This window comes from Pseudomonas ceruminis (genome assembly GCF_021602025.1).
Taxonomy (GTDB): Bacteria; Pseudomonadota; Gammaproteobacteria; order Pseudomonadales; family Pseudomonadaceae; genus Aquipseudomonas; species Aquipseudomonas ceruminis.
Map to the genome: position 1 here is coordinate 1 of NZ_BQHW01000027.1, position 57,671 is coordinate 57,671.

A 57,671-nucleotide genomic window follows, 5' to 3' on the forward strand; every position below is an offset into this window, starting at 1 on the left:
CAAGCGGTTTACCGCGGGCAAGCCGGACTGCTGATTGATTCAACCTGTACCGGCCCTTTCGCGGGGCAAGCCCGCTCCTACAAGCACTCCGCTGTACCTGTGGGAGCGGGCTTGCCCCGCGAAGACGAAGAGGAAGAGGGCGATGCACCCGAGCTTTCGCGCAGGCCGGTGGTCGACCTTGAGCTTTGCCTGGGCGACGAGAAGCGGACCGTGGAGGTAAACCTGGTCGACCGCAGCAGCTTCAACTATCCGTTGCTGGTGGGGGCCAAGGCCCTGCGCGAGTTCAAGGCTGCGGTGAACCCGGCCAAGCGGTTTACCGCGGGCAAGCCGGACTGCTGATTGATTCAACCTGTACCGGCCCTTTCGCGGGGCAAGCCCGCTCCTACAAGCACTCCGCTGTACCTGTGGGAGCGGGCTTGCCCCGCGAAGACGCCCGTCAGGCCACCGGTGCTGTCGCAATCATCGAAGGTCGTTTGCTCACCTCGGCATACCACGCCGCCAAGCCGGGCTGGTGCTCCCGCCAGCCGAAATCAGGCTGGCGCAAGTCCAGGTACCCCAGCGCGCAGGCCACACCGATCGCAGCCAGATCAAAGCCCGATATCAGCTCCGCCAGGTGCTCCTGCTCCAGGTTGGCCAGGCTGCGGCGTATCTTCCCGCTCTGGGCCGTGAGCCAGCCATCCCAGCGCTTGTCCTCAGGACGCAGAAAGTGCTCATAGCGGCTCGACACGGACGCATCCATGATCGCATCGGCTTGCGACGCCAGGGTCATGCGCCGCCAACGCGCGGAACCTTCGCGCGGCAGCAGCGGCAGGCCGACATGCTGCAGGTCCAGGTATTCGCAGATCACCCGGCTGTCGTGCAGCACGGTGCCGTCCGCCAGCCGCAGGGCTGGAATCTTGCCAATGGGGTTGTCCTGGTTGAGCTGCTCGTCGCCGCTGACCGGGCTGATGTTCACAGGCTGCAGCGCGACCCGGTCGAGCTGGCCGGTTTCGTGGAGCACCACCATCACCTTGCGCACAAAGGGCGACAGCGGCGAATGGAATAGCGTCATCGTGGTCATGGATCAGTTGCCCTGCAGGCTGGGCGGCAGGCACACGCCAGTGCCACCGATCCCGCAGTAGCCATCCGGGTTCTTGGCCAGGTACTGCTGGTGATAGGCCTCGGCGAAATACACGGTCGGTGCCTGGTCGATCTCGGTGGTGATTTCACCGAAGCCGGCCTTGTTCAGCTCCGCCTGGAAGGTATCGCGGCTGGCTTTGGCTTCCTCAAGCTGTTGCGGGGAAGTGCAGTAGATGGCCGAGCGGTACTGCGTGCCCACGTCGTTGCCCTGGCGCATGCCCTGGGTCGGGTTGTGCAACTCCCAGAACATTGCCAGCAGCTCGCGGTAGCTGACCTTGTCCTTGTCGAACACCACCAGCACCACTTCGGTGTGGCCGGTCAGGCCCGAGCAGACCTCTTCGTAGGTGGGGTTGGGGGTGAAGCCGCCGGCGTAGCCGACCACGGTGCTGACCACCCCTTCTCGCTGCCAGAAGCGGCGTTCGGCACCCCAGAAGCAGCCCAGGCCAAAGATGGCGAAGTCGATGTTGCCTTCGAAGAATGGGCCGAGCAGGGGGGTGCCTTCGAACACATAGTGGAACTCGGGCAGGGACATTGGCGTTTCGCGGCCAGGCAGGGCCTGTTCCGCAGTCGGTAGGACGTTTTTGTTCACCAGGATTTCTGAACGCAGGACCATGGCCGTTCCTCTGTGTTTTTCAGTTGGATAGGTGTTGAGCCCTTCGCGGGGCAAGCCCGCTCCCACAGGATTGGTGTTCAGACGCGAACTTGTGGGAGCGGGCTCGCCCCGCGATGAGGCCCGAATGGGCTCTATAGTGCCCGAGCTTGCAGCCGCTGTCAGGCCATTGGACCGCGCGGGTAGCGCTTGAGTTTTTCCGCAAGCTCTCGCCCGGGAATCGGCCGGTCGAACAGGTAGCCCTGGCCCACATCACAGCGGTGCCGGCGCAGAAATGCCAGCTGCTCCGGCGTCTCGATTCCCTCGGCCACCACTTTGAGCTTGAGGTTGTGGGCCATGGCCACCACCGCCGAAGTGATCTCCATGTCGTCCTGGTTGTCCGGGATCTCGTTGATGAAGCTGCGGTCGATCTTGATGATATCGATGGGGAATTTTTTCAAGTAGCTCAACGACGAGTAACCGGTGCCGAAGTCATCCATGGCCAGGGTAAGCCCCAGGGCCTTGAGTTCGTCGAGCTGGCGGTGCGTGTCTTCGGTCGCCTCCAGCAACAGGCCTTCAGTCAGCTCCAGCTCCAGCAGGTGAGGGGGTAGCGCTTCTTCCTTGAGGATCGAGCCAATCGAAGCCACCAAGTCGGGGTCGGAAAACTGCTTGGGCGAAAGGTTGATGGCCACGTGCAGGTTGCCCATGCCGGCTTCGCGCAGTTGCTGGCTCATGCGACAGGACTGGCGCACCACCCATTTGCCGATAGGGATGATCAGGCCGGTTTCCTCGGCCACGCTGATGAACTGGTCCGGGCGGATCATGCCGCGCTCGGGATGGTTCCAGCGCAGCAACGCTTCCAGCCCCAGCAACCGGCCACTGCGCAGGCACAGCTTGGGCTGGTAGAACACCTCCAGCTCGTTCTGGGTCAGGGCGCGGCGCAGGTTGTTCTCGACGAACAGCTTGTAGCTGGCTTCGGCGTTGAGCACCTCGGTGAACACCTGCACCTGGTGCTTGCCGTTGGCCTTGGCCTTGTGCAGCGCCAGGCCGGCGTTTTTCATCAGCGTGGTCGGGTCACTGCCATGCAGCGGCGCGCAGGCCAGCCCCACCGAAGCGGTGACGTTGATCAACTGGTTGTCGACGAACATCGGCTTGTCGAGGGTACGCAGCAATTGCAGGGCGACGCCCTGGCCGTCTTCCAGGCTGGTGTCGTCGAGCAGCACGGCAAATTCGTTGCTGGCAAAGCGGGCAAGTACGCCGCTGCTACTGAGGCTGTTGCGCAGGCGACGGGCCAGGCTCACCAGCAGTTTGTCGCCCGTCTGGTGGCCGAGGCTGTCGTTGATCCGCTTGAAGTTGTCGATGTCCACCAGCAGCAGGCAGATCGGGTTGTCGCCGTCGCGGGCGAAACGTTCGTCAAGGCTGCGGATGAACGCCGGACGGTTGCCCAGGTTGGTCAGGTTGTCGGTGTAGGCCAGGCGTTCGATGCGTTGCTGGGCCAGCTTGGTTTGCGTGACGTCTTCGTAGATACCGATGTAGTGGGTCAATTCACGGTTGTCGCCATACACCTTGGAAATCGACAGCTGCCCCCAATAGGGCTCGAGGTTCTTGCGCCGGCTCTTGAATTCACCTTGCCAGCTGTTGCCCATGGCCAGGCTCGACGGCGTGTCGAACAGCAGCTCGCTGAGGTTTTCCAGCGCTGGCAGCTCGGCCAGGTGATGGCCTTGGACCTCATCGGTGCTGTATTGGGTGATCGCGGTGAAGCTTGGGTTGACGTACTCCACCACGCCTTCGCGGTTGACCAGCAGAAACGCGCTGGCGCTCTGCTCTACGGCGCGCTGGAACAGGTGCAGCGCGCTGGCGGCGGTGCGCCGGTTGTGGTTGGTGATGACCTGGGCGAACTGGTCGGCCAGCTCGCCGGCAAAGGCGATTTCGTCCGATTGCCAGGCCCGTGGCTGGCCGGTCTGCTCCAGGCACAGCACGCCGATCACCTGACCATCGACACGGATACTGGCATCGAGCATGGCGTTGTTGTCGCCATACAGGCTGGCCGCCAGTTCGCGGGTACGCGGGTCGTGGTTGGCGTTGTGCGCGTCGATGGCGCGGCTGGCGTGCAGCGCCTCGAGGTAATCGGGAAAGCGGCTGGCGTCGATGGGCTCGGGCAGACGATGCGCCTGCTCAAGTCGGAACCACGCGCTGATCGGCTCCAGGCGCTGGTCTTCCAGGTACCAGATGCTGGCGCAATCGACCTTGTAGATTTCGCAGGCGCTGCGGGTGATCAGCTGGGCGGCTTCGAGCAGTGAGTTCTCTGCACTGTAGCGTTGGCGGGCGAGGCGCAGGATCAGGTCCTGCTGGCCGCGCACGCGGTCCAGGTGTTCGAGCTGCTCCTGCTGGGCACGCTGGTTGAGCTGCAGGGCCAGTTGCAGGCGATTGTTGCGCGACTCAAGGTCGTTGGCGTCCAGCTCCCCTTCATCTTCGGCCTGGTGTTCGAGCACCGTCAGAAAGCCGCGCAGCAGTTGGCGATTATGCTGTTTGTAGGCCTCACCGGCTTCGAGCAGGCACAGCGAACGCGGCTGGGCATGCAGGGTGTAACGTACGCGGTAGTAACCACGCGTGGCCAGTTGCCGTTGGATTTCGTCGTGCAGTTTGTAGCGGGCCTCGGGTTCCATGAGGCTGGCATAGGGCGAGTCGACCAGCGCGCAAAGCTCGGCAGCGGGCAGGCCAAACTGGCGCTCGCAGGCCGGGTCCAGGTAGAGCATTGCCCAGGTGGCTTCGTTGAGCCTTTCGAAACGCAGCATACCCAGCCGCGAGGGCACGGGAAGCTGCGTGACGACCTCGGCCGCCACACGGCTGGCGGCATCGGGTTGGCTTTTCATCGAGGACTCGCTTGAAGAGGGGGACGCGGCCTGGGCGGCGGCGCATCTGGCAAGGTTGCATCATGTCCCGAGGGCTGGCAAGCAGCCGTGTGGGCGTCATCTATATGTTTTCGGCTGCGGGGTTGGAAACTGTAGGTTGCTGCCGCTTTGAGGATGGTGTGCAGCCCAATCGGCGGCAATAGGGGCACTGCTTTTTCCGTGGGAGCCGCGTGCCGGCGATGAGGCCCTCACAGGCAAAAAAAGCCCCGCCAAATGACGGGGTTGAGGTACGAGCGTGGCAGCTCGAAAAGGGTACCTGCCCCCCCGAAGGGAGGCAGGCTGCGTGTTACAGCAGCAGGGTGCGGATATCCGCCAGCACGTCGCCCAGGCGCTTGGTGAAGCGCGCGGCGGCGGCGCCGTTGATCACGCGGTGATCGTAGGACAGCGACAGCGGCAGCATCAGTTTCGGCTGGAAGGCCTTGCCATCCCAGACCGGTTGCATGGTCGCCTTGGACACACCAAGGATCGCCACTTCAGGCGCATTGACGATCGGCGTGAAACCGGTGCCGCCAATGTGGCCGAGGCTGGAGATGGTGAAGCAGGCGCCCTGCATGTCGTCGGCCGACAGCTTCTTGGTGCGTGCCTTTTCAGCCAGGGCCGCAGCTTCGCCAGCCAATTGCAGCAGGCTCTTCTGGTCGACGTTCTTGATCACAGGGACCAGCAGGCCGTCCGGGGTGTCCACGGCAAAGCCGATGTGCACGTACTTCTTGCGGATGATGGCCTTGCCGCTGGGTGCCAGCGAGCTGTTGAAGTCCGGCAGTTCCTTGAGCAGGAAGGCGCAGGCCTTGAGCAGCAGCGGCAGCACGGTCAGCTTGACGCCAGCCTTCTCGGCCACGGCCTTCTGCGCCACGCGGAAGGCTTCCAGCTCGGTGATGTCGGCGGAGTCGAACTGGGTAACGTGCGGCACGTTCAGCCAGCTGCGGTGCAGGTTGGCAGCACCGACCTGCATCAGGCGGGTCAGGGCCACTTCTTCTACTTCGCCGAACTTGCTGAAGTCCACCGCCGGGATCGGCGGGATGCCAGCGCCGCCAGTCGCGCCGGCAGCTGCCGGTGCTTCCTTGGCCTTCTGCATGACCGACTTGACGTAGACCTGTACGTCTTCCTTGAGAATACGGCCGTGCGGGCCAGTCGCGGTGACCGCGCCCAGCTCGACACCGAATTCACGGGCCAGCTGACGCACCGCCGGGCCTGCGTGAACCTTGGCGTTGCTGCCGGCAGCCGGTGCGCTAGCAACCGGAGCCGGGGCAGCAGCCGGAGCGGCAGCGGCAGGTGCAGCAGCCGGAGCAGCTTCAGCCTTGGCCGGTGCAGCCGCGGCCGGTGCTGGCGCCGCGGCCGGGGCGGCGCCGGCGACTTCCAGCTTGAGGATCAGGTCACCGGTGCCGACTTCGTCGTCCAGCTTGGCAATCACTTCCTTGACCACGCCAGCGGCGGGCGAAGGGATCTCCATGGAGGCCTTGTCGGACTCCAGGGTGATCAGCGACTGGTCGGCTTCGACGGTGTCGCCGGCCTTGACCAGTACTTCGATGATCTTGGCCTTGCCCGACGAGCCGATATCCGGCACGTGGATGTCCTGCACGCTGGCCGCAGCAGGGGCGGCAGCCGGCGCTGGCTTTTCAGCGGCCGCTGCGGCAGGCGCCGGGGCCTCTGCCTTCTGTTCTGCGGCAGGCGCCTCGGACGCCGCAGCGCCCTCGGCTTCCAGGACCAGCAGCTCGTCGCCTTCTTTCAGGCGATCGCCCAGCTTGACCTTCAGTTCCTTGATGACGCCGGCCTTGGGAGCCGGGATTTCCATGGAGGCCTTGTCGGACTCCAGGGTCAGCAGGCTCTGGTCTGCCTCGATACGGTCACCGACCTTGACGAACAGCTCGATGATTTCACCTTCACCGCTGCCGATGTCAGGTACGCGAATGAGTTCGCTCACTTAAAAATACTCCTCAGCAGTCCAGTGGGTTGCGCTTGTCCGGATCGATGCCGAACTTGACGATGGCGTCGGCCACCACCTTCGGTTCGATCTCGCCACGGTCAGCCAAGGCTTCCAGGGCAGCCAGCACCACGAAGTGACGGTCGACTTCGAAGAAGTGACGCAGCTTCTTGCGGCTGTCGCTGCGACCGTAACCATCGGTACCCAGGACTTTGAACTCTTTGCTCGGTACCCACTGGCGAATCTGTTCGGCGAACAGCTTCATGTAGTCGGTAGAAGCGATGACCGGGCCTTTGCGGCCGGCCAGGCACTGCTCGACATACGTCTGCTGTGGCTTCTGGCCAGGCTTGAGGCGGTTGGCGCGTTCTACGGCCAGGCCGTCACGGCGCAGTTCGTTGAAGCTGGTGACGCTCCACACGTCGGCACCGACGTTGAACTCTTCACGCAGAATCTTCGCCGCTTCGCGAACTTCGCGCAGGATGGTGCCGGAGCCCATCAGCTGTACGTGGTGCGCGGCATCGCGGGTGTCTTCCTCGAGCAGGTACATGCCCTTGATGATGCCTTCCTCGACACCGGCCGGGATGGCTGGCTGCTGGTAGGACTCGTTCATCACGGTGATGTAGTAGAAGATGTCCTGCTGCTCTTCGGTCATCTTCTTCATGCCGTCCTGGATGATCACCGCCAGCTCGTAGCCGTAGGTCGGATCGTAGGTGCGGCAGTTCGGGATGGTGCCCGCCATCATGTGGCTGTGACCGTCTTCGTGCTGCAGGCCTTCACCGTTGAGGGTGGTACGGCCGGCGGTACCGCCGATCAGGAAGCCACGGGTACGGCTGTCGCCAGCGGCCCAGGCCAGGTCGCCGATACGCTGGAAGCCGAACATCGAGTAGAAGATGTAGAACGGCAGCATCGGCTGGTTGTGGCAGCTGTACGAGGTACCGGCAGCGATGAACGACGACATGGCGCCGGCTTCGTTGATGCCTTCCTCGAGGATCTGGCCCTTCTTGTCTTCGCGGTAGAACATCACCTGGTCTTTATCGACAGGCTCGTAGAGCTGGCCGACCGACGAGTAGATGCCCAGCTGGCGGAACATGCCTTCCATACCGAAGGTACGGGCTTCGTCCGGGATGATCGGGACGATGCGCTGGCCGATTTCCTTGTCCTTGACCAGTTGCGCGAGGATACGCACGAAGGCCATGGTGGTGGAAATTTCACGGTCGCCCGAGCCGTCCAGGATCGCTTTCAGCGTTTCCAGTGGCGGGGTCGGCACGCTGAAGCTCTTGGCACGGCGCTGCGGCACGAAACCACCCAGGGCGGCGCGGCGCTCGGCCAGGTACTTAGCCTCGGCGGAACCTTCCTCAGGCTTGAAGAACGGCAGGTTCTCAAGCTCTGCATCCTTGACCGGGATGTCGAAGCGGTCACGGAAGTGACGCAGGCTGTCGACGTCGACCTTCTTGGTGTTGTGCGCGGTGTTCTTGGCTTCGCCGGCACCGGTACCGTAACCCTTGATGGTCTTGGCCAGGATGACGGTCGGCTGGTCTTTGTGGTTGACCGCCTGGTGGTAGGCCGCATAGACCTTGTACGGGTCGTGGCCACCACGGTTGAGCTTCCAGATTTCGTCATCGGACAGGTCTTCGACCATGGCCTTGAGCTCTGGGGTGTTGAAGAAGTGCTCACGCACGTAGGCGCCGTCTTTGGCCTTGTAGTTCTGGTACTCGCCGTCGATGACTTCGTCCATGCGGCGCTGCAGGGCACCGTTGGTGTCCTTGGCGAACAGTGGGTCCCAGAAGCGGCCCCAGACGACCTTGTTGACGTTCCAGCCACCGCCGCGGAATACGCCTTCGAGTTCCTGGATGATCTTGCCGTTGCCGCGAACCGGGCCGTCGAGGCGCTGCAGGTTGCAGTTGATGACGAAGATCAGGTTGTCCAGCTTCTCGCGGCCAGCCAGGGCGATTGCGCCCAGGGATTCCGGCTCGTCGCACTCGCCGTCGCCCATGAAGCACCAGACCTTCTGCTTGCCGGCCGGGATGAAGCCGCGGGCTTCCAGGTACTTCATGAAGCGTGCCTGGTAGATCGCCTGGATCGGGCCCAGGCCCATCGAAACGGTCGGGAACTGCCAGAAGTCAGGCATCAACCACGGGTGCGGGTACGAAGACAGGCCGTTGCCGTCCACTTCCTGACGGAAGTTGTTCATCTGGTCTTCGTTGATGCGGCCTTCCATGAAGGCACGGGCGTAAACGCCTGGCGAAGCGTGGCCCTGGAAGAAGATCAGGTCGCCGCCGTGTTCTTCGGTCGGGGCCTGGAAGAAGTAGTTGAAGCCGATGTCATACAGGGTGGCACTGGAGGCGAAGCTGGAAATGTGGCCGCCCAGGTCCGAATCTTTCAGGTTGGTGCGCATCACCATGGCCAGCGCGTTCCAACGCACCATCGAGCGAATGCGGCGTTCCATGAACAGGTCGCCAGGCATGCGTGCTTCGTGGGTGACAGGGATGGTATTGCGGTATGGCGTGGTGATCGCGTACGGCAGCTGGGAGCCACTGCGGGTGGCCAGCTCGCCCATGCGGGTCATCAGGTAATGAGCGCGGTCTTCGCCTTCTTTGTCGAGGACCGACTCCAGGGCATCCAGCCATTCCTGGGTTTCGATTGGATCGAGGTCTTGCATGGCTTGCTCCAGGGCGGAAAGGCCACCAGAATCGGGGGCCTGAGTTTGCGACTGGCCTTATGGGCAGACGTCGTGAATTCTTGGATTACCGGAGTGTGACCCGGCGGCGTGTAGTTTTACTACATTTGCTTTCGCATTTCATGCTTTTGCACGGTCGGGGTAGTAGTAAAACTACACAAATGCGACGTTTAGTCGCACCTTGGCTTGTGAGGAAAAACGTTCATGTTGGTTGGCGTTGTGTCGCGATCAGGTGATTCTTGATGTTTCTTGCCAATGATTCGTTTTTTTCAGCTATTTCCAACTTTTGTACGACAGTCCAACCGTGGTCCAGTTTCCTCGTGGCCGCTTTTTCCCCTCACTTTCACGCCGATCAAGGATAGACCATGCGCCTGCCTTTGCCGCTCGAACTGCCTGCCACCCTGCAACCGCTGGTCGCGCGTAATCAGCAGTTTCTGCTCGATGCGCTGGTTAGCCATCAACACCTTGACCTGAACGCTTGGAGCCCGGCGCACCGGCAACAGTTCGATCAGGTTGCCGCCGCCAGCGACTTCGTCCTGGGCCTGGCCCAGCGGGAGCCGGCCATGCTGTTCGGGTTGCTGGAAAGTGGCGAGGTAGACCGCCGTTATGCCCCGGGCGAGCTGCGCGGGCACATCGCCGCCGCGGCCCAGGCAGCGCAGGGGGAAGACGAGCTGGCGCGCAACCTGCGCCGCGAGCGCAACCGCCAGCAGCTGCGCATCATCTGGCGCGACATCACCCGGCAGGCCGAACTGGGCGAGACCTGCCGCGACCTGTCCGACCTTGCCGATGCGGCCATCGACGAAGCCTACCAGTGGCTGTACCCGCGCCACTGCCAGCAGTTCGGCACGCCGATCGGCAATCGCAGCGGCGAGCCGCAGCACATGGTGGTGCTGGGCATGGGCAAGCTGGGGGCGGTCGAGCTCAACCTTTCGTCGGACATCGACCTGATCTTCGCCTTCCCCGAAGGTGGCGAAACCGAAGGGGTCAAGCGCTCGCTGGACAACCAGGAGTTCTTCACCCGCCTGGGCCAGCGCCTGATCAAGGCGCTCGACCCGGTCACCGTCGATGGCTTCGTGTTCCGCGTCGACATGCGCCTGCGCCCCTATGGCTCGGCCGGGGCACTGGTACTCAGCTTCAATGCGCTGGAGCAGTACTACCAGGACCAAGGGCGCGACTGGGAGCGCTATGCCATGATCAAGGCGCGGGTGGTGGCCGGTGACCAGGCCGCAGGCGCGGTGTTGCAGGACATGCTGCGACCGTTCGTCTACCGCCGTTACCTGGACTTCTCCGCCATTGAAGCGCTGCGCACCATGAAGCAGCTGATCCAGCAGGAGGTGCGGCGCAAGGGCATGGCCGAGAACATCAAGCTGGGCGCCGGTGGCATTCGCGAGGTGGAGTTCATTGCCCAGGCCTTCCAGCTGATCCACGGCGGGCGCGACCTGAGCCTGCAGCAGCGGCCCTTGCTCAAGGTGCTGGCAACGTTGGAGGGCCAGGGGTACCTGCCGCCGGCCGTGGTTGCCGAATTGCGCGCAGGCTATGAGTTTCTGCGCTACACCGAACATGCCATCCAAGCCATTGCCGACCGCCAGACGCAGATGCTGCCGGAAGACCACATCGACCGAGAGCGGGTGGCCTATATTCTCGGTTTCTCCGACTGGCAGGGCTTTCACGACCAACTGACCTACTGGCGCGGGCGTGTCGACTGGCATTTCCGCCAGGTCATTGCCGACCCGGATGACGAGGAGGGCGAAGGCGAGCTGGTGGTCGGTGGCGAATGGTCGCCGCTATGGGAGCAAGCGCAGGATGAGGAAGCCGCTGGCCGTCAGCTGGAGGAGGCCGGTTTCCAGCAGCCTGGCGAAGCCTTGCGCCGCCTGGCCGGGTTGCGTGCCAGCCCGCAGTTGCGCTCGATGCAGCGCATTGGCCGTGAGCGCCTGGATGCCTTTATCCCCCGGCTGCTGGCCCAGGCGGTGGAACACGACAACCCGGACCTGGTGCTGGAGCGTGTACTGCCCTTGGTAGAAGCAGTGGCGCGTCGGTCGGCCTACCTGGTGCTGCTCACCGAAAACCCCGGTGCCCTGCGCCGGCTGCTGACCCTCTGCGCCGCCAGCCCGTGGATCGCCGAGCAGATCGCTCGCTATCCGCTGCTGCTCGACGAGCTCCTGAACGAAGGCCGGCTCTTCAGCCCGCCGCTGGCGCCAGAATTGGCCGCCGAGCTGCGTGAACGGCTGACGCGTATCCCCGAGGACGACCTGGAGCAACAGATGGAGGCTTTGCGCCACTTCAAACTGGCCCACAGCCTGCGGGTGGCTGCCTCCGAGATCAGCGGCAACCTGCCGTTGATGAAAGTCAGCGACTACCTCACCTGGCTGGCCGAGGCCATTCTCGACCAAGTGCTGGCCCTGGCCTGGCGCCAGACCGTGGCGCGCCACGGCCAGCCGAAACGCAGCGACGGCAGCCTGTGCGACCCCGGCTTCGTGATCCTCGGCTACGGCAAGGTCGGCGGCCTGGAGTTGGGCCACGGTTCGGACCTGGACCTGGTGTTCATCCACGATGGTGACCCGCAAGCGGAAACCGACGGCGCCAAGCCTATCGACAGCGCGCAATTCTTTACCCGCCTGGGCCAGCGCATCATCCACCTGCTGACCACCCAGACCAACTCCGGCCAGCTCTACGATGTCGACATGCGCCTGCGCCCGTCGGGCGCTTCGGGGCTGCTGGTCAGCTCGCTCGGTGCGTTCGAACGTTACCAGCAGAACGAGGCATGGACCTGGGAGCACCAAGCCTTGGTGCGCGCGCGGGTGTTGGTGGGCTGCAAGCAGGTGGCAGCAGCGTTTGAGGGCGTGCGGGCCAAGGTGCTGGGGCAGCCCCGAGACCTGGACAAACTGCGTGCCGAAGTCAGTGAGATGCGCGCCAAGATGCGCGGCAACCTGGGCACTAAAGCCACCGCTGCCGGCACGGCGGCCAATGCCTTCGATGCGGGAGTAGCGTTCGACATCAAGCAAGATGCAGGCGGTATCGTCGATATCGAATTTATGGTGCAATACGCTGCTTTGGCCTGGTCGCACGACCATCCGGCCATACTCCGATGGACCGATAACATCCGCATTCTGGAAGAGCTGGAGCAGGCAGGGTTGATGCCGGCCAGCGATGCGATCCTGCTGCGTGAGGTGTACAAGGCATTTCGTTCGGCCTCACACCGCCAGGCCTTGCAGAAGCAGGCCGGGGTGATCGATGCAGCGCAGTTTGCCGATGAGCGCCGCCAAGTGCGGCGGATCTGGGGGCAGTTGGGGCTGACTTGAGGCCCAATGGAGCCTCGGTGGTACACTGTCCGCCACATAGCCTGAATATAAAGAGGGGAGGCCAGGCTGTAATGCAGCCTGCAGCCTCCCCGAGCGTTTCTGGACTAAGCATGAGAATACTGATCATTGGCCCCAGCTGGGTCGGCGACATGGTAATGGCGCAGACCCTGTTCCAGTGCCTGAAACAGCAGCACCCCGACTGCGTGATCGATGTGCTGGCGCCCGAGTGGAGCCGGCCGATCCTCGAGCGCATGCCCGAAGTGCGTCAGGCCTTGAGCTTCCCGCTCGGCCACGGCGCGCTGGAGCTGGCTACGCGCCGGCGTATCGGCAAGTCCCTGGCCGGTCAGTACGACCAGGCGATCCTCCTGCCCAACTCACTGAAGTCGGCGCTGGTGCCGTTCTTTGCTGGTATCCCTAAGCGCACCGGCTGGCGCGGCGAGATGCGCTTGGGCCTGCTCAATGATGTGCGCAAGCTGGACAAGGCCCGCTACCCGCTGATGATCGAGCGCTTCATGGCCCTGGCTTATGCGCCGGGGGCTGAACTGCCGCAACCCTACCCACGGCCGAACCTGCAGATCGAAGCGCAGAGCCGCGACGCCGCGCTGGCCAAGTTCGGGCTGGAGCTGGACCGCCCTGTGCTTGCCCTGTGCCCAGGTGCCGAGTTCGGTGAGGCCAAGCGCTGGCCGGCCGAGCACTACGCCGAGGTGGCCGATGCCCTGATTCGCCAGGGCTGGCAGGTGTGGCTGTTCGGCTCGAAGAACGACCACCCTGTCGGCGAGCAGATTCGCGACCGGCTGATCCCGGGTCTGCGTGAAGAATCGTACAACCTGGCAGGCGAAACCTCGCTGGCTGAGGCCATCGACCTGATGTCCTGTGCCAATGCGGTGGTGTCCAACGACTCGGGCCTGATGCATGTGGCGGCGGCGCTGAACCGCCCGCTGGTGGCCGTTTATGGCTCTACCTCGCCAGGTTTCACCCCGCCATTGGCCGAACAGGTGGAGGTCGTGCGCACCGGTATCGAGTGCAGCCCGTGTTTCGACCGCACCTGCCGCTTTGGCCACTACAACTGCCTGCGCCTGCTGGAGCCTGGCAAAGTCATCGCTGCCCTGCACAGCCTGGGCGGGCCGAACCTGATCGATGCCGTGGCCGAGGTCGACTAAGTGCGGGTACTGATCATCAAGACCTCGTCGCTGGGTGATGTGGTTCACACCCTGCCGGCGCTCACCGATGCCGCCCATGCGATACCGGGCATCCGTTTCGACTGGGTGGTGGAAGAAGGCTTTGCCGAAATCCCCAGTTGGCACCCGGCGGTCGATGAGGTTATCCCGGTGGCCATTCGCCGCTGGCGCAAGCACCTCTGGCAGACCATCAGGAGCGGCGAGTGGAAGGCGTTCAAGCAACGCGTGCGCGCACGCAAGTACGACCTGGTGATCGATGCTCAGGGCCTGGTCAAGTCGGCCTGGCTGACTCGCCTGGTCAAGGCGCCGGTGGCGGGCCTGGACCGTTACTCGGCCCGCGAAGGCTGGGCCAGCCGCTTTTACGACCGACGCCTGTCGGTTGCGGTAGGCCAGCATGCGGTGGAGCGAGTGCGCCAGTTGTTCGCCCTGGCCCTGGCCTACGACCTGCCCGAGGGCATTGGCAACTACGGCCTGGACCTCGACCGCCTGCAATTGCCGCCGGCGGCGCCCTACGTGGTGTTCCTGCATGGCACGACGTGGGCGACCAAGCACTGGCCCGAGGCGTACTGGCGAGAACTGGCCGAACGTCTGGGCCGGCGCAAGCTGCAGGTGCGCCTGCCATGGGGCAACCAGGCCGAAAAGGATCGCGCCGAGCGCATTGCCCAGGGCTTGAACAACTGTCAGGTGCTCCCCAAGTTGAACCTTGCCGGTGTCGCCCGGGTGCTGGCGGCGGCCAAGGCCTGCGTAGCAGTGGATACCGGCCTGGGCCACCTGGCGGCGGCACTGGATGTGCCGACCATCTCGTTGTTCGGCCCCACCAACCCAGGCCTGACCGGTGCCTATGGCCGCGTTCAGGTGCACCAGGCCAGCGACTTCCCCTGTGCACCGTGCCTGCAGAAAAAGTGCACCTATAAACCGAGCGCCGACGACCTGCGCCGGTTCGATCTCAAACGCGAGTGGCCCTTGTGCTTCACTCGCCTGAATCCCGAGCATGTGGCGAGCCGCTTGAGCGCGTTGCTGCTGGCTGAGGATGTTCGTTGATGCAACTGGCTTTCGTGCTTTACAAATATTTCCCTTTCGGCGGGCTGCAGCGCGATTTCATGCGCATTGCCCTGGAGTGCCAGAAGCGTGGTCATCAGATTCGCGTGTACACGCTTATCTGGGAAGGCGACATACCGCCGGGCTTCGAGGTGTTGGTGGCGCCGGTCAAGGCGCTGTTCAACCATCGCCGTAACGAGAAACTCAGCGCCTGGATGGCGGCAGACCTGGCCAAGCGCCCGGTCGACCGGCTGATCGGCTTCAACAAGATGCCCGGGTTGGACGTGTACTACGCCGCCGACGGATGCTTCGAGGACAAGGCCCAGAATCTGCGCGGTGGCTTGTACCGACGTTGGGGCCGCTACCGGCACTTTGCCGAGTACGAGCGGGCGGTGTTCGCCAAGGACGCCCATACCGAAGTATTGATGATCTCCGAGGTGCAGCAACCGCTGTTCATCAAGCACTACGGCACGCCTGTGGAGCGCTTTCACCTGTTGCCACCTGGCATTTCCCAGGACCGCCGCGCGCCGGCCAATGCCGCCGAGATCCGCGCCGAGTTCCGCAAGGAGTTCAACCTGGGCGATGACGACCTGCTGCTGGTGCAGATTGGCTCGGGCTTCAAGACCAAGGGCGTGGACCGCAGCCTCAAGGCCCTGGCCGCGCTGCCTTCGGCGTTGCGCAAGCGTACACGGTTGATGGTCATCGGCCAGGACGACCCCAAGGTGTTCCAGTTGCAGAGCGCTACCTTGGGCCTGGGCGAACAGGTGCAGTTCCTCAAGGGCCGCAGCGATATCCCGCGGTTCCTGCTCGGTGCCGACCTGCTGATTCACCCAGCCTACAACGAGAACACCGGTACCGTGCTGCTCGAGGCCCTGGTGGCCGGGTTGCCGGTGCTGGTGTCGCAGGTGTGTGGCTATGCCCATTACATCGCCGAGGCCGACAGCGGGCTGGTGCTGGACGAGCCGTTCGAACAAGAGCAGCTCAACCGCTACCTGCAACGCATGCTCGAAGACCCACAGGCCCGTGCCGAGTGGTCGCGCAATGGCCTGGCCTTTGCCGATACCGCCGATTTGTACAGCATGCCGCAGCATGCCGCCGACGTGATCCTGGGGCAGGAGACCGCATGAAGCTGATACTGGCCGAACCGTTCAAGCGCCTGTGGGCCGGGCGTGATGCCTTCGAGGCTGTGGAGGCCTTGCAAGGCGAGGTCTACCGTGAGCTGGAAGGGCGCCGCACGCTGCGTACCGAGGTCGATGGCGAAGGTTTCTTCGTCAAGATCCACCGGGGCATCGGCTGGGGCGAAATCTTCAAGAACCTGCTGACCGCCAAGCTGCCGGTACTCGGTGCCGGCCAGGAATGGCGGGCCATCCAGCGCCTGCATGAAGTCGGCGTGCCGACCATGACCGCGGTCGCCTACGGTGAGCGCGGCAGCAACCCGGCCACCCAGCATTCGTTCATCGTCACCCAGGAGCTGGCGCCCACCATCAGCCTGGAAGACTTCAGCATCGATTGGCTCAGGCAGCCGCCGGAGCCGCGGCTCAAGCGTGCGCTGATCGCCGAGGTGGCGAAGATGACGGGCGGCATGCACCGCGCCGGGGTCAACCACCGCGACTGCTACATTTGCCACTTCCTGCTGCACACCGACCGCCCGGTGACGCCAGAAGACTTCAAACTGTCGGTGATCGACCTGCACCGCGCCCAGACCCGGGCGAAAATCAGCCGCCGCTGGCGTGACAAGGACCTGGCCGCGCTGTATTTCTCGGCGCTGGACATCGGCCTGACCCGGCGCGACAAGCTGCGTTTCCTGCGCGGTTACTTCCAGCGCCCGCTGCGCCAGGTTCTCGCCGACGAGGCTGCGTTGCTCGCCTGGCTCGATCGCAAGGCGCAGAAACTCTACGATCGCAAGCAACGCTATGGGGATGCACTCTGATGGCGGGTTGGACACTGGCGCCAGGTTACGAACACCTGGCGGCGGACTTCGGCAGTCTCAATGCGGTGTTCGCCCTGCAGGGCGAGCGCCTGACCCGCGACCCGTTGAGCGAGGTCGTCCGCATCGAGCGTGACGGGGTCAACTATTACGTCAAGCGCTATACCGGTGCCGGCAAGCACATGCGCCGTTACCTGGGCCGGCCGCGTATCAAGGCCGAATGGCAGAACCTCAAGCAGTTCGCCAAATGGGGTATCCCCACCGCCGAAGTGGTGGCTTGGGGGCTGGAGCGCAATGGCCTGGCCTTCGGCCGTGGGGCGATGATCACCCGCGAGTTGCCGCGTACCGAAGACCTCTCGGCGCTGGCCGAGCGCAATGACCCACGCCTGGCCGACCGTGCCTGGGTCGACCACATCAGCCGGCAACTGGCGCGTCACACCCGTGTCATGCACCAGCACCGGTTTGCCCACAACGATCTGAAGTGGCGCAACCTGCTGGTCGATGACCAGGGCACGCTATTCTTCATCGACTGCCCGACCGGCGACTTCTGGCGCGGCTTCATGTGGCGCCATCGGCTGATCAAGGACTTGGCGTGCCTGGACAAGGTCGCCAAATACCACCTGTCGGCAACCCAGCGCCTGCGGTTCTACCTGCAGTATCGCGAGCGCGAGCGCCTGAACGCGCGCGACAAGCGGCGGATTCGCCAGGTGCTGAGCTTTTTCGAGGGAAGGGAATGACCGATTACCTGGCCAGCGCGGACCTTGCGCTGCTCAAACGCCATGGCCTGAACGACTTTGAGGCGCTATGGGCGCTGCAGCTCGACGCCGTGGACGAACCCAACACCGGCCGTGGCGGCTGGAGCAGCGTCTTCCGCCTGGAGCTTGAAGGCAAAGGCTATTACCTCAAGCGCCAGAGCGACTACCTGACCCGTACCCTGCACCGGCCCTTCGGCGAGCCGACGTTCGCCCGCGAGTTTCGCAATATCAGCCGTTACCAGAAACTGCACATTCCTGCCCTGCAGGCGGTGTTCTACGGCGAGCGCAAGCAGGGCGGCCAGCACCGGGCGATTTTGCTGACCCGCGCCCTGGATGACTGGAGCGACCTGGAAAGCCTGTTGGCCCAGTGGCCACAGCTCGACGATGCGACCCGCCTTGGCATCCTCCAGGCCTGTGGCCAGCTGGCGCGTACGCTGCATGCCGCTGGCCAGGTGCATGGCTGTTTCTATCCCAAGCACATCTTCCTGCGTCAGCGCCGTGAAGGCTGGGATGCCCAACTGATCGACCTGGAAAAGACCCGGCCGCTGTTGTTCGGCATGCGCGACCGCCTGAAGGACCTGGAGCCACTGCTGCGGCGTGCCCGTGCCTGGAGCGAGGCAGATGTGCGCCAGTTGCTGGCGGCTTATCTTGCCCAGCCGGGCGACAGCGCCCTGGTCGATAACTGGCTGCAACGCCTGACGCAACGCCGTCGTGAAAAAGAGGCCCGCTGATGCGTTTGTCTGAACTCAAAGGTGCCGGGCGCAGCCCATCGCTGCCGCTTGCCGTGACCCTTGCCGATGCCGCTGGCAGTGCCGAGTTGCAACTGCTGAGCCTGCTGCGGGTGTTGCCGGGCCAACGCTATGTGGGAGCGGGTATATGGCGTGGCACGCCGGTGCTGGCCAAGTTGTTGGTGGGTGGTAATGCCGCCCGCCACTTCCAGCGTGAGCTGGAAGGCGTGAAGTTGCTCGCCGAACAAGGCCTGACCACGCCCCGTCTGCTGGCCGATGGCCTCAAGGAAGGCGAAGGCGGCTGGTTGTTGTTCGAATACCTCGATGGCGCCCAAAGCCTGGCCGATGCCTGGGCCGCGGTGGAGCACCTGCCGGTGCTCGCCGATGAGCAGCACCTGGTGCTTGGCGAGGCGCTCACTGCCGTGGCGCAGATGCATGCCAAAGGCCTCTGGCAAGAAGACTTGCACTTGGACAACCTGCTGCGCCATGGCGGCAAGCTGTACCTGATCGATGGTGCCGGCATCAAGGCCGAGACCCCCGGGCAGCAGCTTTCGCGCCCGCGTGTGCTGGAAAACCTCGGGGTGTTCTTCGCCCAGTTGCCCAAGCGCCTGGAGCCGTTCATCGAAGAGTTGCTGGTGCATTACCTGCTGGCCAACGCCGAACACGCGTTGCCGATGGAAGCGCTGCAGAAGCAGGTGGACAAGGTGCGCACCTGGCGCCTGAAGGATTATCTGGAAAAGGCCGGGCGCGAATGCACGTTGTTCAGCGTGCAGCGCAACCTGTCCGGGCTGCGGGCGATCTGCCGCAATGAAGTGCAGAACATGCTGCCGGTGCTGGAACAGGCCGACGCACTGATCGACCAGGGGCACCTGTACAAGACCGGGGGTGCGGCCAGCGTGGCACGCATTGAGGTGAACGGCCGCAAGCTGGTGCTCAAGCGTTACAACATCAAGAACACCGCTCACTGGTTCAAACGCTTCTGGCGCCCCAGCCGGGCCTGGCACTCCTGGATCGAAGGCCACCGCCTGGCGTTTCTCGACATCGCCACGCCGCGCCCGCTGGCGGTGCTCGAACAACGGGTCATGGGCTTGCGCAGCCGGGCCTTCCTGGTCACCGAGTTCGCCGATGGCCCAGACCTTACAGCGTGCTTCGCGCCCTATGTGGAAAACGGCGATGCGCCCGAAGAGCAGGTCGATGCCTTGGTGCACCTGATGCAGCAACTGATCCGCGAACGCATCAGCCATGGTGACTTCAAGGGCCATAACCTGTTCTGGCAGAACGGCCAGTGGTCACTGATCGACCTCGATGCCATGTGCCAGCATGCCACTCAGCTCAGCTTCGCCCAGGCATACGCCCGTGACCGGGCGCGCCTGCTGCGTAACTGGCCCAGTGGCAGTGCCTTGCATCAGCGCCTGGAGCGTTTGCTGCCCAAGCTCAACGAACAAGGCTAGGGCAGCGGCAGCCAGTCGCTGCTGCGTCCCGCCTGACGCACACGGATTCGCCACTGGCCGCCCTGCCAGCGAAGGACGGCCCAGGGCACCACGCCAGCCTCCTCGGCGCCAGGTATGGGTAGGTGATAATGGCCGGGCAACAGGTGACGGCGCAACGGTAACTTGCCGCTGCGGGTGTGCAGATAAAACTGGTCGGCGGCCTGAAACAGGCCGTCCACCCCGTCGACCGGGGAGCCATCGAGGGGTACCTGCGCGCGGCAATCTTCGAACAGGCGCTGCAGGTCAGGCAGGCCGTCATACCACAGTACCGGCGAGTCGATCACCCAATTGCCATTGGCAAGGCGCTTTATCGGCTGAGTCAGGTAGGCGTCTGGCTGATTCGGATCGATGGCTCGCCAGCGGCGTCCGTCGAAGGACACCTTGAAATAGCGCTTATCGGCATCCTGAATGAAATATTCGGAAAAGCCCTCGAAGGATGACACCTTTTCGTACACCTGCTCGCCATACACGCCGTCAATTCGATACCGCAGACTGCCGGTAGGAGCCGCGACGCTGAAGCGCTGAGGCAAGGGCATCGGGGGTTGCTTGGGCATGCCGCGCATGATGCGGCGCATCATGCCGGTGCTGGCAAGGCTGGTACCCGCATCGTTGATGTAGCTGAGCGCGTTGTACGCATGGTTCAGCACCCCATTGAGGTCTTCCTCGCGATAGGCCTCGATGCCGTTCCACACCTCCAGCACCATGCGCCCCAGTGCCAGAGGGATCATCACTTTGACCGGCAGGAAAACACTGATCAGGTCCAGCAAGGTCATGGCAAAGGTCAGCGCCTGGCTGGCATCGACTTGCGCAGTGGTGTGGCTTTCGGCATCGACCGCAGCCAGGAGGCTGCGTACTTCGGCGTGGTAGCAGGCGAAGAACAGATCGTCATCGACGGCGGGGGTCCGCAGGGCTTGGCCCAGCCCGCCTTTGAGCAGCAACTGTTCGACCTTGGCCGCCGGCAGAAGGCCCAGACGCTGGGCGATGTAGTGGCGCAGGGCGGGCTTCTCGCGCAACTGCCTGAGCAGCGCACGAGGGCTGGAATACGAGCGCCAGGCGCGTCGGTCGGGGGCGTCTGGCGTGTAGAGCACGAACGAGGTGACGCTGGGGGAGGGACTGGCCAGCAGCAATACGCCTTGCAAGGTGTGTTGGTTGACCAAGCACTGGTGAACGGTTACGACATGTCCGTCCACGGGCGGGCGCAGGGTGTTGTGCGGCTGCGACAACACCTGCTGCACCCAGCGGTAATCGCGCTCCGACCAGGCGGGCGACAGGTGCCCGGCATAGCGCGCCTTGGTCGCTTCGGCGCGCATACGAGCCTGATTGACCTTGGCGTGGGCGTGCAGGCGCCAATGCCCTACGGGCGAGTCGATCAACTGGGTGCGCAGGTAGTTGCTGTAGCCATCGCCAACATTCAGGCTCCTGACCAGTGTCTTGATGTAGGCGCTGGTCAGTTCCCTCGGGGGGGCCGTGCCATCCTTGGCGATCACCCGTGCCGTCAGCCAGTAGTCCCAGTCGAACCAGGCCAGGTTACGCATGGCCAGCTCATCGAGTGGGTAGCTCACGTGAACGGTTTCCACCATCTGGTCCTTGACCTTTTCGAACCCCCGCCAGGTGACGTAGCTTGAGGGTTGCAGTGGGTAGATCCAAGGCCCGCTCTGGCGTGTGTGGGTGACGGCGACGTGCACGTTTTCCGGCGCCAATGCCAACCCTAGGTCGCTGCGAAGGTGCGCCTGCAGACGTTCTCTGACCCAGTGGCGTAGCGTGTTGCTTTGGCGGAATTGCCGCAGCGTGAGAATACCGGGCGCAGCGACGCTTTGCCCCACCGCGACGAGTTCCTGCATGCTTTGCATGATGTGCGTGAGCGCGGCGGTGCTGGCCCCGCGTAACCAACTGGGCAGGTTCTTCTCGAGCAGCAGCGCGTAGCGGGTGTCGAGCAGTGCCTTGCTGCCTGCTTCAGCGCCGATCGCAATGGCCTTGCACAAGGTTTCGCCAGCGTCGGACGCACCCTGCGCCAGGGTTGCCCAGGCAAGGTTCAGGCGTTGCCGCTGGGCCTCGAGCAGGTATTGGACTTGTGCCTGCAAAGGATCATCGGCGTACCATTCATAGTGCAGGCGGTCGGCCTGCCGTGCGTTTTCCCTATGCCGCTGGCTCACCAGCAACTGCAGGAGCGGCGCACTTTGCAGGGGGTCGGCAAGGCGTTCGCACAATTCCTGGTGCAGCTCAGTAAGCGAGGGGTAAACCTCTATGCCTTGGCACAGCCCGCAGAGCAGTACCGGGCCGGTTGCCTGCTCAGGGGTGAGGTTTTGCCCTTCCTCCATACCGGTGGCGATCACGAACATGCCGGGCAGCGCGGCCCGCCATGCCGGGCTGCTGCGCGACAGTACCGGGCGATAGGCCTGAGCCCGCTGAGCCAGCGGCTGGGGCCGCCGTTGCCAGGCGTAGGGCAGGTCGAGAAAGGTGCTGATGACGGTGGCCAGTGACGCATCCAAGGTCTGGTCTGCCTGACGCAAGGCGGCTTCGGCGTGCATCATCGCGCGGCGGATGTCGGCCAGGCGAACCTGTCGCGAGCGGCCTTGGCCGTCAGCGACGGCCCAGAACTCGGCAAGTTCACCCTGCAACTGCTGGCGCGATGGCAGCGGCTGCGTGGGCGCCGGTATGGCTTCGAGCAAGGCCAGCAATTGCTGGTTGAGTAAGTCGATACGTTGTAGGGGTAGCATGCTCAGCTCCTGGCTTCAGGGAGCGGGCAGGGTGAATGGGCGCGCAACGCGCAGGTGGTTGCCGGCTACCTCACCGGCACAGGGCGCGCAGGCTCAGCCATGCCGGTACGCCCAGGCCAAGCGAGGCGAGGATGTCCCAGGCACCATCACCCAATAGGGCGGCAAACAGCCCCAGCGCGCCGAGCAGGGCGATGACGGCCGGCCAGGCGAACACCCGGGCGGTGGACTGTGAACGGTGACTCATGCCTTGGCCTCCCGGGAGCGGCGATACTTGCCGAGCCAGAGGTACACGCCACTGCCGAGCACGATGATGGTCAGCACGTCCAGCACGGCCCACAGGATTTGCATCGGCCGGCCGCCGTAGTCGCCGAAGTGAAGCGGTTGCGACAGGCCCATGGCATCCATGTACCAGGGGCGCTCGCCGACAGCGGTCACCTCTAACGTGCGCGCATCGATCAGCACAGGCGTGAACAGGTGCGAGCTAAGGTGCGTGGCGCCTTTCATGAACACCGCGTAATGGTGTTCGCTGGAAAAGCGGGTACCGGGGAATGCGATGAAGTCTGCGCGCATGCCGGGCGCGGCCTGTTCAGCGATGGCCAGCAGGTGCGTAGCCGGGGCGCGCTCGCTGAGCGGCGGGGCGTCATGATAGGGCGCGATCATGGCGGCCAGGCTGTCGTTGCGCCAGGCGGCGATCACCAGGTCGGAGAGTGCGCTGATTACCCCGGTCACCCCAACCGTCATGGCCCAGGTGAGGGTGACGATACCGATCAGGTTGTGCAGGTCGAGCCAGCGCAGGCGGCGCGACTTGTCATGGCGCACGGTAGCGAAGCCCAGGCGGCGCATGAACGGCGCATAGAGCACGGTGCCAGAGATGATCGCGAGCACGAAAAGCACCCCCATGAAGGCCAGCAGCAGCTTACCTGGCAGGCCGGCAAACAGGTCTACATGCAAGCGCAGCATGACCATCATGAAGCCGCCGTTGGCTGCCGGCATGGCCACGGCTTCTCCGGTGCGGGCATCGAGCATGAAGGTGTGCGACGAATTGGGCTCGGTGCCGGCGGTGGCGGCGGTAATCGCCACCACGCCATCGCGCTCGTCCTCGTCGTAGCCGAAGTACTGCAGCACTTCGCCAGGGCGGTGTTGCTGGGCCTTGAGCACCAGTTGCTGCAGGTCCAGGTGCGCAGTATTGGCAGGCATTTCGCGCAGCTCAGGGGCGTCGCCGAGCATGTGTTCGAGCTCGTGGTGGAAGATCAGCGGCAGGCCGGTGAGGGCCAGCAACAGCAGGAACAGGGTGCAGACCAGGCTGCTCCAGGTGTGGATGAAGGACCAGCGGCGGATGGTTTGGCTTTTCATTTCATTTTGTTTCTCGAGGTCCAGAAAGACCAAAGCCGCCCCCGGGGGACGGCTTGGTCGGCGCGCAGGTGTCGTCAGGGCCTCACCATTTGTAGGTGGCGCTGGCGACGACGCTGCGCTCATCTCCGTAGTAGCAGTAGTAGCTGTCACAGGTGGAGAGGTAGTCCTTGTTGAACACGTTGGTCGCGTTGACCGCTACCGACGCGCCCTTGAGGCTGTTGTTCAGGCGCCCGAGGTCGTAGTGCACGGCCGCATCGAACACGGTGTAGGCATTGGCTTTGCCCAGGTAGGTGTTGGCCTGGTCACCATAGGTGTTGCCGGTATAGCGGGCGCCCCCACCGATGCCGAAACCGTCGAGCACACCGGTGTGCCAGGTGTAGTCGGTCCACAGCGAGGCTTGCTGGTTGGGCATCAGTTGCAGGCGATTGCCTTTGTACAGGCCGTCCTGCACGTCGGATTTGGCCAGGGTGTAGGCCGCAGTCACCTTGAGGTTCTTGGTGACGTCGGACACGGCTTCCAGTTCCAGGCCACGTACCTTCACTTCGCCGGTCTGGCTGGTAAAGGTCACACCCCCCTCGTTGTTGGTGACCGCGACGTTTTTCTGGGTCAGGTCGTACACCGCAGCCGACAGCAAGGTATTCGAGCCCGGTGGCTGATACTTGATACCCAGTTCCCACTGTTTGCCTTCGGTGGGTTTGAACGACTCCTGCGCCGAGACGCTTGCGTTGCTCGACGGCTGGAAGGACTCGGCGTAGGAAAGGTAAGGCACGAAGCCTGAGTCGAAGACATAGCTCAGGGCAGCGTTGCCGCTGAACTTCTTGTCGCGTTGGGTATTGGTGGCATCGCCCTGGTTGAAGAACGTGGTGCCGGTATGCACCCAGTCTTCCCGGCCGCCCAAGGTCAGGCGCCAGTTGCCCAGGGCCATCTGGTCCTGAACGTACAGGCCGGTCTGACGGGTTTTCTGGTTGTAGTCGTAGAAGGCTGTCGAACGGTCCGGACGGGTGATCGGCAGCCCGTAGACCGGATGGATGACGTTGCTGTCCGGCACGGTGAAGTCGAAGATCGACAGGTAGTTGGTGTTGACGCGCTGGTGGTCCAGGCCGATCAGCAGCGTGTGGCTGATGTCACCGGTGGCGAAGTCACCCTGGAAGTTGTTGTCCACGGCGAACTGGCTGATGTCTTCATCGGTGTTGGTGGACATGCGGCTGACTGTTCCGTCGTCTTGCACAGGGCCACCGGGCGAGTAGTAGCTGCCGGGTGTGATGGTCTGGAACGCCAGGTCCGACTTGGTATAGCGCAGGTTCTGACGGAACTGCCAGACATCATTGATGCGGTGCTCGAAGGCATAGCCCAGCGCGTAGTAGGTGCGGTCGTAGAACTCGTAGTCCGGGTCGCCCAGGTTCTTGTGGTGGGAGATCTTGCCGAACGGCATGTCGAGCTTGGTGCCCTGGATGGGCCTGAACTGGCTGGTGGCGCCGGTATCGTCGCGGGTGAACTGGGTCAGGAAGGTCAGCGAGGTGTCGTCGTCGATGTTCCAGGTCAGGCTTGGCGCGATGTTGTAGCGCTTGTCGTCGATATGGTCGATGGGGGTGCCACCATCACGGATCACGCCACTGACGCCGTACAGGAACTGGCCCTGGTCGTCGATCTTGCCAGTGCTGGCAAAGTTGATCTGCCGGTGGTTATCGCTGCCGTATTGCACCTCGATTTCGTGAGCGCTTTCAGCCTGGGGGCGGCGGCTGACCATGTCCAGCAAGCCGCCAGGTGGGGTCTGGCCGTAAAGCGAGGAAGCCGGGCCGCGCAGCAGGGCGAGGCGGTCGAGGTTCCAGGTCTCGGCTTTTGGGTTGGCGTACACGCCACGGGGCAGCGGCAGGCCATCGAGGAACTGGGTCGGCTCGAAGCCACGCACGCGCATCCAGTCATAACGGGTATCGCTGCCGAAGCTGGCGGACACGATGCCAGGCATGTACCGCACGGCGTCATCCAGGCTGTGCACGCCGCGGTCGCTCATTTGCTGGCGGGTGGCGACGGAGATGGAGCGCGGGATCTCCACCAGTGCGGTATCGGTCTTGGTGCCTACTGCGCTGCGCTTGGCCAGGTAACCTTCTACCGGGCCCCAGGCGTTTTCGCTGTCGCTGGCGGCGTTTATGCTGGTTTCCGGCAACGCCAGGCTGCCGTCTGGCACGGCCACCAGGCTGTAGCTGCCGACACTGCTTTGCTGCAGTTGCAAGCCGGTACCGCGCAGTGCGGCCTGCAGGGCGCCAAGGCCGTCGAACTGGCCGTTGACCGGCGCCGACGTGTGGCCGCTGACCAAGGCCGGGTCGATGACCAGCGCAATGCCCGACTGGCTGGCGATCTGGTTCAGGGTGCTGGCCAGCGGGGCGCTGGGCAGGTCGTAGGCACGCGGGGCGGGTTGCTCGGCGGCGCACAGGGCGGGGCTGGCCAACGGGGCGCCAAGGCCAATGGCCAGGGCCATCAGGCTGGGACGCAGGATACGATCAACAGCACGGGACATGCAGCGGCTCCTCGACGGATAAGTGCGAACTGCTTCCTTGCCGAGCGAGATTTCAGAAGTGACAGGGGGGGCTGAAAAAAAAGTTGTATTTCTGTGCCGAGGCTTCGCGGGTTTACCCGCGAAGCCTCGGCAGCCCATCTACTTGGGAACCACGTTGACCCACCACTGCGTATGCCGCTCGATCTTCACCGGCAACGCCGGCACCAGCGAGGCCAGGGCCAGGTCTGTATTGTTCAGCGGGAAGCTCCCCGTGACGCGCAGGTCGGCGATTTCATCGGCCACGCCCAGGTGCCCGTTGCGGTATTGCCCCAATTGGGCCAGCAGGTCGGCCAGGCGTACGTTGTCGACCACCAGCATGCCGCGGGTCCAGGCATCGGCACCGGCCACCACAGGGGTGACGGCGCTGAGGCCGTTGGCGTTCATCAGCACCTGCTGGCCTTCGCCCAGTACCTGCTCGTCGCCGCTGTTGCGGGGCATGGCGGCGACCGAGGACTGCAGTACCTCAAGGCGTGTGCCGTTGGCCTCGCGACGCACCAGAAAGCGCGTGCCCAGGGGGCGCAGGCGGCCATCGTCGGTGCGCACCAGCAACGGGCGCGGGTCTGCATGGCCGGTTTCCACCGAGATTTCACCCTGGTGCAGCACCAGCTCGCGTTGCCCGCCTGCGTAGTTGATGTCTACAGCGGTGTGGGTGTTGAGGCTCAACAGCGTGCCGTCTTCCAGGCGCAGTGTGCGCAACTCGCCAGTGGCGGTGCGCTGATCTGCCAGCCAGTAATTGACTGACAGCGACGGCGCGCCGAGCCAGGCCAGTAGTGAGCCGAGCAGCAACATACCGGCGAGCCCGCCGCCTGCCTTGCCAACCCGCCGACGCAGGCTGATACGCGATTGCTGCAGGACCTGGCGGGCGGGGCCGACTGCAGCGCTCACGCGTTGATCGAGGGTACCCAGCTGGCGCCAGGCACGGGCGTGTTCTTCACTGGCGGCGTGCCAGCGCATGAATTCGCTGCGGGCATCGGGCGTGCCGCTGCTGTCGTCCAGGCTGAGTTTCCAGGCAATGGCAGCTTCGAGAACCCGGGCCGAAACCGGTGAGTTGTTCACGTCGGCTCACCGTACAAGGCCACGTAGCACTGGCGCATGCCTTGGGCGAGGTACTGGCGCACGCGCGATACGGAAACGCCCAGGCGCTCGGCGATTTCAGCGTGGCCCATACCGTCCAGGCGGTTATGCAGGAAAGCGGCGCGGGCCTTGCTCGACAGTTTTCCAAGCAGCCGGTCAATGGCCTTGAGGTCTTCGAGGATCAGGTGCTGGATTTCCGGGGAAGGCTGTTCGGCCTGTGGCAGGCGCGCCAGCTCGGCCAGATACGCCTGCTCCAGCGCGGCACGGCGGAAGTGGTCGAACATCAACCCCTTGGCTACAGCGGCGAGGAAGGCGCGTGGCTCGCGTGGGGTATCCAGCCGCTCCCGGCCGAGCAGGCGCACAAAAGTATCCTGGCTCAGATCTTCGGCACGCTGACGGCAGGCCATGCTGCGTTGCAGCCAGGCGAGCAGCCAGCCGCGGTGGTCGCGGTACAGCGCACCGACCAGATCGGCATGTGGGCTCTGTGCAGAAGACAAGCAGCGTCCCCCCGGAACGAATGCATTAACTAACGATAATTATTCGCGATTGTTACAGAGGCAGGGGGTGGGGTGCAATGGACGCTTATCGGATTGCCATCCCCAGCGGTAGCGCCGGTAATCAGCGATCAGAGGCCGTGCCCCTGCACGCTACGCCGACGCCACCCGCGCAATCGCTGTTCGAGTTGCAATGGGCTGTCGAGTTGCTGCCGATGGGCCTGGCTGAACAGGATCAACGCCAGTTCGGCGGTGACCTGGGCATCGGCGCTGGCATGGTGGCGTTCGTCTACCTGCAGGCCGAAACGCGTCACCCAGTCGTCCAGGCCAGCCTCGCGCAGCACGGTGTCGGGGTTGAGCATCGGTGCCAGTTCGGCGACATCGAGAAAGGGATGCTGCAACCGATAGCCCAGGCTTTCTTTCAGCGCCCGGGCCAGCATGCGTTGATCGAACGGGGCATGGAAGGCCAGCACCGGGCTGGTACCAATGAATTCGAGCAGGTCAAGCAACGCCTCGGCTGGGTCGCAGCCTGCCGCCAGGGCGCTGGGGCCCAGGCCATGGATCAACACGCTGGCGTTGGTCTTCTGCGTGGGCCGGTGCAAGGTCCGTTCGAACTGCTGAGAGAAGTCGATGGCACCATCTTCGATGGCCACGGCACCCACCGACAGCACCTGGTCACGGTTGGGGTTCAGGCCGCTGGTTTCCAGGTCGAGGACCACCCAGCGCTGCTCACGCAACGAGCAGACACCCAACGGTGCGGGTTTGGCCACGTGCGCCAGGCGCTGGCGCAAGGTGTCGTCCAGCAGGGGAGCTGCAGGGCGCAGCCAGGCGAACAGGCTCATAGCTGATACCGCAAGGCCAGGCTGCTCTGCAGGCGCTGCGCCTGGCGCAGGGATTCACGCAGGATGCGCCGGTCCAGGTGGTTGAGGCTGTCTGGATCGACCCGGTTGGAGTAGGGCAGGTTGTCGCGCGTCTGGCGCTGGTGCTGCTGCATGCGGGTTTGCTGAATGAAGTGGTAAGCCTCTTCATATGCCGCGCCATCGAGCGCCTCGATGATGCCTTTGTCGACCAGTTGGCGCAGGCGCTCCAGGGTGTTGCAGGCGCCGATGCCATGGGCCAGGGCGAGCAGGCGTGCACCATCGACGAAGGGGGTAAGCCCCTGGACCTTGAGGTCGAGGGTGGCAGCTTTGTCGTTGCCCTGACGGGTCAACACGAACTCGCGCAGGCGGCCAACCGGCGGCCGTTGGCGCAGGGCGTTGTCGGCCATCATGCGCTGGAAGATACGGTTGTCGGCGACCTGCTCGAGCATCTGTTGACGCAGTTGCTCACACCCTTGTTCGTCGCCCCACACCACGCGCAGGTCGAAGTAGATGCTCGAGCCGAGCAGGTTCTCCGGGCTGGCTTCGCGAACGAAGCCGGCAAAGCGCTGGGCCCATTCGGTGCGCGAAAGGCAGAGCTCGGGGTTGCCGGCCATGATGTTGCCTTTGCACAAGGTAAAGCCGCACTGGGCCAGGCACTGATTGATGTACTGCGCCAGAGGCAGCAGCCGTGCGCGAATGGCATCGGCCTCGCTGCCGTCGGCCGCTTCGAACAGGATGCCGTTGTCCTGGTCAGTGTGCAGGGTCTGTTCACGGCGGCCTTCGCTGCCGAAGCACAGCCAGGTAAATGGCACGCCAGGGTCACCGCGCTCGGCCAGCGCCAGTTCGATTACCCGGCAGACAGTGTGGTCGTTGAGCAAGGTGATGATCTGGGTGATCTGGGTCGAGGAAGCGCCATGGGCAAGCATGCGTTCGACCAACTGGCCGATTTCGCCGCGCAACGATACCAGCGAGTCCAGGCGTGGCGCATGGCGGATGGTACGCGCCAGGTGCACCAGATCGACCCGTTGCAGGGAAAACAGGTCGCGCTCGGATACCACGCCGCACAGGCGGCGGTTTTCCACCAGGCAGACATGGGCAATGTGCCGTTCGGTCATGGCCATGGCCGCATCGAAGGCACTGGCACCAGGGCTTAAGTAGAAGGGCTTGGCGGTCATGTGCCGAGCGATGGGCGCGCCCAGGTCGGCATCGGCGGCAGCCACCACCTCACGCAGGTCACGCAGGGTGAAAATGCCCACCGGATACCGTTGCGGATCGACCACGACAATGCTGCCGACCTGCTGCTCGTGCATCAGCCGCACGGCATCACGCAGTGGCATGTCTGGGGCGCAGACCACCGGGTGGCGCATGGCCAGTTCGCCCAGGGGAGCATTGAGTGAATATTGTGTGCCGAGGGTTTCTACCGCACGTTGGCGCACTTGCTGGTTGACTTGATCGAGCAGGCTGCTGACGCCGCGCAGGGCAAAATCTCGAAACACTTCTGACAGGGAGAACAGGCGGATGAACGCCGCCTTGTTCAGTTGCAGGCAGAACGTGTCTTCGCCGGCCAGGTGTTCGGTGCGGGTGGCGCGTTCGCCAAGCAGGGCTGCCAGGGGGAAGCACTCGCCGCTGGTGATCTCGAATGTGGTTTCCACACCCGGTTTGACCAGGTGCTGGCGCTCACCGACAACGCGGCCCTGTTTGACGATGTAGAAGTGCTCCACCGGGCCGTCCGCCGGCTTGATGATGCTTTCGCCGCTGGCATAGAAACGCAGCTGGCACTGTTCCACCAGAAAGGCCAGGTGGCTGTGCTCCATCTGGTTGAACGGGGGGAAACGCTGCAAAAACTGCAGTGTGCCCTGGATGTTCTGCAGAACAGCGGTTCTGCCCGCCTGGCTGTAGGCGTCCTTTTTGCTCATGAAACTGACCGTATCGCTATGCCGAACTATATATATCTATATATAGGTGCGGCCTTGTTGTTCTCGGCCCCCATGGTCGGCTGGCGGCCGTGCGGTGCCCATTGGACGTAAGTCTATGAGCGGTGTGTGATCAATATCGCAAGGTGCGGTCTTACCGGTGAGCAAGATACTTTTGACGAGACGACCATGGCTGAGCATGACGACATCCTGAGTGACGCTGAACGCGAGGCATTGGCCGGAGTAAGTGCCCCCATGGCGCCCAAGCCGGTGGTGCTGGTGGTCGATGACAACCCGGTCAATAGCGAGGCGCTGTGCCTTTACCTGAAGAGTAGGGGCATCGACTGCATGAAGGCCGATGGTGCCCAGGAGGCGATGTTCAAGCTGCATTACGAGCCGCGGATTGCCTTGATGATCACCGACCTGCGCATGGAGCCCAAGGATGGCCTGGAGCTGATTCGGCAGGTGCGTGAGTCGGAGCGGGCGGCGTTGTCGATCATCGTGGTGTCGGGCGACACCGATGTGAAGGAGGCGGTGGACGTAATGCACCTGGGGGTGGTGGACTTTTTGCTCAAGCCGGTGGATCTGGGGAAGCTGCTGCACTTGGTGAAGAAGGAATTGAAGGTCGAATAACGGGGGTGGATGCAGCCCTATCACCGGCTTGCTGGCGATAGGGCTGCAGCGCAGCCTCTTACGTATTACAGCCCGTTACGCGCCTTGAACTCGCGACGGCGGCGGTGCAGCACCGGCTCGGTATACCCGTTCGGCTGCTTGGCACCCTCGATCACCAGCTCCACAGCCGCCTGGAACGCGACGTTGTCGTCGAAGTTCGGCGCCATCGGACGGTACAGCGCGTCACCGGCGTTCTGCTTGTCGACCACCGCGGCCATGCGCTTGAGGCTTTCCAGCACCTGGTCCTGGCTGACCACGCCATGGCGCAGCCAGTTGGCCAGCAACTGAGCTGAAATACGCAGGGTGGCGCGGTCTTCCATCAGGCCGACGTCGTTGATGTCCGGCACCTTCGAGCACCCTACGCCCTGATCGATCCAGCGCACCACATAGCCAAGGATGCCTTGGGCGTTGTTGTCCAGCTCGTTGCGGATCTCTTCGGGCGACCAGTGGGTATCGGCAGCCAGCGGAATGCTCAGGATATCGTCCACAGACGCCGGTGTACGTGAAGCCAGCTCGCGCTGACGTGCCTGTACGTCGACCTTGTGGTAATGCAGGGCGTGCAGGGTGGCGGCGGTTGGCGACGGTACCCAGGCTGTGTTGGCGCCGGCCAGCGGGTGAGCGATCTTCTGCTCGAGCATGGCTGCCATCAGGTCTGGCATGGCCCACATGCCCTTGCCGATCTGCGCGCGGCCTTGCAGCCCGGTGGCCAGGCCAACGTCAACGTTGTTGTTCTCGTACGCGCCGATCCACTTCTCATTTTTCATGGCGCCTTTGCGTACCACGGCGCCGGCCTCCATAGAGGTGTGGATTTCGTCGCCGGTACGGTCGAGGAAGCCGGTGTTGATGAACGCAACGCGCTCGGCGGCCGACTTGATGCAGGCCTTGAGGTTGACCGTGGTGCGGCGCTCCTCGTCCATGATGCCGACCTTGACGGTGTTGCGCGGCATGCCCAGCAGGTCTTCGACGCGGCTGAAGATCTCGGCGGCGAACGCCACTTCTTCAGGGCCGTGCATCTTCGGCTTGACGATGTACACACTGCCGGTGCGGGTGTTCTTGCGGCTGGTATTGCCGTTGAGGTTGTGCAGGGCGATCAGGTTGGTGAACAGCCCGTCCTGAATACCTTCAGGGATTTCGTTGCCTTGGGCATCGAGGATCGCCGGGTTGGTCATCAGGTGGCCGACGTTGCGCACGAACAGCAGCGAACGGCCATGCAAGGTGACGCTGCCGCCGTTGGGCGCGGCGTATTCGCGGTCCGGGTTCATGGTGCGGGTGAAGGTCTTGCCACCCTTGCTCACGTTCTCGGCCAGGTCACCTTTCATCAGGCCCAGCCAGTTACGGTAGACGATGACCTTGTCGTCGGCATCGACGGCGGCGACCGAGTCTTCGCAGTCCATGATGGTCGTGAGCGCCGATTCCATCAGGATGTCTTTGACACCCGCGGCGTCGGTGCTGCCAACCGGGGTGCTGGCGTCGACCTGGATCTCGAAATGCAGGCCGTTGTGCTTGAGCAGCACGGCGGTAGGCGCGGCGGCGTCGCCGTGGAAACCGATCAGTTGCGCGTCGTCACGCAGGCCGCTGTTGCTGCCGCCCTTGAGGGCGACGATCAGCTTGCCGCCTTCGATGCGATAGCCGGTGGAATCGACGTGGGAACCGGCCGCCAATGGCGCGGCTTCGTCGAGGAAGGCGCGGGCGAAGGCAATGACCTTGTCACCACGCACCTTGTTGTAACCCTGGCCTTTTTCCGCGCCGCCTTCATCGCTGATGGCGTCGGTGCCGTACAACGCGTCGTACAGCGAGCCCCAGCGAGCGTTGGCAGCATTGAGGGCGAAGCGGGCGTTCATCACCGGCACGACCAGTTGCGGGCCAGCCATGTGGGCGATTTCTTCGTCGACATTCTGGGTCGTGGCCTGGAAATCGTCGGCTTGTGGCAGCAGGTAGCCGATTTCCTGGAGGAAGCTCTTGTAGGCTACGGCGTCATGGGCCTGGCCTTTGCGTGCCTGGTGCCAGGCGTCGATCTTGGCTTGCAGCTCGTCGCGCTTGGCGAGCAGGGCTTTGTTCTTTGGGGCGAGGTCGTTGATGATCTTCTCGGCACCCGCCCAGAACTGCTCGGCGACGATGCCGGTCCCCGGAATGGCTTCGTTGTTGACGAAGTCGAACAGGACCTTGGCGACCTGAAGGCCACCGACTTGAACGTATCCAGTCATTGCTTGCCTCACCTCTGCTCAGCTATTTCGCTTTCGCTCTTCTGTATTAAGCCTGTAGCGCTTCTCTAAACACGGCACCCGCAATGCGCGAGCGCGGTTGGGTGCGGCTCGCCAGACGGGCTGGCGGGCGGTTGGCGTATTTTCACAGGCGCCTTGGCAGACATCCAAACGACGTTTTGTAGTCCACGCCGACGCATACTACATGAAGCAGCAGGCAGGTAAACATCAGACTAAAAGCGTCGCTCTGCGACCGGTTGGTCGCGTAGGGTCATGCTGGGAATGGCTATGTTCGCAAAAAACGAGTGGATTGTTCCAGATAAATCTTGAAACAGTACACGATTAGTTGTGCGAACTGCCCTGCGGCAGGTTGCCGCGCCTTGCCTATACTGAGTCGACCCCCGTATTTTCGCCGCCGCGGGCGGCTCGACGCAGAGGTAGGGCCTGTGGACCATCTTGTACTGACCGTGATTGCCCCCGACAAGGCTGGCCAGGTTGAACGTATCGCCGAATGCATCGCCGAACATAGCGGCAACTGGCTGGAGAGCCGTATGTCGCGCATGGCCGGGCAGTTTGCCGGGATCTTGCGGGTGGCGGTGCCGGCGGAGAACTACGATGAACTGGTGAAGGCACTCCAGGCGTTGGGCCAATACGATATCCGGGTGCTGATTGCCGAGAGCGGAATCGAGCCTTCGTGCACCTGGAAACCGATTGCCATGGAGCTTGTGGGCAATGATCGCCCGGGGATCGTGCGCGACATCACCCGTTTGCTGGCCGACCAGGGTGTGAACCTGGAGCGTTTCACCACCGAGGTGCGCCCGGCGCCGATGAGCAGCGAGCCGCTGTTCCATGCCGATGCGCTGCTGGCGCTGCCGTTGACCCTGTCGCTGGATGACCTGCAGCACAAGCTGGAAAGCCTGGCCGATGACCTGATGGTGGAGTTGAAGCTACGCCCAGAGGATTGAGCGGCAACTGCCGGGGGCCGCTTTGGGCCCCCTGCGGGTTATCCCGGTTTAACGGGGACGTCCCTGTGGATAACCTGGGGGCGTACCTCGCCAGCCCAATACCACCAAGGCCTCCCGCGATTTGGACAAAAAACGTACAGTTATCAGTAGCTTGTGCACAAAGCGCGGGGACGAGGGTGTGGATAACCTCTGGAGAGGTTCTGCCAGGCCACGAACTGCGTGGCCTGTAGAGTTTTGATCGTTTTTTGATCAGGCACGTTTGCGCAGGTTCAACCAGGCATCGACGCTGTAGAGTGCCAGGCCGGCCCAGATACACACGAACGCTACCAGGCTGCTCGAGGACAAGTGCTCATCAAACAGCAGCACGGCCTGCAGCAATACCAGGGTCGGTGCCAGGTACTGCAAAAACCCCAGGGTGGTGTAGGGCAAGTGCCGCGCGGCGGCGTTGAAACACACCAGTGGCACCAGGGTAACCGGGCCGGCCGCCACCAACCACAGCGCTTCGTTGCTGGTGTAGAACGCGCCCTGCGCGCTCACGGCAGAGGGGTGTAGCAACAGCCAGCCAAGCGCCAGCGGCACCAGCATCCAGGTTTCCACCACCAACCCAGGCAGCGCCGCTACCGGTGCCTGCTTGCGGATCAGGCCATAGAAGCCAAAGCTCAGGGCCAGTACCAGCGATACCCAGGGCAGGCTGCCGACCTGCCACACCTGCTGCGCCACCCCGACCGCAGCCATCGCCACCGCGAGCCATTGCAGACGCCGCAGGCGCTCACCCAATAGCAGCATGCCCAGCAGCACGTTCACCAGGGGGTTGATGTAATAACCCAGGCTGGCCTCGAGCATGCGCCCGTTGTTCACCGACCAGACGTAGGTCAGCCAATTCGCGGCGATCAACGTGCCACTCAGGGCCAGAATACCCAGCCGGCGTGGGTTCTCACGTAATTCGCGCCACCAGCCTGGGTGTTTCCAGGCCAGCAGCAGGAGCGAGCCGAACAGGGCCGACCAGAGCACCCGGTGAACGATGATCTCCACCGCCGGAACGCTTTGAATTGCTTTGAAGTAAAGCGGGAACAGACCCCAGATGATGTAGGCACTGAGGCCCAGGATGTACCCGCGTTGCGGGTTTGCGGCGTGCATGCAGAATCCTTGCTTAGGTAACTAAACACAACGACGGCTATTGTAGACAGACCCTCGTGTGCTTCTAGAACAATTTCAGCGGTTGCTCATCGAGTGCGGCGGTCTGCTCGCGCAGGGCAAGGATCTGGTCGCCCCAGTAACGGGGTTGGCCGAACCAGGGGAAGCTGGGAGGGAAGGCCGGGTCATCCCAACGCCGTGCCAGCCAGGCGCTGTAGTGCAGCTGGCGCAGTGCGCGCAGCGGTTCGATCAGCGCCAGTTCGCGAGGGTCGAAGTCGTGGAACTCGTTGTAGCCGTCGATCAGTTCGGCCAGTTGCCCCAGGCGTTCCTCGCGGCTGCCGGCAAGCATCATCCACAGGTCCTGCACCGCCGGGCCCATCCGACAGTCGTCGAGGTCGACGACGTGATAAACCTCGTCGCGGTGCATCAGGTTCCCTGGGTGCAGGTCGCCGTGAAGGCGAATCTGCTTATGTGGGGTGCGCGCATAGATGTCCTCGACCCGCTTGAGCAGGTCGCGGGCTACGGACTCGAATGCGGGGAGCAGTTCCCGCGGCACGAAGTTGCCCTCCAGCAGGGTTTGCAGCGAAGCGTGGCCGAAGTTGTCCACAGCCAGCGCTTCGCGGTGTTCGAACGGTCGCGTCGCTGCAACGGCGTGAAGGCGACCGAGCAACTGCCCGAGGCGGTAGAGCTGGTCGAGGTTGCCAGGTTCCGGGGCGTGACCGCCGCGACGGGGGAACAACGTGAAACGAAAGCCCTGATGTTCGAACAGGGTCTGGCCATGGTGCTGCATCGGCGCGACCACCGGGACTTCGCAGTCGGCGAGCTCGGCAGTGAAACGGTGTTCCTCGAGGATCGCTTCATTGCTCCAACGGCCGGGCCGGTAGAACTTGGCAATCAGCGGCTGCTGGTCTTCGATACCTACCTGATAGACGCGGTTCTCGTAGCTGTTCAGGGCCAGTACGCGAGCGTCGCTGAGAAAGCCGAGGCTTTCCACGGCGTCGAGCACCAGGTCGGGGGTAAGCGTCGCGAAGGGGTGGGACATGAGTGCTCCGAAATGGGCTGCAAGGGCCAATGGTATCAGTGCCAGCCCTCGCGCGGGGCAGCCTATACCGGCACCCCCAGCAATACATTGGAGGGATGGAACTGAACCCGTATCACGCTTGCAGCAGCGACCGCCTCGCGTGCCAGCCAATCCCTTTCGGCAAACCCACACAGGGTCTGCCCATTCCCCAGCGCCAGCCGTACTTCACTGGGTTCATTGCCGTCGGCCAGCACCTCTTCGACGGTCGCATCCAGCACATTGCTGCCCGCCGCAGGCTCATCCGCTGCACCCAGCAACTGCACCCACCCGGCCTTGAGCAAGGCCACCACCATGGTGCCCAACGTCAGTTCCAGGCGCGCAGTACTGTCGTGGGTGATCAAAGCCTCGATTTCCAGCCCGCCGCCCAGTGCCAGGCTCACCCGATCATGGCGGCCTTCGCGGCGCAGGCCACTGACCTGCCCTTGCAACTGGTTGCGGGCGCTGGTGCGCAGCATCAGGCGCCCGAGCAGATCCAGGTCGCTGGACTCTTCGGCCGCTTCCAGAATTTGCGCTTGCAGGGCCTACAGGCGCTGGTACAGGCGCAGCACCCGCTCACCTTCTACCGACAGCCGTGCGCCGCCACCACCGCGCCCACCGGTACTGCGTTCGACCAGCGGTTGGCGGGCCAGGTTGTTGAGCTCGTCGATGGCGTCCCAGGCCGCCTTGTAGCTGATACCGGCCGCCTTGGCGGCACGGGTGATCGAACCTTGCTCGGCGATATGCTGGAGCAGGGCGATGCGTTGGGGCCGACGGGCGATGTGCTGGGTGAGCAGAGCGGGCAAAGACATGGTGGCGCCTATCTGAGACTGACCCGTCAAGCTTGCCCCGGTTTTGCCGTGCGTGCCAGGCAATACACGTCAACGCGTCGTGCGCCGGCGCTGCGCAGCAGCTGGGCGATGGCGTGTGCGGTGGCCCCGGTGGTCAGCACATCATCCACCACAGCCACATGCCTGCCCTTGACCGCATCTTCTGCGGCCAGGGCAAATGCCCGTTGCAGGTTACGGTGGCGAGCCCTGGCGTCCAGGCTTTGCTGGGCGGGTGTTTCGCGTGTGCGCAGCAGTAAGCGGTCGTTGCAATCTATTGCCAGGCCCTTTGACAACCAGCTTGCCAACATGCCGGCCTGATTGAAGCCGCGCTCGCGCAGTCGACGCCTGGCCAGCGGTACGGGTAACAGCAGCTCTGGCCTCGGCTGGCCTTCTTCGAAACGGTGGCGCAGGTTCAAGCTGAGCATTTCGGCCATCAAGCGGCCCAGCGGCCATTGGCTGTTGTGCTTGAAGCGGTGGATCAAGGTGTCCATCGGAAACCCATAGTGCCAGGGCGCAACCACCAGGTCGAAGGCTGGGGCACGGCGGCTGCACTGGGCGCAGGTCAGCCCGGCCATCGGCAGGGGCAACGCGCAGTGCAGGCAGTACTCATCCAGCCAGGGCAGCGCTTGTTCGCAGGCGATGCACAAGGGGTAGGGCTGCTGCGCACTTTCATCGCAGAGCAAACAGACCTGATTAATATTTATACACTTGTAAACCAGTGCTTTTAACCAAGGTTGACAGTTCATAGGCCTTCCATGACTATGCGAGCTATCCGTGATGCGCTGGTGGGCAGTCCTGTCCCGGCGCCAGCTACAGCCTAAACAAGGAAACACCGATGAGCGCCAGCACAACTGCAACAACACGTCACGACTGGGCCTTGGCCGAGGTAAAGGCCCTGTTCCTGCAACCGTTCAATGACTTGCTGTTCCAGGCGCAGACCGTGCACCGCGCGCATTTCGACCCTAATCGCGTCCAAGTCTCCACCTTGCTGTCGATCAAGACCGGTGCCTGCCCGGAAGATTGCAAATATTGTCCGCAGTCCGGCCACTACAACACCGGGCTGGAAAAACAGAAGCTGATGGAAGTGCAGAAAGTGCTGGAAGAAGCCGCACGGGCCAAGGCCATCGGTTCGACCCGCTTCTGCATGGGCGCGGCCTGGAAGCACCCGTCCGCCAAAGATATGCCCTACGTGCTGGAGATGGTCAAAGGGGTCAAGGCCATGGGCCTGGAAACCTGCATGACCCTGGGCAAACTCGACCAGGAGCAGACCCAGGCCCTTGCCCAGGCTGGCCTGGACTACTACAACCACAACCTCGACACTTCGCCAGAGTTCTACGGCAGCATCATTACTACCCGCACCTACGCAGAGCGCCTGCAAACCCTGGCCTATGTACGTGATGCCGGGATGAAGATCTGCTCTGGCGGCATCCTGGGCATGGGCGAGTCGCTGGACGACCGTGCCGGCCTGCTGATCCAGTTGGCCAACCTGCCCGAGCACCCGGAGTCGGTACCGATCAACATGCTGGTGAAAGTAGCTGGCACGCCGTTGGCCAATGAAGAAGATGTCGACCCGTTCGATTTCATCCGCATGCTGGCGGTCGCACGGATCCTCATGCCGAAGTCCCACGTGCGCCTGTCTGCCGGGCGCGAGCAGATGAACGAGCAGATGCAGGCCCTGGCATTCATGGCCGGCGCCAATTCGATCTTCTACGGCGAAAAACTGCTGACCACTGCCAACCCGCAGGCTGACAAGGACATGCAGCTGTTCGCCCGCCTGGGCATCAAGCCCGAAGCACGCGAAGAGCACGCCGACGAAGTGCACCAGGCCGCCATCGAGCAGGCGCTGGTCGAACAACGCAGCAGCGAACTGTTCTACAACGCCGCGTCTGCCTGACATGGCTTTCGACCTGCCAGCACGCCTGGCCGAACGGCGCGCTGCGGACCTGTATCGGCAGCGGCCACTGCTGGAAAGCCCGCAAGGGCCGGAGGTGGTGGTGGATGGCCAGCCACTGCTGGCCTTCTGCAGCAATGACTACCTGGGCCTGGCCAACCACCCCGAGGTCGTCGCCGCCTGGCAGGCGGGCGCCGAGCGCTGGGGTGTCGGCGGCGGCGCGTCGCACCTGGTGATTGGCCACAGCACCCCGCACCATCAGGTTGAAGAGGCACTGGCTGAGTTGACCGGTCGCCCACGTGCGCTGCTGTTTTCCACCGGGTACATGGCCAACCTCGGCGCCATTACGGCGTTGGTGGGGCAGGGCGATACTGTGCTGCAAGACCGCCTCAACCATGCCTCGTTGCTCGATGGCGGCCTGCTCAGCGGCGCCCGTTTCAGCCGTTACCTGCACAACGATGCGGCAAGCCTGGCCAGCCGCCTGGATAAAGCCAGCGGCAACACCCTGGTGGTCACCGACGGCGTGTTCAGCATGGACGGCGACCTTGCCGATCTGCCAGCGCTGGCCAAGGTCGCGCGGGCGCGGGGCGCCTGGTTGATGGTCGATGATGCTCATGGCCTGGGGACCTTGGGGGCTCAGGGCGGCGGTATCGTCGAGCACTTCGGCCTGGGCATCGATGATGTGCCGGTGCTGATCGGTACGCTGGGCAAGGCCTGTGGCACGGCGGGTGCCTTTGTCGCTGGCAGTGAAGCGTTGATCGAGGCGCTGGTGCAGTTCGCCAGGCCCTACATCTACACCACCAGCCAGCCGCCGGCACTGGCCTGCGCCACGCTCAAGAGCCTGGAATTGCTGCGCCGCGAAACCTGGCGCCGGGAACACTTGGCGGCGTTGATCCGCCAGTTCCGCCAGGGCGCCGAGCAGATTGGCCTGCACCTGATGGACAGCCCCACCCCGATCCAGCCGATCGTGATTGGCGACAGTGCGCAGGCATTGCGCCTGTCACGCATGTTGCGTGAACGCGGCATGCTGGTGACCGCCATCCGCCCGCCTACTGTGCCCGCTGGCAGCGCCCGCCTGCGGGTCACCCTGAGCGCCGCGCACAGCGAGGCGCAGGTGCAGCTATTGTTGAATGCATTGGCCGATTGTTATCCACAGCTGGAGGCCGCCGATGCGTAACCGATTGATCCTTTTGCCTGGCTGGGGGCTGGGCACTGCGGCGCTGGAACCGCTGGCCGCCAGTTTGCGCGCCCAGGATGCCCGTCTGCAGGTCGAGCTGATGCCCTTGCCGGAACTGCCTGACGCCGATGTACAGGCATGGGTCGACCATCTTGACCGCAAGTTGCCCAGCGATGCCTGGCTGGGGGGCTGGTCGCTTGGCGGCATGCTTGCCAGCGAGCTGGCGCGCAAGCGCGGCGACCACTGCTGCGGGTTGCTGACCCTGGCCAGCAACCCCAGTTTCGTGGCGCGGGGGGATTGGCCACATGGCATGGCCGATGACACCTTCGGTACGTTTCTCGACGGTTGCCGCAGCCATACCTCGGTGACCCTCAAGCGTTTCCGGACCTTGTGCAGCGAGGGTGCCCTGCAGCCGCGCACGCTGTTGCGCCAGCTGGGTGTCGGCGTGCCGGACACCGACCCGCTCTATCTGGCCACCGGGCTTGAAGTACTGGCCAAGCTCGATACCCGCGAAGCACTACAAACCTACGCAGGCCCGCAACTGCACCTGTTCGCCGGCAGCGACGCGCTGGTGCCCCCGGAAGCGGCCAAGGCGCTGTGCGAACTGCTGCCCGACGTCGAGGTCGGGCTGGTTGAAGACAGTTCCCACGCCTTCCTGCTGGAGTACCCACAGGAGCTGGCGGCGGGCATCAAGAATTTTCTGCATGAGAGTGGCGATGACTAACCTTTCCCATCCAACCCTGCCAGGCGCTTTGCCGGACAAGCGCCAGGTCGCGGCGTCGTTCTCCCGTGCGGCGGCCAGCTACGACAGCGTGGCGGCGCTGCAGCGCGCCGTGGGCATGAGCCTGTTGGAACATCTGCCCGACCCGTTGATGCCTTCACGCTGGCTGGACCTTGGCAGTGGCACCGGGCACTTCAGCCGTGTGCTGGCCGAGCGTTTCGCATCAGCAAGTGGGGTGGCCGTGGACATTGCCGAGGGTATGTTGCGCCATGCCCGCGGCGAGCAGGGTGGGGCCCAGTACCATGTGGCGGGCGACGCTGAGCGCCTGCCGCTGCGCGATGCCAGTGTCGACCTGGTGTTTTCCAGCCTGGCGGTGCAGTGGTGCGGGCAGTTCGCCAGTGTGTTGGCCGAAGCCAGACGGGTATTGCGCCCCGGCGGTTTGCTAGCTTTCAGCAGCCTGTGTGTCGGTACCCTTGATGAACTGCGCGCCAGTTGGCAGGCCGTGGATGGCAGGGTACATGTCAATCGCTTCCGCCGCTTCGAGGATTACCAGCGCCTGTGCGCGGCAAGTGGCTTTGAGTTACTGGGCCTTGAACGCCAGCCACATGTGCTGCACTACCCGGATGTGCGCAGCCTGACCCATGAGCTCAAGGCACTTGGCGCGCATAACCTCAACCCTGGCCGGCCTGCCGGTCTGACCGGCCGCGCCCGCATGCAGGGCTTCTTGCAGGCGTATGAAGCGTTTCGCCAGCCTCAGGGGCTGCCAGCCACCTACCAGGTGGTCTATGGTGTGTTGCGCAAGCCACAGGCATGAGAGGAGCGAGATGAGCCAGGCCTATTTCATCGCCGGGACCGATACCGATGTCGGCAAGACCACCATTGCCGCTGGCCTGCTGCATGCCGCGCGGCTGCAAGGCCTGAGTACGCTGGGCGCCAAGCCGGTGGCGTCCGGCTGCACCGTGACGGCAAAGGGGCTGCGCAATGCCGATGCCCAGGCGCTGATCGACCAAAGCACGTTCAAGCTGGCCTATGAAGCGATCAACCCCTTTGCCTTCGAGCCGGCCATCGCACCGCACGTGGCCGCGCGTGAGGCGGGCGTTGCGCTGGAGGTGCCTGCACTGCTGAAGGCAATGAAACACGTGCTGGATCAGGGCGCGGACTTCACCTTGGTCGAAGGCGCGGGTGGCTGGCGGGTACCGTTGTCCGATCATGCCAACCTCTCCGACCTGGCCATCGCCCTGAAGCTGCCGGTGATTCTTGTAGTAGGCGTGCGCCTGGGCTGCATCAACCACGCCCTGCTCAGCGCCGAGGCGATTGCCCGTGACGGGCTGCAACTGGCAGGCTGGGTGGCCAACATCATCGAGCCGCGCACTTCGCGCCTGGAAGAGAACCTGGCCAGTCTGGCCGAGCGCTTGCCAGCGCCTTGCCTGGGGCGCGTGCCCCGGCTCAAGCACGCGAGTGCCGAAGCGGTGGCGGCGCATCTGCAGCTGGATTTGCTGGATTAGTTGAGGGGCCGCTCAGGGCTGTCATATGTCCATGGCCTATCAACTAGCACTAGGCCATTAGGGATTTAAACGGGCCTTTTCTACCTTGGCCTGCTTTAATTGACCCTGCTCACATCCAGCGTCATTGGAGTTTTGACATGGAAATCACCGGTAGCTCCGCCTACTACGCGGGCCTCAGCGCCATTCAGACCGGGCAGAACCGCATCGACCAGGCCGCCGGCCAGATCGCCAACACCACGGTCGAACGCGCCGCCACCAGCCAGTCCAGCGACTTTCAGGCCGAGCGCCTGCGGGCGGTGGATCGCAGCCAACAGATGGACCTGGCCACCAGCACTGTGCAGCTTGCCCTGGGTAAAACCGAGGTCGAGCTGGGTGTGAAGGTTGCCAAAGCTTCCGACGAAATGCTCGGTCGCTTCATCGACACCTACGCCTGACCCTCAGGCACCCCCACGAAACCACCATGGAAGCGGGTTTACCCGCGAATGTGTCCTGCCAGAGACCCTTACGGTTTGGCAGGGCTTATTCGCCGGTAAACCTGCGGCTGCACGCGCGTTTTTTGTGCGATGGCATAAAAGCCATCTTTCGCGGCGTAAATGGCACCATAGTCCCTCCTTGACATCGGGCCATGCTAAACGTAAGTTTCAAACAACTGTTTGACCGAAAGCCACCCAAGAGCTGGTCGGTATCAGCGGTCTCCCCACCGGACTCATCACAGAGGTTCATCGCAATGCCTGATTACAAAGCCCCCTTGCGTGATATTCGTTTCGTTCGCGACGAGCTGCTCGGCTACGAGGCGCACTATCAGAGCCTGCCGGGTTGCCAGGACGCCACGCCTGACATGGTTGACGCGATCCTCGAAGAAGGCGCGAAGTTCTGTGAACAGGTGCTGGCCCCGCTGAACCGTGTTGGTGACCTGGAAGGCTGCACCTGGAGCGAGTCGGGCGTGAAGACGCCTACCGGCTTCAAGGAAGCCTATGAGCAGTTTGTCGAGGGCGGCTGGCCGAGCCTGGCGCACGATGTCGCCCATGGTGGCCAAGGCCTGCCAGAGTCGTTGGGCCTGGCCCTGAGCGAGATGGTCGGGGAGTCCAACTGGTCATGGGGCATGTACCCAGGCCTGTCCCATGGTGCGATGAACACGATTTCCGCCCATGGCACTGCTGAGCAGCAGGAGGTCTACCTGACCAAGCTGGTATCCGGCGAATGGACCGGCACCATGTGCCTGACCGAACCGCACTGTGGTACCGACCTGGGCATGCTGCGTACCAAGGCCGAACCGCAGGCCGACGGCTCCTACAAGATTTCCGGGACCAAGATCTTCATCTCTGCCGGCGAACACGACATGGCCGGCAACATTGTCCATATCGTTCTGGCCCGCCTGCCCGACGCACCCGCCGGCACCAAAGGCATCTCCCTGTTCATCGTGCCCAAGTTCCTGCCCACCGCCGAAGGCGGCGTGGGTGAGCGCAATGGCGTGAGCTGTGGCTCGATCGAGCACAAGATGGGCATCCACGGCAACGCTACCTGCGTGATGAACTTCGACAGCGCCACCGGTTACCTGATTGGCCCGGCGAACAAGGGCCTGAATTGCATGTTCACCTTCATGAACACCGCTCGCCTGGGTACCGCGCTGCAAGGCCTGGCCCACGCCGAGGTGGCGTTCCAGGGTGGCTTGAAATACGCCCGTGACCGTCTGCAGATGCGTTCGCTGACCGGCCCTAAAGCCCCGGACAAGGCCGCTGACCCGATCATCGTCCACCCGGACGTGCGTCGCATGCTGCTGACCATGAAAGCCTTCGCCGAAGGCAATCGTGCAATGGTGTACTTCACCGCCAAGCAGGTGGACATCGTCAAGTACAGCCAGGACGAGGAAGAGCGCAAGAAGGCCGATGCGCTGCTGGCCTTCCTGACCCCGATCGCCAAAGCCTTCATGACCGAAGTCGGCTTCGAGGCGGCCAACCATGGCGTGCAGATCTACGGCGGCCACGGCTTCATTGCCGAGTGGGGCATGGAGCAGAACGTGCGCGACAGCCGTATCTCCATGCTGTACGAAGGCACCACCGGCATCCAGGCACTCGACCTGCTGGGCCGCAAAGTGCTGATGACCCAGGGCGAGGCGCTCAAGGGCTTCACCAAGATCGTGCACAAGTTCTGCCAGGCGCAGGAAGGCGTTGAAGCGGTCAAAGAGTTCGTCGAGCCACTGGCTGCGCTGAACAAGGAATGGGGCGAGCTGACCATGAAGGTGGGCATGGCTGCCATGAAGGACCGCGAGGAAGTGGGCGCTGCGTCGGTGGACTACCTGATGTACTCCGGTTATGCCTGCCTGGCGTACTTCTGGGCCGACATCGCTCGCCTGGCTGCCGAGAAGCTGGCTGCCGGTACCTCGGAAGAGGCGTTCTACACTGCCAAGCTGCAGACTGCGCGCTTCTACTTCCAGCGCATCCTGCCGCGCACCCGCGCTCACGTGGCGGCGATGCTGTCCGGTGCCGGTAACCTCATGGCAATGAAGGAAGAGGACTTCGGTCTGTCGATCTGATCCTGTCGTTTGCCAGCAAGCCGTCTGCCCTCACGGGCAGGCGGCTTTTGCATTTTTACGGCGCTGCAAAAGCGGCCCCCTAAGATTCAGTAACAACAAAAGCTCAAGCCCTCCGCCCCTGCTGCCGTTACCCGTGTATTCATCTATTCATGTGCGCTGCCGATGAAGTAAGGGCACAATGCCATTATTGATCTGCCGGGTCGGAGATTACCCTTGTTTCGTCTAAACGCTGTACGCGCCAGCCACTTCCTGCCTTCGCTGTTCCTGTTGTTGGCAGGGCTTGCGGCGGCCTATGCAAGAGACCTTAGCGTCTTTTTCACCTCGCTGTTCAACGTGCTGCCCACCTTGGTCCTGTTGCTCGGCGGCGCCTATTGCGCCGTGTACCGCCGTCAACGCGAGCTGTTTCTGATGGTCACGGTGTACATCGCCTACTTCCTGCTCGATACCCAGACCGATTACTACCGCGACAACGGCCGCGTACGCGATGACGCGGCGGTGATCTTCCACCTGGTGTGCCTGCTTTTGCCTGCGCTGTTCGGCTTGTATGGCGTCTGGCAGGAACGCACCCACCTGGCCCAGGACCTGCTTGCCCGTTTTGCCGTGCTGTTTGCCGTCAGCGGCGTGGCTGTGGCACTCGAGCAGAGTTATCCCGAGGCGCTGCTGAGCTGGCTGGCGGAAATCCGCTGGCCGTCGCTGCATGGGCAGTGGATGAGCCTGATCCAGATGGTCTATCCGCTGTTCATCGGGGTTTTGATCCTGTTGGTGGTGCAGTACCTGCGTGAACCCAGGCCGTTGCACGCGGCGCAGATCATCGGCTTGCTCGGCATTTTCTGGATGCTGCCGCAAACCTTCATCCTGCCGTTCACGCTGAACATCATGTGCAGCCAGGTGATGCTGATGATCGCCGCGGCGGTGTCCCACGAGGCGTATCAGATGGCCTTCCGCGACGAGCTCACCGGCTTGCCCGGGCGGCGCGCGCTGAACGAGCGCATGCAACGCCTGGGGCGCAACTACGTGATCGCCATGACCGACGTCGATCACTTCAAGAAATTCAACGACACCCATGGCCACGATGTGGGTGACCAGGTACTGCGCCTGGTGGCTAGCCGGTTGTCCAAGGTGACGGGTGGTGGCCGCGCCTACCGTTATGGCGGTGAGGAATTTGCGCTGGTGTTCGCTGGCAAGACCGCCGAGGAATGCCTGCCCCATCTGGAAGCCGTTCGCGAGATGATCGCCAACTATGCAATGCAGCTGCGTGACCAAAATAGCCGCCCGCAGGACGATACTGCGGGGCGACAGCGGCGGATCGGCAGCGCTTCGAGCACGGTATCGGTGACCATCAGTATCGGTGTGGCCGAGCGCCAGGTGGAGCACCGTAACCCGGAGGATGTGCTCAAGTCCGCCGACCAGGCGTTGTACAGCGCCAAGGGGGCAGGGCGGAACTGCGTCATGGTGGACGGGCAGCAATCGCGCCGTGGGGCGATTCGCATGGCGTGACCGAAATGGACTTACTAGTCGCGTGATGACCCTATGTCTCGCAAAAGTTGTTCGGTTACACTGGATTCAATCCCCGTGCCGCGGTTTCGTGAGACCGCCCCGACCCGACCAGCGAGAGGTTGTGATGGCTGACTATAAAGCGCCCCTGCGCGACATGCGCTTCGTTCTGAATGAAGTCTTCAATGTGGCCGAACAGTGGGCGCAGTTGCCCCCACTGGCCGAAGCGGTCGATGCCGAAACCGCCCTGGCCGTGCTGGAAGAAGCTGGCAAGGTCACCAGCAAGACCATCGCTCCGCTCAGCCGCGCTGCTGACGAAGAAGGCTGCCACTGGGACAACGGAGCTGTGCGCACGCCTGCGGGCTTCATCGACGCCTACAACACCTACGCCCAAGGCGGTTGGGTTGGCGTAGGCGGCGACCCGCAATTCGGTGGCATGGGCATGCCCAAGTCGATCTCGGCCCAGGTCGAAGAAATGGTCAATGCCTCGAGCCTGGCCTTCGGTCTGTACCCGATGCTGACCGCAGGCGCCTGCCTGTCGATCAACGCTCACGCCAGCGAAGCGTTGAAGGAGAAGTACCTGCCGAACATGTATGCCGGCGTGTGGGCCGGGTCCATGTGCCTGACCGAGCCCCATGCCGGCACCGACCTGGGCATCATTCGCACCAAGGCCGAACCCCAGGCCGATGGCAGCTACAAGATCAGCGGCACCAAGATCTTCATCACCGGTGGCGAGCACGACCTGACCGAGAACATCATCCATCTGGTGCTGGCCAAGCTGCCGGATGCGCCGGCCGGGCCCAAGGGCATCTCGCTGTTCCTGGTGCCGAAGGTGCTGGTCAATGACGATGGCAGCCTTGGCGCGCGCAACCCGGCTACCTGCGGCTCGATCGAGCACAAGATGGGCATTCAGGCCTCGGCTACCTGCGTGATGAACTTCGATGACGCGGTGGGTTACATCGTCGGTGAGCCCAACAAAGGCCTGGCGGCGATGTTCACCATGATGAACTATGAGCGCCTGGGCGTGGGCATCCAGGGCCTGGCCTCGGCAGAGCGTTCTTACCAGAACGCCGTCGAGTACGCCCGTGACCGTCTGCAAAGCCGAGCCCCTACTGGCCCGCAAGCCAAAGACAAGGTCGCCGACCCCATCATCGTCCACCCGGACGTGCGCCGTATGCTGCTCACCATGAAAGCGCTGATCGAGGGGGGGCGTGCGTTCTCCACGTATGTGGCCATGCAGCTGGACAGCGCCAAGTACAGCGAAGACCCCGGTACGCGTAAGCGCAGCGAAGAGCTTGTGGCGTTGCTGACGCCGGTCGCCAAGGCATTTCTGACCGACCTGGGCCTGGAGTGCACGGTGCATGGCCAGCAGGTATTTGGCGGCCACGGCTACATTCGCGAGTGGGGCCAGGAGCAGTTGGTGCGCGATGTACGCATCACCCAGATCTATGAGGGCACCAACGGTATCCAGGCCCTGGATTTGATGGGACGCAAGGTGGTGGCCAGTGGCGGTGCCTACTACACGCTGTTCTCCGATGAGATCCGCCGCTTCATCGCCAGTGCGGGCAGCGACCTGGAAGAGTTTGCCAAGCCTCTGGCCGCCTCCCTCGATCAGCTGGACGGGTTGACCGATTGGGTACTGGACCGGGCCAAAGGCAACCCGAACGAGATTGGGGCTGCGTCGGTCGAGTACCTGCATGCCTTTGGTTATGTGGCCTACGCCTACATGTGGGCATTGATGGCCCGGGCGGCCAAGGCTGGCGAAGAGGACCCAGCGTTCTACTCGGCCAAGCTGGGCACCGCACGGTTCTACTTTGCACGCCTGCTGCCGCGGGTAGATTCGCTGGTGGCGTCGGTGAAGGCGGGGAGTGAATCGTTGTACCTGCTGGAGGCGGATCAGTTCTGACGTGCGTTGCGGCCATGTGCCATCCCGATGGCTAATGGCCGCTTTTTTGTAAGCCTTTTCCTACGTAACGCAGTGACTTTTCGCCACTGGTTTCAGATTGGATCCACGGTTAATCTTTGTTCATGGACGTTGCGCAGGAAGCGCAAAGGACAGAACAGGGACAACGACGGATTTCCTGCCAGGGTGGCGGGGCGATAAGGATGTCACAGGGAAACAGTCTGGAAGACCCCGCTTCGGCGGGGTTTTCTTTGTGCGCGCTTTTTAGCCCAGCACATCCAGTGGCGAGGCCCCCAACTGGCGGGCGTCGGTCTCTTCCTCCAGCAACGTCCGCAGCAGCTCTACCGACGCCTGCTGGCGTTGGGCATCGCGGAACACCAGGCCGACCTTCAGCGGCACCCGTGGCTCGCTCAAAGGCTTCCACAGCAATCCTTGATCGTCTTCTGCGGCATCCTTGGCCCGGCCGGGCAGGATGGTGGCCAAAGCGGTGTGGGCCAAGCTGTCGAGAATCCCCCCCATGTTGTTCATCTCAGCCTGAACCTGCGGGCGGCGGCCCAGGCTGGCCAACTGTTCCTTCCAGATCTGGCGGATTTGAAATTCCTCACCGAGCATCAGCATGGGCAGCTCTGCGGCCTGGCTGATCGACACCTTCTTGAAGTCTTTCAATGCATGGGTATCGGGGATGACCAACTGCAGTTCATCTTCGTACAGCAGCAAGCCGTGCAACCCAGGTTGGCGCGGTGGCAGGTAGCTGATACCGATGTCCAGGCTGCCGTTGAGCAGGCGCCGCTCGATCTCAAGCCCTGACAGTTCGTAAATCTGGACCACCAGGTGCGGCTGGGCCTTGCGAACCCGCTCCAGCAACTGCGGTACCAGGCTCGGACGCACGGTCTGCAGAACGCCAATGGCCAGCGTGCGCAATGACTGGCCCTTGAAGTTGCGCATCGCCTCATGGGCGCGCTGCAGGCCATCGAGCAGCGGCAGGGCATGGTTGTACAAGGTGTGTGCCGCCAGGGTGGGCAACAGGCGCTTGTTGCTGCGCTCGAACAGGCTCAGGTCAAGGCTGTGTTCGAGTTGGCGAATCTGCTGCGACAGTGCCGGCTGGGACAGTGACAGGCGTTCAGCGGCACGGCCAACGTGGCCTTCTTCATAAACCGCGACGAAATAACGCAGTTGGCGGAAATCCATAAGCAACACTTATCAAAAAAGCTGGAAAAACGGAATGGCCGCAAGCGCCGCCGAAGCCTAGTCTATCGCCGTATTCCAACGGGTTACAGCGCTCAATCAACGCATTGTTACCCCGTTTGAAAAACACTTTTGATAGGCAAGGCAAAATTATCAAGCGCCGGCAACACGACCGGACCCTGGCCGCCCTTTACCGTGATTGGTTGGAGCCCCGATGAACCTGTTCAACCTGCGCCGCTCGGCCCCTGCCACGGTTGCCGAGCCCAAGCGTGCGCCGGTGTCCGTGCCGGATGCGCCGCCGTTGTCCCGCGAGCGCCTGATGCCGAGCACTGAGCGCGCGGCGCAAGTGTTTGTGCGGGGGCAGGGCTCCTGGTTGTGGGACAAAGAAGGGCACGCCTACCTGGATTTCACCCAGGGTCGTGCAGTCAACAGCCTTGGCCACAGCCCGAGCGTGCTGGTCAAGGCGCTGGGCAACCAGGCACAAGCGCTGATCAACCCAGGTGCAGGCTTTCATAGCCGTGGCCTGCTGGAGCTGGTCAACCGCCTGTGCCAGAGCACCGGCAGCGACCAGGCCTACCTGCTCAACAGTGGGGCTGAAGCCTGTGAAGGGGCGATCAAGCTGGCGCGCAAGTGGGGGCAACTGCACCGTAACGGCGCCTATCACATCATCACCGCCAGCCAGGGTTGCCATGGTCGTAGCCTCGGCGCGCTGTCGGCGTCCGACCCGCTGCCGTGCAACCGCTGCGAGCCGGGTTTGCCGGGTTTCAGCAAAGTGCCGTTCAACGACCTTGCTGCACTGCACGCGCAAGTCGATTCGCGCACCGTGGCCATCATGCTCGAGCCGATCCAGGGTGAGGCGGGTGTGATTCCGGCGACGCGCGAGTACCTGCAGGGTGTGGAGAAGCTGTGCCGAGAACTGGGCATCCTGTTGATCCTCGATGAGGTGCAGACCGGGATTGGCCGCTGCGGTGCGTTGCTGGCCGAAGAAACCTACGGCGTTCGCGCCGATATCATCACCCTGGGCAAGGGCCTGGGGGGCGGCGTACCACTTGCCGCCTTGCTGGCCCGGGGTACGGCATGTTGCGCCGAGCCGGGCGAGCTGGAAGGCAGCCACCACGGCAACGCGCTGATGAGCGCGGCGGGCCTTGCGGTGCTCGACACCGTGCTGGAACCGGGCTTCTTCGAGCAGGTTCAAGACAGCGGGCGCCACCTGCGCGATGGCCTCAGCCGCCTGGCCGGTCGTTATGGCCAGGGCCATGTGCGTGGCCAAGGGCTGCTGTGGGCCATGCAGTTGCAGGAGCACCTGGCCAAGGACCTGGTGGAGGCTGCCCTGCAGGAAGGCCTGCTGCTCAATGCACCACAGGAGGATGTGGTGCGCTTTTCGCCGGCGCTGACAGTGAGCAAAGGCAACATCGATGAAATGTTGCTGCGCCTGGCGCGCGCGTTTGCCCGCCTGCATGCGCAACAGCATGCCCGCCGAGAAGTCTCGGCATAGTACGAATTCAACGAACCGTCTGGCGTTTCTGCGCATCGCCCCTGGCCTGATTCATTTGGCTCGGGGCGTTTTTTTTTGCCTGGCGTTTGCCTGTGGAACCTCTGCCGTACGCGGCTAGTCTGTGTTTAGACCCATTAAGGAGAGACGAGCATGGACTTCATTCGCATCATCATCGCCATCATCCTGCCGCCGCTGGGCGTATTTCTGCAGGTCGGCTTCGGCGGGGCGTTCTGGCTGAATATTCTGCTGACTTTGCTGGGGTATATCCCAGGGATCGTCCATGCGGTGTACATCATCGCCAAGCGGTGAGTGTGCTGGGGCTGCGCAGCAGCCCCAGGCGTTTACCGGGCCAATGCTCGGCAATAAAATTTCCACTCTTCTTCCAATGCATGCGCCAGGTTCTCGGCTTTACGAAAACCATGGCGCTCGCCCGCATAAAAATGCGCCTCGGCCCCGATGCCGTTGCACTTCAATGCTTCGAGCATCGACCGCGTCTGCTCAGGCACCACCACCGCATCCAGTTCACCCTGGAAGAAAATCACCGGCACCTTGATCTGCGCAGCGTGCAACAGCGGTGTTCGTTGCCGGTAACGCTCGGCGTCCCGGTTCGGGTCACCAATCAGCCAATCCAGGTAGTCGCCTTCGAACTTGTGTGTGGCGCGGCCCAGGACAACCGGGTCGCTGACGCCGTAAAGGCTGGCTCCTGCACGGAACACATCGTGGAACGCCAGGGCGCAGAGGGTGGTGTAGCCGCCCGCGCTGCCGCCGCGAATGAATGCCTTGCTGGCGTCGATCAGGCCGCGCTCAGCCAGGTGCTCGACGGCGGCGCAGGCGTCCTGCACATCGCTTTCACCCCAGCGCAGATGCAATGCCTGGCGGTAGTCACGTCCATAGCCGGTGCTGCCGCGATAGTTCAGGTCGGCCACGGCAAAGCCTCTCTGCGTCCAGTACTGGATACGCGAGTCGAGCACCGGATAGCAGGCCGAGGTGGGCCCACCGTGAATGAAAACTACCAGGGGCGAAGCGCTGTCCCCGCCAGCGGCCGGGTAGAAAAAACCATGGGCGATCTCGCCGCCGCTGTCATAGTGGATCGCCTGGGGCAGGCTGATGCATTCGGCCGGCAGTACCTCAACGCCGCCGGCCAGGATGCTTACCTCATGACTGGCCCGGTCGATGGCGATGACCGCTGGCGGGCTGATCGGCGAGGCAGCGATGGCGTAGAGGTGGTCGGCATCCATGGCCAGGCTGCGAAACCGGCTGTAGGCACTGGCGAACCTTTCTACCTGGCCGTCTGCGGCGCGTAGCCCCAGTTGCCCAAAGCCCCCTTCGAACCAACTGGCCAGGTAGCTTTGCGGCCCCACTGGCAGCCACGTGCTGGCGCCCAGTTGCCAAGGGGCGGCAGCGTGGTCTGCCGGTAGGGCGGGCAAGGCCTGCCAATGGTCATCGACCTCGCCCCACGGTTGCCAGAAACCGTTGCGGTCAGTCAGGCAGTACAGGCGGCCTTCAGCGTCGAAGCGTGGCTGTTGCAGCGACTCGTCATGGGCGGCAACACACCGCGTAGGCCCCCAGGTGCCGTCGTTTTGCCGTTGTCGACACATCAGCCGGGTGACCGTCCAAGGCTGTGCAGGGCGGTTCCATTCGACCCAGGCCAAGCGTTTGCCATCGCTGCTCAGGGTGGGGGAGGCGTAGAAATCGGCGCCCTGGGCCAGGATCTCAAAGTGGCCCTCACCCAAGGCAACCAGGCGATGCTCGACCTGTTCGCCATGGCACTCCTCGACGGCCAGCACCTGCTCCTTGTGCCACTGCAGGTCGCCGTAGCGGGAGTGCAGGCTCTGAGTCAGGGCACGCGGTGGCGAGCCTTCGAGGTCCTGGGTGTAGACCTGCTGATCGTTCTCGTTGACGAACAGCAGCCCGTCGCCCCCCAGGCAAAAGCTGCCACCGCCATATTCGTAGACCCGGCTGCGTACACTGAACCCATCGGGTGTCAGGCAGCGGGCCTGGTGGTCGCGCCAATGCCAGATGCGGCAGGCACCATCGGCCGGGCGGAATTCGTTCCAGAACACCCCATCGGCGCTGACCTTGAGCTCGGCGAAGTCGGTGCCGGCGGCGACCGCCTGGGCCGCGCTGAATTCAGCCGCGGGCGATGACACGTGAGTTTCGTTCATTGCGGAAGGTCATCTGTTCAATGGCAAGGTCGGCAGTTTCCGCCTCCTCGCGGGCCTTGAGGATGAGGCCATGGTCGGCCGACTTGGCGCACACAGGGTCGGCATTGCTGGCGTCGCCGGTGAGCATGAAGGCCTGGCAGCGGCAGCCGCCGAAGTCCTTTTCTTTTTCGTCACAGGAGCGGCACGGTTCGCGCATCCATTCATAACCACGGAAGCGGTTGAAGCCGAACGACTCATACCAGATATGGTGCAGGTCGTGGTCGCGTACGTTGGGGAACTGCACTGGCAACTGACGCGCACCATGGCAGGGCAGCGCGGTGCCGTCTGGGGTAATGGTGAGAAACAGGCTACCCCAGCCGTTCATGCAGGCCTTGGGACGCTCTTCGTAGTAGTCCGGGGTGACGAAGATCAGCTTGCACGGGTTGCCCTCGGCCTTGAGTTTGTCCCGGTACACGTTGGTGATGCGCTCGGCACGTTCGAGCTGTTCACGGGTCGGCAGCAGGCCCAGCCGGTTCAGGTGCGCCCAGCCATAGAACTGACAGGTGGCCAGCTCGACAAAGTCAGCTTCCAACGCGATGCACAGCTCGATGATGCGGTCGATCTTGTGGATGTTGTGCCGGTGGGTGACAAAGTTGAGCACCATCGGGTAACCGTGGGCTTTTACTGCCCTGGCCATTTCCAGTTTCTGCGCAAAGGCTTTCTTCGAACCGGCCAGCAGGTTGTTCACCTGCTCGTCGCTGGCCTGGAAGCTGATCTGGATATGGTCAAGGCCGGCCTCTTTGAAGGCGGCGATGCGCGCTTCGGTCAGGCCGATGCCTGAGGTGATCAGATTGGTGTAATAGCCCAGCCGGCGCGCCTCGCCGATCAGTTCTGCAAGGTCCTGGCGCACCAGTGGTTCGCCGCCGGAAAAGCCAATTTGCGCAGCGCCCATTTCGCGGGCTTCAGCCATCACCTTGAACCACTGCTCGGTCGACAGCTCTTTGCCCTGTTCGGCAAAGTCGAGCGGGTTGGAGCAGTAGGGGCACTGCAGCGGGCAGCGGTAGGTGAGTTCGGCCAGCAGCCACAGCGGCAAGCCTACCGGCACCTCAGGCGAGGACGATCCAGTGTTCGCCACGGGCCACCTCCATGAACTGCTCGATGTCATCGGCCACTTCCGGGACACCGGGAAATTGCTGTTCGAGTTCGTTGATGATCGCTGCCACGTCACGTTGACCATCGATCAACCCACCAATCAGGCTGGCGCTGTCGTTGAGCTTGATCATGCCCTCGGGGTACAGCAACACATGGCCTTTTTGCGCGGGTTCGTACTGAAAGCGATAGCCAGGGCGCCAGTGGGGTACTTGCGTGCGATCGAAATTCATAGGGCGATCCCCTTGTGCCATACCCGTTGCTGGGTAACGGTGTGATAGGGCGGGCGGTTCAGCTCGTAGGCCATGCTCATGGCATCGAGCATGCTCCAGAGGATATCCAGCTTGAACTGCAGGATTTCCAGCATACGCTCCTGGCCGGCCCGGGTGGTGTAGTGCTGTAGCGTGATCGCCAGGCCGTGCTCGACATCACGCCGGGCCTGGCCCAGGCGGGTGCGGAAGTACTCGTAGCCAGCGGGGTCGATCCACGGGTAGTGCTGCGGCCAGCTGTCCAGCCGTGACTGGTGAATCTGCGGGGCGAACAGTTCGGTCAGTGAGCTACTGGCGGCCTCTTGCCAGCTGGCGCGGCGGGCAAAGTTGACGTAGGCGTCCACGGCAAAGCGCACCCCAGGCAGCACCAGTTCCTGGGAGCGCAGTTGGTCGGGGTCCAGGCCCACGGCCTGGCCCAGGCGTAGCCAGGCCTCGATGCCGCCGTCTTCGCCAGGCGCGCCATCATGGTCGAGCAAACGCTGGATCCACTCGCGGCGCACTTCACGGTCCGGGCAATTGGCCAGGATCGCGGCATCCTTCATGGGGATGTTCACCTGGTAGTAGAAGCGGTTCGCCACCCAGCCCTGAATCTGCTCGCGGCTGGCGCGCCCTTCATACATCGCCACATGGTAGGGATGGTGGATGTGGTAGTAGGCGCCCTTGGCGCGCAGAGCCTGCTCGAACTCGGCAGGGGACATTGGCAGTGCGTCGCTCATGGTGCCTCCTTACAACTCGATGTTCATGCCGTCGAAGGCGACTTCCACGCCGCGGCGCTGGACCTCGGCCCGTTCGGCAGAGTCTTCGTCGAGAATCGGGTTGGTGTTGTTGATGTGGATAAGCACTTTGCGCTGGCGCGGGAAACCGTCCAGCACCTCGAGCATGCCGCCGGGACCGTTCTGCGCCAGGTGGCCCATCTCGCGGCCGGTGCGGGTACCGACACCCCGGCGTTGCATTTCATCATCCTCCCACAGCGTGCCATCGACCAATAGGCAGTCGGCACCGTGCATCATCGACAGCAGCTTGTCGTCCACCTGGCCGAGGCCGGGGGCGTAGAACAGTGTGCCGCCGGTACGGGTGTCCTCGACCAGCAGGCCAAGGTTGTCGCCCGGGTGCGGGTCGAAGCGGTGCGGTGAGTAGGGGGGCGCGGCGCTGCGCAGGGGGAACGGGGTGAAGCGCAGGTTGGGGCAGGCGTCTATCACGAAGCTGCCTTCGAGCTCGATGCGGTTCCACTGCAGGCCACCGTTCCAGTGGCTGAGCATGTTGAACAGCGGGAAGCCGGTGGTCAGGTCCTGGTGGACCATGTCGGTGCACCACACCTGGTGCGGGCAGCCTTCGCGCAGGCTGAGCAGGCCAGTGGTGTGGTCGATCTGGCTGTCCAGCAGCACGATCGCGTTGATGCCGGTGTCGCGCAGGGCCCGGGCCGGCTGCATCGGCGCGAAGGCCTGAAGCTGGGCGCGGATGTCGGGCGAGGCATTGCACAGCACCCAGTGCACGCCGTCGTCGGACAGGGCGATGGACGACTGGGTCCGCGCCTGGGCGCGCAGGGTGCCGTCACGGTAGCCCTTGCAGTTGACACAGTTGCAGTTCCATTGCGGGAACCCGCCACCGGCGGCGGAGCCGAGAACCTGGATGTACATGGCTACTCTCTATGCTGTGCGAAAAACCGTACCTGAAAAACGAAAACGCCCCGGCGGGCCGAGGCGTGTAACCGCAAGCCGGGCTTAGCGGTTAGCGAAGTACATGGTGACTTCGAAGCCGATACGCAGATCAGTGTATGCAGGTTTGGTCCACATGGGATGACTCCTTCGGGATGGGTTTTGGGTGGCTCAGCTACTACTTGGGTACCGCCATGCGCAGGAGGTTCCCAGAACTGGGATTGCGCTATCTTACAAGAAAAATTTGTACTGAAAGGTTAATTATCGGAAAAGTGCCATTACCGTTCGCGTAACAATCGCTGAGTTGGCTCAGCGCCATGTAGAGTCTGGCGCGGCAGCGTTAGCTAGACACAGCCAAGTGGAACCTGTATCGAGCACGTTGCTCAGCAGGTGGTCCAGATCCGTCTGCCGCGTGTTCAGGATAGCCCTGCGCAGCGCATCCAGCCTGCCGGGTTGTGTAGCCAGGTGTGTCTGCCACGCCCATTCGGCGACATCGGCGTTGGCCATCGCGGGCTCGTCGAATTGCCGTGCCAGGGCTTGGCGGGCGGCCGGGTCAAGGGTGACACCTTGTTGCAGCAGCGTGAGCAGGTGGCCCAGGACCTGCGCCTGGCGGGTGTGGGGCGATTGCACGCCGAACAGCAGGCCGCTGACGCCCTCGACCTGACGAAAGGCGCTGAAGACCGCGTAGCCCAGTTGCAGCTCCACCCGCAACCGCTGGTAAACCGGCCCTTGCAGCAGGTGCGCCAGCAGGCGGCCACAGGCTTCGCTGGCCGCAGGTAATGGGCAGAACAGCAGCAGGGCGTGTTCACTGCCTGGCACGTCGACGTGCTGCCAGCGGTGGTTGGGCCAGGTAGGGAGGGGGCCAGGTCGCGAGCCCTGCCCAGGGCATTGCTGCAACACCGTACCCAGGATACCCAGCGCGGCATCGTCCAAGCCCGCGGCAAGGCCGTGCCAGTGTGCGTGCTGCCACAGGCTGTCGAGTTGCGGCTGTGCCAGCGTGCGTTCAGATTCAGCGACGGCCCGGGCGCCCAGCACCGCATCGGGCAGTTGCTTGAGCAAGGCCCTGATGGGGATCAGGGCCGGGGGCGTGGCCGCG

47 protein-coding genes and 1 pseudogene (1 of these 48 running past the window's edge) are annotated in these 57,671 nt (G+C 63.4%); 22 read left to right on the top strand and 26 right to left on the bottom strand.

Translation table 11 applies throughout. The features are described from left to right. Positions 1 to 339, top strand: a 339-nt coding sequence (locus L6D80_RS24545; RefSeq protein ID WP_236183082.1) for a putative ATP-dependent zinc protease, incomplete at its 5' end; no start/stop codon positions are given. A gap of 97 nt (positions 340 to 436) precedes the next feature. Here L6D80_RS24545 and L6D80_RS24550 read toward each other — a convergent pair. The 5 genes from L6D80_RS24550 to aceE form a co-directional block, all read right to left on the bottom strand. Then, the gene (locus L6D80_RS24550; protein WP_054903026.1) at positions 437 to 1,060 is read right to left on the bottom strand and encodes a glutathione S-transferase; all 624 of its coding nucleotides are present in this window, start codon (positions 1,058 to 1,060) and stop codon (positions 437 to 439) included. 3 nt (positions 1,061 to 1,063) lie between these two features. After that, positions 1,064 to 1,732, bottom strand: coding sequence for a peptide-methionine (S)-S-oxide reductase MsrA (gene msrA, locus L6D80_RS24555; RefSeq protein WP_054903027.1), 669 nt, complete (start codon positions 1,730 to 1,732; stop codon positions 1,064 to 1,066). A gap of 158 nt (positions 1,733 to 1,890) precedes the next feature. Then, entirely contained in the window at positions 1,891 to 4,581 is a 2,691-nt protein-coding gene (locus L6D80_RS24560) for a putative bifunctional diguanylate cyclase/phosphodiesterase (protein ID WP_176516358.1), read from the bottom strand. 325 nt (positions 4,582 to 4,906) lie between these two features. Continuing rightward, complete coding sequence (gene aceF, locus L6D80_RS24565; RefSeq protein ID WP_176516356.1) at positions 4,907 to 6,538, bottom strand: dihydrolipoyllysine-residue acetyltransferase; 1,632 nt, start codon at positions 6,536 to 6,538, stop codon at positions 4,907 to 4,909. Positions 6,539 to 6,551: 13 nt separating this feature from the next. Then, positions 6,552 to 9,197, bottom strand: a complete 2,646-nt coding sequence (aceE, locus tag L6D80_RS24570; protein WP_054903030.1) for a pyruvate dehydrogenase (acetyl-transferring), homodimeric type — start codon at positions 9,195 to 9,197, stop codon at positions 6,552 to 6,554. Positions 9,198 to 9,580: 383 nt separating this feature from the next. Here aceE and glnE point away from each other — a divergent pair, with 383 nt between their 5' ends. From glnE to L6D80_RS24610, 8 genes are all read left to right on the top strand, one after another. Next, positions 9,581 to 12,514, top strand: a complete 2,934-nt coding sequence (gene glnE, locus L6D80_RS24575; protein ID WP_176516354.1) for a bifunctional [glutamate--ammonia ligase]-adenylyl-L-tyrosine phosphorylase/[glutamate--ammonia-ligase] adenylyltransferase — start codon at positions 9,581 to 9,583, stop codon at positions 12,512 to 12,514. Between the two features lie 110 nt (positions 12,515 to 12,624). Beyond that, positions 12,625 to 13,674 (top strand): lipopolysaccharide heptosyltransferase II, encoded by a 1,050-nt coding sequence (gene waaF / locus L6D80_RS24580; RefSeq protein WP_054903032.1) that lies wholly within the window; start codon positions 12,625 to 12,627, stop codon positions 13,672 to 13,674. Further along, positions 13,675 to 14,733, top strand: a complete 1,059-nt coding sequence (gene waaC, locus L6D80_RS24585; protein WP_176516352.1) for a lipopolysaccharide heptosyltransferase I — start codon at positions 13,675 to 13,677, stop codon at positions 14,731 to 14,733. Continuing rightward, positions 14,733 to 15,857, top strand: coding sequence for a glycosyltransferase family 4 protein (locus tag L6D80_RS24590; RefSeq protein WP_054903034.1), 1,125 nt, complete (start codon positions 14,733 to 14,735; stop codon positions 15,855 to 15,857). Before waaC ends, L6D80_RS24590 begins: the two co-directional genes overlap by 1 nt. Then, positions 15,854 to 16,660: a lipopolysaccharide core heptose(I) kinase RfaP gene (gene rfaP, locus L6D80_RS24595; protein WP_054903035.1), complete on the top strand. Its 807-nt coding sequence runs from the start codon at positions 15,854 to 15,856 to the stop codon at positions 16,658 to 16,660. Before L6D80_RS24590 ends, rfaP begins: the two co-directional genes overlap by 4 nt. After that, positions 16,660 to 17,394 (top strand): lipopolysaccharide kinase InaA family protein, encoded by a 735-nt coding sequence (locus L6D80_RS24600; RefSeq protein ID WP_054903036.1) that lies wholly within the window; start codon positions 16,660 to 16,662, stop codon positions 17,392 to 17,394. The genes rfaP and L6D80_RS24600 overlap by 1 nt, the downstream gene beginning before the upstream one ends. Beyond that, a complete protein-coding gene (locus L6D80_RS24605; RefSeq protein WP_054903037.1) occupies positions 17,391 to 18,143 on the top strand; it encodes a lipopolysaccharide kinase InaA family protein in 753 nt (250 codons plus the stop codon). The genes L6D80_RS24600 and L6D80_RS24605 overlap by 4 nt, the downstream gene beginning before the upstream one ends. Then, the gene (locus L6D80_RS24610) at positions 18,143 to 19,591 is read left to right on the top strand and encodes a lipopolysaccharide kinase InaA family protein (RefSeq protein ID WP_054903038.1); all 1,449 of its coding nucleotides are present in this window, start codon (positions 18,143 to 18,145) and stop codon (positions 19,589 to 19,591) included. Before L6D80_RS24605 ends, L6D80_RS24610 begins: the two co-directional genes overlap by 1 nt. Here L6D80_RS24610 and L6D80_RS24615 read toward each other — a convergent pair. The 8 genes from L6D80_RS24615 to L6D80_RS24650 form a co-directional block, all read right to left on the bottom strand. Beyond that, positions 19,588 to 22,347, bottom strand: a complete 2,760-nt coding sequence (locus L6D80_RS24615) for a dermonecrotic toxin domain-containing protein (RefSeq protein ID WP_176516350.1) — start codon at positions 22,345 to 22,347, stop codon at positions 19,588 to 19,590. The two genes, L6D80_RS24610 and L6D80_RS24615, sit on opposite strands and share 4 nt — an antisense overlap. Before the next feature lie 70 nt (positions 22,348 to 22,417). Further along, the gene (locus L6D80_RS24620; protein WP_176516348.1) at positions 22,418 to 22,591 is read right to left on the bottom strand and encodes a hypothetical protein; all 174 of its coding nucleotides are present in this window, start codon (positions 22,589 to 22,591) and stop codon (positions 22,418 to 22,420) included. Further along, positions 22,588 to 23,700 (bottom strand): PepSY-associated TM helix domain-containing protein, encoded by a 1,113-nt coding sequence (locus L6D80_RS24625; RefSeq protein ID WP_176516346.1) that lies wholly within the window; start codon positions 23,698 to 23,700, stop codon positions 22,588 to 22,590. Before L6D80_RS24625 ends, L6D80_RS24620 begins: the two co-directional genes overlap by 4 nt. Before the next feature lie 82 nt (positions 23,701 to 23,782). Continuing rightward, on the bottom strand, positions 23,783 to 26,215 hold the full coding sequence (locus L6D80_RS24630; protein ID WP_176516344.1) for a TonB-dependent siderophore receptor: 2,433 nt from the start codon (positions 26,213 to 26,215) through the stop codon (positions 23,783 to 23,785). A gap of 138 nt (positions 26,216 to 26,353) precedes the next feature. Further along, on the bottom strand, positions 26,354 to 27,310 hold the full coding sequence (locus tag L6D80_RS24635) for a FecR domain-containing protein (protein ID WP_054903042.1): 957 nt from the start codon (positions 27,308 to 27,310) through the stop codon (positions 26,354 to 26,356). After that, positions 27,307 to 27,825 carry an RNA polymerase sigma factor gene (locus L6D80_RS24640; RefSeq protein WP_054903043.1) on the bottom strand — a complete coding sequence of 173 codons (519 nt, stop codon included), beginning with the start codon at positions 27,823 to 27,825 and terminating at the stop codon, positions 27,307 to 27,309. Before L6D80_RS24640 ends, L6D80_RS24635 begins: the two co-directional genes overlap by 4 nt. Positions 27,826 to 27,953: 128 nt before the next feature. Beyond that, the gene (locus L6D80_RS24645) at positions 27,954 to 28,664 is read right to left on the bottom strand and encodes a 3'-5' exonuclease (RefSeq protein WP_176516342.1); all 711 of its coding nucleotides are present in this window, start codon (positions 28,662 to 28,664) and stop codon (positions 27,954 to 27,956) included. Beyond that, a complete protein-coding gene (locus tag L6D80_RS24650; RefSeq protein ID WP_176516340.1) occupies positions 28,661 to 30,598 on the bottom strand; it encodes a putative nucleotidyltransferase substrate binding domain-containing protein in 1,938 nt (645 codons plus the stop codon). Before L6D80_RS24650 ends, L6D80_RS24645 begins: the two co-directional genes overlap by 4 nt. 186 nt (positions 30,599 to 30,784) lie before the next feature. Between L6D80_RS24650 and L6D80_RS24655 the strand changes: the two genes are divergently transcribed. Further along, positions 30,785 to 31,228, top strand: a complete 444-nt coding sequence (locus tag L6D80_RS24655) for a response regulator (RefSeq protein WP_054903046.1) — start codon at positions 30,785 to 30,787, stop codon at positions 31,226 to 31,228. 65 nt (positions 31,229 to 31,293) lie between these two features. Here the strand turns inward: L6D80_RS24655 and L6D80_RS24660 are convergent, their stop codons facing one another. Continuing rightward, the gene (locus L6D80_RS24660) at positions 31,294 to 33,471 is read right to left on the bottom strand and encodes a malate synthase G (protein ID WP_054903047.1); all 2,178 of its coding nucleotides are present in this window, start codon (positions 33,469 to 33,471) and stop codon (positions 31,294 to 31,296) included. Between the two features lie 443 nt (positions 33,472 to 33,914). On the opposite strand from L6D80_RS24660, the gene L6D80_RS24665 reads away from it, so the two are divergent. Continuing rightward, complete coding sequence (locus tag L6D80_RS24665) at positions 33,915 to 34,433, top strand: glycine cleavage system transcriptional repressor (RefSeq protein WP_176516333.1); 519 nt, start codon at positions 33,915 to 33,917, stop codon at positions 34,431 to 34,433. Positions 34,434 to 34,682: 249 nt separating this feature from the next. Here L6D80_RS24665 and rarD read toward each other — a convergent pair whose 3' ends face one another. From rarD to L6D80_RS24685, 4 genes and pseudogenes are all read right to left on the bottom strand, one after another. Beyond that, positions 34,683 to 35,570, bottom strand: a complete 888-nt coding sequence (rarD, locus tag L6D80_RS24670) for an EamA family transporter RarD (protein WP_054903049.1) — start codon at positions 35,568 to 35,570, stop codon at positions 34,683 to 34,685. A 64-nt stretch (positions 35,571 to 35,634) separates the two neighbouring features. Beyond that, positions 35,635 to 36,609 (bottom strand): serine/threonine protein kinase, encoded by a 975-nt coding sequence (locus L6D80_RS24675; protein WP_176516331.1) that lies wholly within the window; start codon positions 36,607 to 36,609, stop codon positions 35,635 to 35,637. 62 nt (positions 36,610 to 36,671) lie between these two features. After that, positions 36,672 to 37,436 (bottom strand): annotated as a pseudogene (locus L6D80_RS24680) (TOBE domain-containing protein). Positions 37,437 to 37,462: 26 nt separating this feature from the next. Beyond that, positions 37,463 to 38,200: a ComF family protein gene (locus L6D80_RS24685; RefSeq protein WP_176516324.1), complete on the bottom strand. Its 738-nt coding sequence runs from the start codon at positions 38,198 to 38,200 to the stop codon at positions 37,463 to 37,465. 89 nt (positions 38,201 to 38,289) lie between these two features. Between L6D80_RS24685 and bioB the strand changes: the two genes are divergently transcribed. The 9 genes from bioB (at position 38,290) to L6D80_RS24730 (ending at position 48,681) form a co-directional block, all read left to right on the top strand. Beyond that, complete coding sequence (gene bioB / locus L6D80_RS24690; protein WP_176516323.1) at positions 38,290 to 39,348, top strand: biotin synthase BioB; 1,059 nt, start codon at positions 38,290 to 38,292, stop codon at positions 39,346 to 39,348. Position 39,349: 1 nt separating this feature from the next. Then, positions 39,350 to 40,522: an 8-amino-7-oxononanoate synthase gene (gene bioF, locus L6D80_RS24695; RefSeq protein ID WP_176516321.1), complete on the top strand. Its 1,173-nt coding sequence runs from the start codon at positions 39,350 to 39,352 to the stop codon at positions 40,520 to 40,522. Continuing rightward, the gene (locus L6D80_RS24700; RefSeq protein WP_054903055.1) at positions 40,515 to 41,246 is read left to right on the top strand and encodes an alpha/beta fold hydrolase; all 732 of its coding nucleotides are present in this window, start codon (positions 40,515 to 40,517) and stop codon (positions 41,244 to 41,246) included. The genes bioF and L6D80_RS24700 overlap by 8 nt, the downstream gene beginning before the upstream one ends. After that, positions 41,239 to 42,057 carry a malonyl-ACP O-methyltransferase BioC gene (bioC, locus tag L6D80_RS24705; protein ID WP_054903056.1) on the top strand — a complete coding sequence of 273 codons (819 nt, stop codon included), beginning with the start codon at positions 41,239 to 41,241 and terminating at the stop codon, positions 42,055 to 42,057. Before L6D80_RS24700 ends, bioC begins: the two co-directional genes overlap by 8 nt. Before the next feature lie 10 nt (positions 42,058 to 42,067). Continuing rightward, positions 42,068 to 42,748, top strand: a complete 681-nt coding sequence (gene bioD, locus L6D80_RS24710; protein WP_176516319.1) for a dethiobiotin synthase — start codon at positions 42,068 to 42,070, stop codon at positions 42,746 to 42,748. A 137-nt stretch (positions 42,749 to 42,885) separates the two neighbouring features. Further along, positions 42,886 to 43,182, top strand: a complete 297-nt coding sequence (locus L6D80_RS24715; RefSeq protein WP_054903058.1) for a hypothetical protein — start codon at positions 42,886 to 42,888, stop codon at positions 43,180 to 43,182. A gap of 293 nt (positions 43,183 to 43,475) precedes the next feature. After that, the gene (locus tag L6D80_RS24720; RefSeq protein ID WP_054903059.1) at positions 43,476 to 45,281 is read left to right on the top strand and encodes a phenylacyl-CoA dehydrogenase; all 1,806 of its coding nucleotides are present in this window, start codon (positions 43,476 to 43,478) and stop codon (positions 45,279 to 45,281) included. A gap of 213 nt (positions 45,282 to 45,494) precedes the next feature. Continuing rightward, entirely contained in the window at positions 45,495 to 46,778 is a 1,284-nt protein-coding gene (locus tag L6D80_RS24725) for a GGDEF domain-containing protein (protein WP_176516317.1), read from the top strand. Between the two features lie 124 nt (positions 46,779 to 46,902). Next, positions 46,903 to 48,681 carry an acyl-CoA dehydrogenase C-terminal domain-containing protein gene (locus tag L6D80_RS24730; RefSeq protein WP_176516316.1) on the top strand — a complete coding sequence of 593 codons (1,779 nt, stop codon included), beginning with the start codon at positions 46,903 to 46,905 and terminating at the stop codon, positions 48,679 to 48,681. Positions 48,682 to 48,942: 261 nt separating this feature from the next. Here L6D80_RS24730 and L6D80_RS24735 read toward each other — a convergent pair whose 3' ends face one another. Then, positions 48,943 to 49,866: a LysR family transcriptional regulator gene (locus tag L6D80_RS24735; RefSeq protein ID WP_054903062.1), complete on the bottom strand. Its 924-nt coding sequence runs from the start codon at positions 49,864 to 49,866 to the stop codon at positions 48,943 to 48,945. Positions 49,867 to 50,077: 211 nt separating this feature from the next. On the opposite strand from L6D80_RS24735, the gene L6D80_RS24740 reads away from it, so the two are divergent. Beyond that, positions 50,078 to 51,358 carry an aspartate aminotransferase family protein gene (locus tag L6D80_RS24740; protein ID WP_176516314.1) on the top strand — a complete coding sequence of 427 codons (1,281 nt, stop codon included), beginning with the start codon at positions 50,078 to 50,080 and terminating at the stop codon, positions 51,356 to 51,358. Between the two features lie 150 nt (positions 51,359 to 51,508). Then, positions 51,509 to 51,667, top strand: a complete 159-nt coding sequence (locus L6D80_RS24745; protein WP_009681539.1) for a YqaE/Pmp3 family membrane protein — start codon at positions 51,509 to 51,511, stop codon at positions 51,665 to 51,667. Positions 51,668 to 51,699: 32 nt separating this feature from the next. On the opposite strand, the gene L6D80_RS24750 is transcribed toward L6D80_RS24745, so the two are convergent. The 7 genes from L6D80_RS24750 to pqqF all read right to left on the bottom strand — a co-directional run. Beyond that, entirely contained in the window at positions 51,700 to 53,523 is a 1,824-nt protein-coding gene (locus tag L6D80_RS24750; RefSeq protein WP_176516312.1) for an alpha/beta hydrolase family protein, read from the bottom strand. After that, entirely contained in the window at positions 53,489 to 54,637 is a 1,149-nt protein-coding gene (gene pqqE / locus L6D80_RS24755; protein ID WP_176516310.1) for a pyrroloquinoline quinone biosynthesis protein PqqE, read from the bottom strand. The genes L6D80_RS24750 and pqqE overlap by 35 nt, the downstream gene beginning before the upstream one ends. Then, the gene (gene pqqD, locus L6D80_RS24760) at positions 54,609 to 54,884 is read right to left on the bottom strand and encodes a pyrroloquinoline quinone biosynthesis peptide chaperone PqqD (RefSeq protein WP_176516308.1); all 276 of its coding nucleotides are present in this window, start codon (positions 54,882 to 54,884) and stop codon (positions 54,609 to 54,611) included. The genes pqqE and pqqD overlap by 29 nt, the downstream gene beginning before the upstream one ends. Then, a complete protein-coding gene (gene pqqC / locus L6D80_RS24765) occupies positions 54,881 to 55,636 on the bottom strand; it encodes a pyrroloquinoline-quinone synthase PqqC (RefSeq protein ID WP_054903067.1) in 756 nt (251 codons plus the stop codon). Before pqqC ends, pqqD begins: the two co-directional genes overlap by 4 nt. A 9-nt stretch (positions 55,637 to 55,645) precedes the next feature. Continuing rightward, positions 55,646 to 56,557, bottom strand: a complete 912-nt coding sequence (gene pqqB, locus L6D80_RS24770; protein WP_176516306.1) for a pyrroloquinoline quinone biosynthesis protein PqqB — start codon at positions 56,555 to 56,557, stop codon at positions 55,646 to 55,648. Between the two features lie 84 nt (positions 56,558 to 56,641). Beyond that, positions 56,642 to 56,713 carry a pyrroloquinoline quinone precursor peptide PqqA gene (pqqA, locus tag L6D80_RS24775; protein ID WP_003243383.1) on the bottom strand — a complete coding sequence of 24 codons (72 nt, stop codon included), beginning with the start codon at positions 56,711 to 56,713 and terminating at the stop codon, positions 56,642 to 56,644. 171 nt (positions 56,714 to 56,884) lie between these two features. Next, positions 56,885 to 57,671, bottom strand: partial view of a pyrroloquinoline quinone biosynthesis protein PqqF gene (gene pqqF / locus L6D80_RS24780; RefSeq protein ID WP_176516304.1) — the 3' portion only. It continues 1,502 nt past the right edge of the window; the window shows 787 of its 2,289 coding nt (coding positions 1,503-2,289); its start codon lies beyond the right edge, outside the window; it ends in the stop codon at positions 56,885 to 56,887.

Coding starts and splice junctions, on each gene's coding strand:
- L6D80_RS24675 (WP_176516331.1), bottom strand. CDS start 36,609: ATGTCCCACCCCTTCGCGACGCTTACCCCCGACCTGGTGCTCGACGCC.
- rarD (WP_054903049.1), bottom strand. CDS start 35,570: ATGCACGCCGCAAACCCGCAACGCGGGTACATCCTGGGCCTCAGTGCC.
- L6D80_RS24610 (WP_054903038.1), top strand. CDS start 18,143: ATGCGTTTGTCTGAACTCAAAGGTGCCGGGCGCAGCCCATCGCTGCCG.
- rfaP (WP_054903035.1), top strand. CDS start 15,854: ATGAAGCTGATACTGGCCGAACCGTTCAAGCGCCTGTGGGCCGGGCGT.
- L6D80_RS24730 (WP_176516316.1), top strand. CDS start 46,903: ATGGCTGACTATAAAGCGCCCCTGCGCGACATGCGCTTCGTTCTGAAT.
- aceE (WP_054903030.1), bottom strand. CDS start 9,197: ATGCAAGACCTCGATCCAATCGAAACCCAGGAATGGCTGGATGCCCTG.
- bioF (WP_176516321.1), top strand. CDS start 39,350: ATGGCTTTCGACCTGCCAGCACGCCTGGCCGAACGGCGCGCTGCGGAC.
- bioD (WP_176516319.1), top strand. CDS start 42,068: ATGAGCCAGGCCTATTTCATCGCCGGGACCGATACCGATGTCGGCAAG.
- bioB (WP_176516323.1), top strand. CDS start 38,290: ATGAGCGCCAGCACAACTGCAACAACACGTCACGACTGGGCCTTGGCC.
- L6D80_RS24630 (WP_176516344.1), bottom strand. CDS start 26,215: ATGTCCCGTGCTGTTGATCGTATCCTGCGTCCCAGCCTGATGGCCCTG.
- L6D80_RS24655 (WP_054903046.1), top strand. CDS start 30,785: ATGGCTGAGCATGACGACATCCTGAGTGACGCTGAACGCGAGGCATTG.
- L6D80_RS24700 (WP_054903055.1), top strand. CDS start 40,515: ATGCGTAACCGATTGATCCTTTTGCCTGGCTGGGGGCTGGGCACTGCG.
- L6D80_RS24550 (WP_054903026.1), bottom strand. CDS start 1,060: ATGACCACGATGACGCTATTCCATTCGCCGCTGTCGCCCTTTGTGCGC.
- pqqB (WP_176516306.1), bottom strand. CDS start 56,557: ATGTACATCCAGGTTCTCGGCTCCGCCGCCGGTGGCGGGTTCCCGCAA.
- L6D80_RS24745 (WP_009681539.1), top strand. CDS start 51,509: ATGGACTTCATTCGCATCATCATCGCCATCATCCTGCCGCCGCTGGGC.
- bioC (WP_054903056.1), top strand. CDS start 41,239: ATGACTAACCTTTCCCATCCAACCCTGCCAGGCGCTTTGCCGGACAAG.
- L6D80_RS24560 (WP_176516358.1), bottom strand. CDS start 4,581: ATGAAAAGCCAACCCGATGCCGCCAGCCGTGTGGCGGCCGAGGTCGTC.
- waaF (WP_054903032.1), top strand. CDS start 12,625: ATGAGAATACTGATCATTGGCCCCAGCTGGGTCGGCGACATGGTAATG.
- L6D80_RS24625 (WP_176516346.1), bottom strand. CDS start 23,700: ATGAAAAGCCAAACCATCCGCCGCTGGTCCTTCATCCACACCTGGAGC.
- L6D80_RS24660 (WP_054903047.1), bottom strand. CDS start 33,471: ATGACTGGATACGTTCAAGTCGGTGGCCTTCAGGTCGCCAAGGTCCTG.
- pqqD (WP_176516308.1), bottom strand. CDS start 54,884: ATGAATTTCGATCGCACGCAAGTACCCCACTGGCGCCCTGGCTATCGC.
- L6D80_RS24740 (WP_176516314.1), top strand. CDS start 50,078: ATGAACCTGTTCAACCTGCGCCGCTCGGCCCCTGCCACGGTTGCCGAG.
- L6D80_RS24650 (WP_176516340.1), bottom strand. CDS start 30,598: ATGAGCAAAAAGGACGCCTACAGCCAGGCGGGCAGAACCGCTGTTCTG.
- L6D80_RS24735 (WP_054903062.1), bottom strand. CDS start 49,866: ATGGATTTCCGCCAACTGCGTTATTTCGTCGCGGTTTATGAAGAAGGC.
- L6D80_RS24620 (WP_176516348.1), bottom strand. CDS start 22,591: ATGAGTCACCGTTCACAGTCCACCGCCCGGGTGTTCGCCTGGCCGGCC.
- L6D80_RS24645 (WP_176516342.1), bottom strand. CDS start 28,664: ATGAGCCTGTTCGCCTGGCTGCGCCCTGCAGCTCCCCTGCTGGACGAC.
- glnE (WP_176516354.1), top strand. CDS start 9,581: ATGCGCCTGCCTTTGCCGCTCGAACTGCCTGCCACCCTGCAACCGCTG.
- L6D80_RS24685 (WP_176516324.1), bottom strand. CDS start 38,200: ATGAACTGTCAACCTTGGTTAAAAGCACTGGTTTACAAGTGTATAAAT.
- L6D80_RS24720 (WP_054903059.1), top strand. CDS start 43,476: ATGCCTGATTACAAAGCCCCCTTGCGTGATATTCGTTTCGTTCGCGAC.
- L6D80_RS24590 (WP_054903034.1), top strand. CDS start 14,733: ATGCAACTGGCTTTCGTGCTTTACAAATATTTCCCTTTCGGCGGGCTG.
- L6D80_RS24615 (WP_176516350.1), bottom strand. CDS start 22,347: ATGCTACCCCTACAACGTATCGACTTACTCAACCAGCAATTGCTGGCC.
- L6D80_RS24600 (WP_054903036.1), top strand. CDS start 16,660: ATGGCGGGTTGGACACTGGCGCCAGGTTACGAACACCTGGCGGCGGAC.
- L6D80_RS24605 (WP_054903037.1), top strand. CDS start 17,391: ATGACCGATTACCTGGCCAGCGCGGACCTTGCGCTGCTCAAACGCCAT.
- msrA (WP_054903027.1), bottom strand. CDS start 1,732: ATGGTCCTGCGTTCAGAAATCCTGGTGAACAAAAACGTCCTACCGACT.
- L6D80_RS24715 (WP_054903058.1), top strand. CDS start 42,886: ATGGAAATCACCGGTAGCTCCGCCTACTACGCGGGCCTCAGCGCCATT.
- L6D80_RS24750 (WP_176516312.1), bottom strand. CDS start 53,523: ATGAACGAAACTCACGTGTCATCGCCCGCGGCTGAATTCAGCGCGGCC.
- pqqC (WP_054903067.1), bottom strand. CDS start 55,636: ATGAGCGACGCACTGCCAATGTCCCCTGCCGAGTTCGAGCAGGCTCTG.